Origin of the sequence: Pseudoalteromonas sp. SG43-1 (assembly GCF_014164415.1) — a bacterium.
Lineage (GTDB): Bacteria > Pseudomonadota > Gammaproteobacteria > Enterobacterales > Alteromonadaceae > Pseudoalteromonas > Pseudoalteromonas distincta.
On record NZ_JACJFD010000001.1, the window covers coordinates 57672 to 115342 of the forward strand.

General features: G+C 38.5%; 50 protein-coding genes (2 of these 50 cut by a window edge). 35 read left to right on the forward strand and 15 right to left on the reverse strand.

Translation table 11 applies throughout. From position 1 onward, the window contains the following. Both hutI and H5159_RS00235 read left to right on the forward strand, forming a co-directional pair. On the forward strand, positions 1–1231 hold the 3' portion of the coding sequence (gene hutI / locus H5159_RS00230) for an imidazolonepropionase (RefSeq protein WP_182779482.1). The gene continues 17 nt to the left of window position 1, outside the view; the window shows 1231 of its 1248 coding nt (coding positions 18–1248); its start codon lies off the left edge, out of view; it ends in the stop codon at positions 1229–1231. Between the two features lie 120 nt (positions 1232–1351). Then, positions 1352–3016 carry an EAL domain-containing protein gene (locus H5159_RS00235; RefSeq protein WP_182779623.1) on the forward strand — a complete coding sequence of 555 codons (1665 nt, stop codon included), beginning with the start codon at positions 1352–1354 and terminating at the stop codon, positions 3014–3016. Here H5159_RS00235 and H5159_RS00240 read toward each other — a convergent pair. Together H5159_RS00240 and rraA are read right to left on the reverse strand one after the other, a co-directional pair. Next, positions 3013–4062: a formimidoylglutamase gene (locus tag H5159_RS00240; RefSeq protein ID WP_182779483.1), complete on the reverse strand. Its 1050-nt coding sequence runs from the start codon at positions 4060–4062 to the stop codon at positions 3013–3015. The two genes, H5159_RS00235 and H5159_RS00240, sit on opposite strands and share 4 nt — an antisense overlap. A 1-nt stretch (position 4063) precedes the next feature. Then, positions 4064–4561, reverse strand: a complete 498-nt coding sequence (gene rraA, locus H5159_RS00245) for a ribonuclease E activity regulator RraA (protein ID WP_002959955.1) — start codon at positions 4559–4561, stop codon at positions 4064–4066. Positions 4562–4762: 201 nt separating this feature from the next. On the opposite strand from rraA, the gene H5159_RS00250 reads away from it, so the two are divergent. The 3 genes from H5159_RS00250 (at position 4763) to H5159_RS00260 (ending at position 8320) form a co-directional block, all read left to right on the forward strand. Further along, complete coding sequence (locus tag H5159_RS00250) at positions 4763–5302, forward strand: phosphatase PAP2 family protein (protein WP_024596307.1); 540 nt, start codon at positions 4763–4765, stop codon at positions 5300–5302. Continuing rightward, the gene (locus tag H5159_RS00255; RefSeq protein ID WP_002958362.1) at positions 5299–6330 is read left to right on the forward strand and encodes an MJ1255/VC2487 family glycosyltransferase; all 1032 of its coding nucleotides are present in this window, start codon (positions 5299–5301) and stop codon (positions 6328–6330) included. The genes H5159_RS00250 and H5159_RS00255 overlap by 4 nt, the downstream gene beginning before the upstream one ends. 109 nt (positions 6331–6439) lie before the next feature. Continuing rightward, positions 6440–8320: a methyl-accepting chemotaxis protein gene (locus H5159_RS00260; protein WP_182779484.1), complete on the forward strand. Its 1881-nt coding sequence runs from the start codon at positions 6440–6442 to the stop codon at positions 8318–8320. 29 nt (positions 8321–8349) lie between these two features. Here H5159_RS00260 and H5159_RS00265 read toward each other — a convergent pair whose 3' ends face one another. The 5 genes from H5159_RS00265 to priA all read right to left on the reverse strand — a co-directional run bounded on the left by H5159_RS00265 (position 8350) and on the right by priA (position 13459). Further along, positions 8350–8724: a gamma-butyrobetaine hydroxylase-like domain-containing protein gene (locus tag H5159_RS00265; RefSeq protein WP_182733615.1), complete on the reverse strand. Its 375-nt coding sequence runs from the start codon at positions 8722–8724 to the stop codon at positions 8350–8352. A 62-nt stretch (positions 8725–8786) separates the two neighbouring features. Continuing rightward, the gene (hslU, locus tag H5159_RS00270; protein ID WP_024596310.1) at positions 8787–10115 is read right to left on the reverse strand and encodes an HslU--HslV peptidase ATPase subunit; all 1329 of its coding nucleotides are present in this window, start codon (positions 10113–10115) and stop codon (positions 8787–8789) included. Between the two features lie 11 nt (positions 10116–10126). Beyond that, positions 10127–10645, reverse strand: coding sequence for an ATP-dependent protease subunit HslV (hslV, locus tag H5159_RS00275; RefSeq protein ID WP_002958366.1), 519 nt, complete (start codon positions 10643–10645; stop codon positions 10127–10129). Positions 10646–10724: 79 nt separating this feature from the next. Beyond that, complete coding sequence (locus H5159_RS00280; RefSeq protein WP_024596311.1) at positions 10725–11252, reverse strand: SPOR domain-containing protein; 528 nt, start codon at positions 11250–11252, stop codon at positions 10725–10727. Between the two features lie 20 nt (positions 11253–11272). Then, positions 11273–13459: a primosomal protein N' gene (gene priA, locus H5159_RS00285; RefSeq protein ID WP_154903921.1), complete on the reverse strand. Its 2187-nt coding sequence runs from the start codon at positions 13457–13459 to the stop codon at positions 11273–11275. A 230-nt stretch (positions 13460–13689) separates the two neighbouring features. On the opposite strand from priA, the gene rpmE reads away from it, so the two are divergent. Together rpmE and H5159_RS00295 are read left to right on the forward strand one after the other, a co-directional pair. Next, positions 13690–13905, forward strand: coding sequence for a 50S ribosomal protein L31 (gene rpmE, locus H5159_RS00290; RefSeq protein WP_002958369.1), 216 nt, complete (start codon positions 13690–13692; stop codon positions 13903–13905). Positions 13906–14431: 526 nt separating this feature from the next. Further along, positions 14432–15673, forward strand: coding sequence for a malic enzyme-like NAD(P)-binding protein (locus tag H5159_RS00295; protein WP_182696194.1), 1242 nt, complete (start codon positions 14432–14434; stop codon positions 15671–15673). A gap of 64 nt (positions 15674–15737) precedes the next feature. On the opposite strand, the gene metJ is transcribed toward H5159_RS00295, so the two are convergent. Further along, complete coding sequence (gene metJ, locus H5159_RS00300) at positions 15738–16058, reverse strand: met regulon transcriptional regulator MetJ (protein ID WP_002958371.1); 321 nt, start codon at positions 16056–16058, stop codon at positions 15738–15740. Between the two features lie 289 nt (positions 16059–16347). On the opposite strand from metJ, the gene metB reads away from it, so the two are divergent. Both metB and metL read left to right on the forward strand, forming a co-directional pair. Beyond that, complete coding sequence (gene metB, locus H5159_RS00305) at positions 16348–17595, forward strand: cystathionine gamma-synthase (protein WP_182693844.1); 1248 nt, start codon at positions 16348–16350, stop codon at positions 17593–17595. A 169-nt stretch (positions 17596–17764) separates the two neighbouring features. Then, a complete protein-coding gene (gene metL / locus H5159_RS00310; protein ID WP_182779485.1) occupies positions 17765–20110 on the forward strand; it encodes a bifunctional aspartate kinase/homoserine dehydrogenase II in 2346 nt (781 codons plus the stop codon). A gap of 64 nt (positions 20111–20174) precedes the next feature. On the opposite strand, the gene H5159_RS00315 is transcribed toward metL, so the two are convergent. Beyond that, positions 20175–22667: a penicillin-binding protein 1A gene (locus H5159_RS00315; protein ID WP_182779486.1), complete on the reverse strand. Its 2493-nt coding sequence runs from the start codon at positions 22665–22667 to the stop codon at positions 20175–20177. A gap of 130 nt (positions 22668–22797) precedes the next feature. On the opposite strand from H5159_RS00315, the gene H5159_RS00320 reads away from it, so the two are divergent. The 9 genes from H5159_RS00320 (at position 22798) to H5159_RS00360 (ending at position 31725) form a co-directional block, all read left to right on the forward strand. Then, a complete protein-coding gene (locus tag H5159_RS00320) occupies positions 22798–23877 on the forward strand; it encodes a pilus assembly protein PilM (protein WP_024596029.1) in 1080 nt (359 codons plus the stop codon). Beyond that, positions 23865–24437, forward strand: coding sequence for a PilN domain-containing protein (locus H5159_RS00325; RefSeq protein ID WP_002958376.1), 573 nt, complete (start codon positions 23865–23867; stop codon positions 24435–24437). The genes H5159_RS00320 and H5159_RS00325 overlap by 13 nt, the downstream gene beginning before the upstream one ends. Continuing rightward, positions 24427–25032 carry a type 4a pilus biogenesis protein PilO gene (locus H5159_RS00330; RefSeq protein WP_024596028.1) on the forward strand — a complete coding sequence of 202 codons (606 nt, stop codon included), beginning with the start codon at positions 24427–24429 and terminating at the stop codon, positions 25030–25032. The genes H5159_RS00325 and H5159_RS00330 overlap by 11 nt, the downstream gene beginning before the upstream one ends. Next, on the forward strand, positions 25029–25568 hold the full coding sequence (locus H5159_RS00335) for a pilus assembly protein PilP (RefSeq protein ID WP_002958378.1): 540 nt from the start codon (positions 25029–25031) through the stop codon (positions 25566–25568). Before H5159_RS00330 ends, H5159_RS00335 begins: the two co-directional genes overlap by 4 nt. Then, the gene (locus tag H5159_RS00340; RefSeq protein ID WP_024596027.1) at positions 25555–27660 is read left to right on the forward strand and encodes a type IV pilus secretin PilQ; all 2106 of its coding nucleotides are present in this window, start codon (positions 25555–25557) and stop codon (positions 27658–27660) included. Before H5159_RS00335 ends, H5159_RS00340 begins: the two co-directional genes overlap by 14 nt. A gap of 184 nt (positions 27661–27844) precedes the next feature. Continuing rightward, entirely contained in the window at positions 27845–28363 is a 519-nt protein-coding gene (gene aroK / locus H5159_RS00345) for a shikimate kinase AroK (RefSeq protein WP_004589350.1), read from the forward strand. Positions 28364–28390: 27 nt separating this feature from the next. Then, the gene (aroB, locus tag H5159_RS00350) at positions 28391–29461 is read left to right on the forward strand and encodes a 3-dehydroquinate synthase (protein ID WP_024596026.1); all 1071 of its coding nucleotides are present in this window, start codon (positions 28391–28393) and stop codon (positions 29459–29461) included. Beyond that, positions 29462–30814, forward strand: coding sequence for an SPOR domain-containing protein (locus H5159_RS00355; RefSeq protein WP_182779487.1), 1353 nt, complete (start codon positions 29462–29464; stop codon positions 30812–30814). 53 nt (positions 30815–30867) lie between these two features. After that, positions 30868–31725: a Dam family site-specific DNA-(adenine-N6)-methyltransferase gene (locus H5159_RS00360; protein ID WP_002958383.1), complete on the forward strand. Its 858-nt coding sequence runs from the start codon at positions 30868–30870 to the stop codon at positions 31723–31725. Here the strand turns inward: H5159_RS00360 and H5159_RS00365 are convergent. Further along, complete coding sequence (locus tag H5159_RS00365) at positions 31682–31867, reverse strand: DUF2970 domain-containing protein (protein ID WP_002958384.1); 186 nt, start codon at positions 31865–31867, stop codon at positions 31682–31684. The two genes, H5159_RS00360 and H5159_RS00365, sit on opposite strands and share 44 nt — an antisense overlap. Before the next feature lie 3 nt (positions 31868–31870). Continuing rightward, entirely contained in the window at positions 31871–32167 is a 297-nt protein-coding gene (locus H5159_RS00370; RefSeq protein WP_024596024.1) for a hypothetical protein, read from the reverse strand. A gap of 161 nt (positions 32168–32328) precedes the next feature. On the opposite strand from H5159_RS00370, the gene rpe reads away from it, so the two are divergent. The 3 genes from rpe to trpS are packed head-to-tail and all read left to right on the forward strand — an operon-like array spanning position 32329 to position 34714. Further along, on the forward strand, positions 32329–33012 hold the full coding sequence (gene rpe / locus H5159_RS00375) for a ribulose-phosphate 3-epimerase (protein ID WP_002958386.1): 684 nt from the start codon (positions 32329–32331) through the stop codon (positions 33010–33012). Next, a complete protein-coding gene (locus H5159_RS00380; protein WP_024595274.1) occupies positions 33012–33677 on the forward strand; it encodes a phosphoglycolate phosphatase in 666 nt (221 codons plus the stop codon). Before rpe ends, H5159_RS00380 begins: the two co-directional genes overlap by 1 nt. A gap of 32 nt (positions 33678–33709) precedes the next feature. Continuing rightward, on the forward strand, positions 33710–34714 hold the full coding sequence (gene trpS, locus H5159_RS00385) for a tryptophan--tRNA ligase (protein WP_002958388.1): 1005 nt from the start codon (positions 33710–33712) through the stop codon (positions 34712–34714). A 115-nt stretch (positions 34715–34829) separates the two neighbouring features. On the opposite strand, the gene H5159_RS00390 is transcribed toward trpS, so the two are convergent. After that, positions 34830–35750 carry a TraB/GumN family protein gene (locus H5159_RS00390; RefSeq protein WP_182779488.1) on the reverse strand — a complete coding sequence of 307 codons (921 nt, stop codon included), beginning with the start codon at positions 35748–35750 and terminating at the stop codon, positions 34830–34832. Positions 35751–35786: 36 nt separating this feature from the next. Further along, a complete protein-coding gene (locus tag H5159_RS00395) occupies positions 35787–36152 on the reverse strand; it encodes a hypothetical protein (protein WP_182692805.1) in 366 nt (121 codons plus the stop codon). A 282-nt stretch (positions 36153–36434) separates the two neighbouring features. Here H5159_RS00395 and H5159_RS00400 point away from each other — a divergent pair, with 282 nt between their 5' ends. After that, the gene (locus tag H5159_RS00400) at positions 36435–38576 is read left to right on the forward strand and encodes a winged helix-turn-helix domain-containing protein (RefSeq protein WP_182779489.1); all 2142 of its coding nucleotides are present in this window, start codon (positions 36435–36437) and stop codon (positions 38574–38576) included. A gap of 195 nt (positions 38577–38771) precedes the next feature. Here H5159_RS00400 and uvrA read toward each other — a convergent pair whose 3' ends face one another. Beyond that, on the reverse strand, positions 38772–41597 hold the full coding sequence (gene uvrA / locus H5159_RS00405) for an excinuclease ABC subunit UvrA (RefSeq protein WP_182674132.1): 2826 nt from the start codon (positions 41595–41597) through the stop codon (positions 38772–38774). 162 nt (positions 41598–41759) lie between these two features. On the opposite strand from uvrA, the gene H5159_RS00410 reads away from it, so the two are divergent. The 6 genes from H5159_RS00410 (at position 41760) to H5159_RS00435 (ending at position 50698) form a co-directional block, all read left to right on the forward strand. Next, positions 41760–43127, forward strand: a complete 1368-nt coding sequence (locus tag H5159_RS00410; RefSeq protein ID WP_149602041.1) for an MFS transporter — start codon at positions 41760–41762, stop codon at positions 43125–43127. 20 nt (positions 43128–43147) lie between these two features. Then, positions 43148–43864 carry a single-stranded DNA-binding protein gene (gene ssb, locus H5159_RS00415; RefSeq protein WP_182779490.1) on the forward strand — a complete coding sequence of 239 codons (717 nt, stop codon included), beginning with the start codon at positions 43148–43150 and terminating at the stop codon, positions 43862–43864. 262 nt (positions 43865–44126) lie between these two features. After that, positions 44127–46856, forward strand: coding sequence for a response regulator (locus H5159_RS00420; RefSeq protein ID WP_182779491.1), 2730 nt, complete (start codon positions 44127–44129; stop codon positions 46854–46856). Between the two features lie 184 nt (positions 46857–47040). After that, entirely contained in the window at positions 47041–47757 is a 717-nt protein-coding gene (gene arsH / locus H5159_RS00425; protein ID WP_182724166.1) for an arsenical resistance protein ArsH, read from the forward strand. Positions 47758–47766: 9 nt separating this feature from the next. After that, positions 47767–48783, forward strand: coding sequence for an ACR3 family arsenite efflux transporter (gene arsB, locus H5159_RS00430; protein WP_182779492.1), 1017 nt, complete (start codon positions 47767–47769; stop codon positions 48781–48783). A 226-nt stretch (positions 48784–49009) separates the two neighbouring features. Further along, positions 49010–50698, forward strand: a complete 1689-nt coding sequence (locus H5159_RS00435) for an EAL domain-containing protein (RefSeq protein ID WP_182716464.1) — start codon at positions 49010–49012, stop codon at positions 50696–50698. 3 nt (positions 50699–50701) lie between these two features. Here the strand turns inward: H5159_RS00435 and H5159_RS00440 are convergent, their stop codons facing one another. Then, positions 50702–51610 (reverse strand): 1-aminocyclopropane-1-carboxylate deaminase/D-cysteine desulfhydrase, encoded by a 909-nt coding sequence (locus H5159_RS00440; protein WP_182779493.1) that lies wholly within the window; start codon positions 51608–51610, stop codon positions 50702–50704. A gap of 76 nt (positions 51611–51686) precedes the next feature. Between H5159_RS00440 and H5159_RS00445 the strand changes: the two genes are divergently transcribed. The 7 genes in view from H5159_RS00445 to H5159_RS00475 are tightly spaced (at most 2 nt apart) and all read left to right on the forward strand, a layout consistent with a single transcriptional unit that may run on beyond the window. Then, positions 51687–52610: a hypothetical protein gene (locus H5159_RS00445; protein WP_024598058.1), complete on the forward strand. Its 924-nt coding sequence runs from the start codon at positions 51687–51689 to the stop codon at positions 52608–52610. Next, entirely contained in the window at positions 52607–53206 is a 600-nt protein-coding gene (locus H5159_RS00450; protein ID WP_024594795.1) for a PilN domain-containing protein, read from the forward strand. The genes H5159_RS00445 and H5159_RS00450 overlap by 4 nt, the downstream gene beginning before the upstream one ends. Next, the gene (locus H5159_RS00455; protein WP_182779494.1) at positions 53203–53880 is read left to right on the forward strand and encodes an agglutinin biogenesis protein MshJ; all 678 of its coding nucleotides are present in this window, start codon (positions 53203–53205) and stop codon (positions 53878–53880) included. Before H5159_RS00450 ends, H5159_RS00455 begins: the two co-directional genes overlap by 4 nt. After that, complete coding sequence (locus tag H5159_RS00460; protein WP_024594540.1) at positions 53858–54184, forward strand: agglutinin biogenesis protein MshK; 327 nt, start codon at positions 53858–53860, stop codon at positions 54182–54184. The genes H5159_RS00455 and H5159_RS00460 overlap by 23 nt, the downstream gene beginning before the upstream one ends. Then, the gene (gene mshL / locus H5159_RS00465; RefSeq protein WP_182720229.1) at positions 54168–55826 is read left to right on the forward strand and encodes a pilus (MSHA type) biogenesis protein MshL; all 1659 of its coding nucleotides are present in this window, start codon (positions 54168–54170) and stop codon (positions 55824–55826) included. The genes H5159_RS00460 and mshL overlap by 17 nt, the downstream gene beginning before the upstream one ends. A 2-nt stretch (positions 55827–55828) precedes the next feature. Beyond that, positions 55829–56731 (forward strand): ExeA family protein, encoded by a 903-nt coding sequence (locus tag H5159_RS00470; protein WP_024598054.1) that lies wholly within the window; start codon positions 55829–55831, stop codon positions 56729–56731. Then, on the forward strand, positions 56728–57671 hold the 5' portion of the coding sequence (locus H5159_RS00475; protein WP_024594537.1) for a tetratricopeptide repeat protein. Its footprint extends 199 nt past the window's final position; only the first 944 of its 1143 coding nucleotides appear in the window; the start codon lies at positions 56728–56730; the stop codon falls past the right edge of the window. Before H5159_RS00470 ends, H5159_RS00475 begins: the two co-directional genes overlap by 4 nt.

Sequence of the window (57671 nt, forward strand, 5' to 3'; positions counted from 1 at the left end):
AAATTATGAGTTAGAAGAAATCGACTTACTTTTAACTGATGCCAATATTGCCACTATGGATAGCAATATAAATGCCCCTTATGGCGCAATCGAAAATGCTGCTATAGCCATTAAAAATGGTAAAATTGCGTGGATTGGAGAGCAATCAACATTGCCTAGTTTTGATGTGTTTGCAACGCCGACATTGAGTGTAAAAGGACAGTGGTTAACGCCGAGCTTAGTAGATTGCCATACTCACTTAGTATTTGCAGGTTCAAGATCGCAAGAGTTTGAACAGCGTTTGCAAGGCGTAAGCTATGAGCAAATCGCAGCACAAGGCGGTGGCATAGCAAGCACGGTTAAAGCCACAAGAGCAGCCGACCGTGAACAATTGTTTGTTGATGCAAAAGATCGCTTAAATACGTTATTAAAAGAAGGTGTAACCACCGTTGAAATAAAGTCTGGCTATGGGCTAGATACTGAAAACGAGATAAAAATATTAGAAGTCGCTCGTTTATTAGGTCAACATCACCCTATTGATATTAAAACTACTTTTTTAGGGGCGCATGCTCTACCGCCTGAATACAAAGGCCGTGCTGATGAATATATTGATTTAGTGTGTACTGACATGCTTGATCAGGTAGTGGCTAATAATCTTGCTGATGCAGTCGATGTATTTTGTGAAAATGTTGGGTTTAGTTATTCGCAAACCAAACGTGTTTTCCAGGCGGCTAAAAAGCATAACCTCCCAGTAAAATGCCATGCTGAGCAGTTATCTAATCAACAGGGTGCTAAGCTGGTGGCGCAGTTTAATGGCCTTTCGGCGGATCATATTGAGCATCTAGATGAAGAGGGTGTAAAAGCCATGGCAGACGCTGGGACGGTAGCGGTGTTATTGCCAGGCGCATTTTATTTTTTAAGAGAAACTAAATTCCCACCTATTGAATTACTTAATCAATATAAAGTACCGATAGCTATTGCGAGTGACTTTAATCCAGGTACTTCACCGCTGTGCTCAGTGCACTTGATGATGAACATGGCATGCACATTGTTTAGATTAACACCTGAGCAAGCATTAGCTGGTGTTACTCGAAATGCAGCTAAAGCACTAGGGTTAGACGACCGTGGTATTTTAAAGGTTGGCGCAAGAGCTGATATTGCGCATTGGCAAATAAGTCATCCATCACAATTAAGTTACCAATTTGGCGTAAATAAACTGTTAAATTTATGGATTTTGGGTAGAATTAATTAGTTTGTATTATTTTTACCCACATATAACTTGGTTTAAACTTTTTTAGCGAATACGGATGCCGTTAATTTGAACATACTAACCGACAGTAATTTCCCAATATTTTTTAGTGGTGCACTATTAATGGCGATGATCGCCACTTTATTTGCTGTTAAAAATACCAGTATTAAATTTAGTTATTTATGCACAGCTGCTGTTGGTTTAGCTATTTTAAGCAGCGGTGCGGCTTGGCTTGCTATTTTACTAGCCTTTGGGTTTTGTTTTCACTTATGGCAAGCATTCGAGCGAAATAATTGGAGCATGATAATTACCAGCTCAATGGCTGGTCTTTTATTTGTTGTTCTATTTTCAGCTCATTTATTATTGGAAGTTCCGCTATTTTGGGTTGTGTTAGCAATATTATTATTAGCTATTGTTGGCTTTTTAAATGATGAAAGTGCTGAAATAGAAGTCGTTATAGAGCCAGAACCTGAAGGTGATGCATTTATTGAAGAGTCTCCGCTTTCAGTTTTTGCAGATAGAAAACAGTTACGCCAAGGTTACTATACATGGTGCGACAACAAACAAATAAGCGCAGCGTTAATCGTTATTCGCCTTGAAGGCTTTGAGCAAGTTAACCAGCATATTGGACGCGACTTTGGCGATATACTGTTAGCGCAATCGGCTAATCGAATAAAAGAGCTACTTTCAAGTGACGAAATAGTGACTTTAACTGGACAAGAAAAGCTAGCCCACTTAGGGGGTCTTAACTTTGCATTTATTTGTAGTTTCGCGAATCAAAAACACTTACATGAATTAGTTATTGACCAAATACTGGGTGCAACGCTTAAGCCATTTAATGTTGCTAACTGCACTGTAGAAGTAAAAGCGAGAGCGAGTTATGTTGATTGTAATGAGCAAGATAACAACTTTGATAATTTAATATCGTACGCATATCTGGCACTCGATAGCCACCCAGATCGCAAGGTTGTGCCTTATCATCAACAAATGATGATTGAATTGCGAGAGCAACAAGCGCGACTAAAGGAATTAGCAAATATTGATTTTTCGAGCGAGTTAGAGCTTTATTTTCAGCCTATTATTTGTAACGAAAACGGTCAAATTGAGTTTTTAGAATTACTACTGCGTTGGCAGCACCCTAAGCAAGGGATTTTATCCGCTAACAGGTTTATCGACGACATTAGAATTGCAGGGCTTGGTTATCCACTCGCTAAATTTGTAATAGAGAGAGCTGCTGAGCTTGCAATGGCGCTTAGAATAGAAGGTATTTCTATACCGCTTAGCATTAACGTATTTGGTCCTGAAATGCTTAACGAAGAGTTTATTGAATTTGTTGATGTTGTTTTAAGTGAGCATCACTTGGAAGCTGGCGATTTAATTGTTGAATGCCCTTTACATATTTTTGCGAGACTAGATGATAAAGGCAGAGGCATGATCGCAAGGCTTAATAACATAGGCTTAAAAGTATGTGTTGATGGACTTGGTGATAACCCGGTACTGCTTTCTAAGTTACCAAGCTTAGCGGTAGAGTATATTAAGGTTTCACCTTCACTCACTGCTGACTTTAGTAATCAAAACAATATACGCAGTTTAGTTAGCGGAATGGTTGAAATGCATAACCAACAAAAAACAAAAGTGATTTTTGAAGGGGTAGAAACACTTGAGCAACTTAAGTTTGTAAAAAGCTTAAAAGGTTATGCTGCCCAAGGATATTACTTTGGTCACCCGCTAAGTAGTATTGGTTTAATGAGCTGGCTAAAAGAGTGGCGATTAGTTCAGCAGCGCTAAGTGTTTTCTTTGGCTTGTAGGTAGCTATTCACAAGTGCACTGATCACTTGCCCTACATGGGCATCACCGGCCTCAACTCCGTTAGGGTGCTGGCTAGGCGCTGCTTCACATAAATGTAAGTACTTAGAGTGGCGATGGTTTGCTGCTAAATGCACAAAGTGCTCAGTGTCATTCACACTAAATCCGCAACATGTGTACGCACTCACCGGCATGTAAGTAATACTATCTAAATCAACTTCAATACCCAGTGGTAAATCGTTAAAATTACTTAATGCGTTTTCAATTGCCTGTGTGAGTGTAATTTTTCGCTTAACTTGTATTGATTGATAGCTATCAAACGTAAAGTTAGCTTCACTCATTGCATCTATAATTGCTTGATTGTTTTTTATCTCATGTAAGCCAATAACGTGGTAATTACTTAGATGTTGCTCGTTATAAGCGTAGCGAAAGCCATTGCCGCTATGGCGACCTTCACATTCTCTAAAGTCGGCATGAGGGTCAAAGTTGATAGCATTAATAGGTGTATTTTTTGACTTACTCAGGGCACGGATAATTCCCAAGCAATTATTATGACCTCCGCCAATAACGATTGGCTCAAGCCCCGCTTTAAAAATAAGGCTCAATACCGACTCTACGCGTTCATCAAGCTGTTGGCATAAATCTCGTAATTGAGTTAACTGCTGGCCTTGCTGATTATTAAGCTGGTTGCTTTGCGCCATTAAATCATCAGTATTAACTTCACCCAATAAAAGTACTTTTTGAGTGGCAATAAATTGATTGTGAGGTTGGTTTAAAAAGCGTTTTAAAAAAGCTGGCCATGCTTCGTTTGCACCACCATTTCCTAAGTTTGCTTTTGGGCCGATATCTTCGCAAATACCCAGAAGTACATAGCGGATACCAAATTGAGCAGCGTCAACAAGTGCTTGTTGCAGGTTTACTTGGGTGTCGAGCAAGGCCATTGATTGCCATGCTTTTTTCTCATTTGCGCGGGTAGAGCAAAGTGTTCTAACCGCGCTTTCATCATATACTTTTAAATGGGAAGTCACGTTATACTTCTACAACTTCCAACTCTAATTCTTCTGCAGATAAAACAATGCCTGTGCTATCAGCATAAATAAAGTCGTCATCAAAAAATGATACCCCAGCAAAGTTAACGCCTATAGCATCTTCACCAGCACCTTCGCTGTCGGCTGCAACAGGGATTGAAGCAATTGCTTGAATGCCTAAATCAAGCTCTTCAAGCTCATCAACGTGGCGTACTGCGCCGTAAACAACAATACCATTCCAGTTGTTTTCAAGTGCTAGCTCAGCCAGTTCAATGTCGATTAGTGCGCGACGAGTTGAGCCGCCACCATCAATAAGAAGTACTAGGTCTGTACCATCTTGAGAAAGTAATTCGCGGATGAGTTCATTATTTTCAAAACATTTAACCGTTTTAATGCGGCCACCAAAGCTGTGTCGACCACCAAAGTTGATGAACATAGGCTCTAGCACGTCAACCACGTCAGCAAAGTGGTCGCATAAATCAGAAGTGCTGTAATCCATTATTTTATCCTCAAAAGGTACATTAATTTATATCTCAGTATACCCTCCTTATAAGCAATAACAACGACTTAATCGCAGTAAATTTAGGCAAAACAAGCGCTAAATCATTAATCGCAATAATAGTGTATTAAAAGCGTCACTCAATTGTTATTTACAACACATAAGCTAAATCGGTGTTCATATGTTATGCGATGAGGGATGGTGATGAATAATAATATGCTTAAAAAGGTAACTCAGATAGATGAGCAATTATTTTTAACTTTGTTTAATTGCAATTCACCGAGGTGGTTTAAAACAATGGCCTTTGGTTTGTCTAAAAGCGGTGATGGTGGGCTTTATATATTAATATGCTTAGCAGTGTGGTGGCTTAGTAATAATGAACAGCACCAATTATTGCCTGTCACTATATTAATTGGTTTTGCTATAGAAAGACCTATTTACCTACTAGCTAAAAATAGATTTGCTCGGATCCGTCCATGCGACTGCTTAGTAACAAATGCCTATATAGTACCAAGCGATAAATTTAGTTTACCATCGGGTCACAGTGCTGCAGCCTTTTTAGTGGCAATTATATTAAGCCATTTTTTCCCAGAATATGCATTACTACTATTTAGTTGGGCTACCGGCGTTGCTATGTCTCGTGTGGTATTGGGTGTGCACTTTCCTGCTGATATTATAATAGGCGCAACGATTGGTAGTTTTTGTGGTTTATTTGCGTTAGCACTCGTGGTGCCTGCATGAAAATATTGTATGGAGTACAAGGTACCGGTAATGGTCATATAACGCGCGCTCGGGTTATGGCAAGCTGCTTTAATAAGCTCGGTATTGATGTTGATTATGTGTTTTCAGGGCGCGCAAATAAAGATTACTTTGATATGCACGAATTCTCAGATTATAAAGCGTATCGTGGTTTGTCGTTTAGCACTGAAAATGGGCAAGTTAAAAATTTAAAAACACTTAAAAACATGCGAATTTGTAAGTTGGTGAGTGATATAAAATCGCTTGAGATAAAACAGTACGATTTTGTACTTAACGACTTTGAGCCTGTGACAGCATGGGCTGCAAAACGGGCAGGTATACCCGTTATTGGCATTAGTCACCAAGCAGCATTTTTGTCAGATAACGTACCTATGTTTGGTCGTGGCGTACTGAGAAAATCACTTATCAAGCATTATGCACCAGCGACTACCTACTTAGGCGTGCACTGGCAACCATTTGCAAATAATATAATACCGCCTTTTATTGCTCATCATAATCACGACAACCCTGTAGCAGTAATGAACAAGGTATTGGTATATTTACCTTTCGAAAACTTAGATAGCGTTGTTGATTATTTAAAAGACTTTCCCGAAAAAGAATTTTATTGCTATCACCCAAATGCCAGCAATCAGTCTTTTGGACATATACATTTACGAGCCCCTTCACGTTCTGGCTTTTTAAACGACTTAGCAAACACAAGTGGCGTTATTGGTAATGCGGGATTTGAGCTTGCCAGTGAAGCGCTTAAGTTAGGTAAAAAGTTACTATTAAAGCCTTTAGATGGTCAGTTTGAGCAAGCAGCAAATGCACAAACTTTATTTGCCATGGGCATGGCGCATGTTATGAACTATTTAAACCCACAAGCCCTTGATGATTGGAATAGCGCGCCGCAAAACAAGCAAATAAATTACCCCAGCGATCCCGCGCCTTTAATTGATTGGTTGGTTAAACAACAATGGAATAACACACAATCGTTACATAAAGGTTTGTGGGATAGTGTCGCCTTATAGCCATCACATTTAAACTGTTTAGAATTACCAATAATAAAAAGTTAAATTAATTAGTCGCTTTTGATCTATTAGCTATAATACAAATGCATATTTAAAAAAGGCGTTAGCGATGAATTTTTTACAAAACTTAACAATTAAACGACGTTTACAACTAAACGCAGTCGTTGTTGGTTTAGCAATGGTGGTCCTTTTATGCGTGATTATTTTTGAATCACGTACAACCTTGAGCTTAAACAAGACTATTCAATTTGCAGAAGAGCTCAACGTACATGCATTAGCATTGCGTAAACATGAAAAAAACTTTTTGTTTTATAAACAAGAAGATGCGTTAACTGCATTTGTAACGGATTTTGAGCAGTTAAGTGATAAAGTAAAAAAGTTACAACAGTTAATGGCTAACCAAGGTATTGCACAGGAGCAGGTCCAGCGCTTTGAGCAACTAATAAATAGCTATAATAATGATTTTGAAACTGTTGTTAAGCTTCAAAAAGAGATTGGTTTAACCCCGACCGACGGGTTATATGGCAAGCTTAGAAGCTCGGTTCATGAAGTTGAGCAACTATTAAAAGAGCAGCAAAATTACCAACTGCTGTCGTCAATGCTGCAACTAAGACGCTCAGAAAAAGATTTCATGCTGAGATTTGATATTAAGTACTTAGGGCGTTTTAATGAGGGAATTAATACATTTAAGCAGCAGATAGCTGCAGCACAGCTGCCAAGCGACTATAAAGCACAAATTAATCCTTTGATTGATATATACCAAAGCGAATTTCAAACACTTGTGCAGGCGCAAACTAAGCTAGGGCTAGATCTTGAGTCAGGCGCACTTGGAGTAATGCGTGACAGTGTAGATAAAAGCGACGCCATTGTTTCTAAAATCGTTAAAGACACTAAGTTACAAGTAGAGCAAAGTGTAGAGCAGGCTCAATTTTTAGCTATTTTGGTATTTGTGATTGCAGGTGTGATTGTATTAGCACTCGTTTATTTTACAAGCCACTCCATTATTGTACCTATTGAGCGGGTTTATCACACCATTAACGATATTCGTCGTAATAATGATTTGAGCGTGATGATAGAGCAAACTGGTAAAGACGAAATTACCACCATGACGGTCGACTTTAATAGCTTAATAGGCGATTTTAAGAACTTAATTAACGAAGTTAATGGTGCTTTAAACACGCTAAATGTAGCAACAGAGCATTTATCACAAAGTACCGCAGCAACAAGCTCTGGTATGCAAGAGCAACTACATGAAGCCGACATGGTTGCAACGGCAGCCACCGAAATGCAGGCGACGATTCAGGATATTTCACATAATACTGAAGCGGCTGCGAAAAAAGCAGAGTCAACAAATTTAAGTGCACAACAAGGGCGTAGTGAAGTAGATTCTACCGTTAAGCACATTAGGGCCCTATCTGATTCGCTGGGGAATGCATCAAATGTAGTGTCGCAACTTGAAAAAGATGGTGAAACAATTGGTTCAGTGCTTGATGTAATTCGAGGGATTGCAGATCAAACAAATTTACTTGCACTTAATGCGGCAATAGAAGCGGCCCGTGCTGGTGAGTATGGTCGTGGTTTTGCTGTTGTTGCAGATGAGGTTCGTTCATTAGCAAAGCGTACTCAAGAGTCTACAAGTGAGATTGAAGGTATTATAAGTACCTTACAGCAGCGTACTCAAGAAGTGGTGAGTATTATGCACAAATGTCGCTCTCAAGGTGATGAAAGTGCCTCGCAAGCAATTAAAGCAGGTGAGCTATTAGGCGCAATTACTGAAGATGTACAAACAATAATGGAAATGAGCTCTCAAATAGCAGTTGCTATTGATGAGCAAAGCCAAGTGGCATCAGAGGTTAATAAAAATGTAGTAAGAATTCGCGATATTGCACAAGACGCAACTGAACATGCTGCTAACAATGCGCAAACAAGTGAAGAGGTCTCTGAGCAGGCTCGCGTTCTGTTCACTGCAATTGATAAATTTAAGGTTTAATAACGCTTAATAGAACGGGCCTATAAAGTTTAAGGAACAAATTTTATAGGCACGCTATCTTTACTTTTTTCGTGTTCAGTTACCCGCGCTAAATATTCACTCCACAATATATCTTGTTGCTGTTGTAGTTTTTCAAAGTAGCGCCAGCTAAATAGTCCGCTGTTATGGCCATCGTCAAAATCTAAACGAAGTGCGTAATGCCCAACAGGTACAATACTTTTTATTCCTACAGCTTGCTTATTAAGTACTAGCTTCATTGGGCCAGAGCCATGGCCCTGCACTTCAGCTGAAGGGGAGTGTACACGTAAAAACTCACAGCTAAATACAGCTTTACTGTCATCATCAAAGTAAACATCTAGATTTTTACTTACACTGTGGTAATGCACTTTTGTTACGTGTTTCATTTAATATTTCCCATTAAAAAGCCCCCAATCTGGAGGCTTTTAGTATAACGTTTATATTCGTTTTATAGAATAAAGCGGCTTAAGTCTTCATCTTCAACAAGTGCACCTAAGTGTTTCTCAACATAAGCGGCGTCGATTACTAATGACGAGCCTGCTTTTTCAGAAGCGTCGTATGAAATTTCTTCCATCAATCTTTCCATTACAGTGTGTAAACGACGAGCACCGATGTTTTCGGTTTTCTCGTTAACTTGCCAAGCTGCTTTGGCAATACGTTCAATTGCATCGTCGCTAAACTCAATCGATACCTGCTCAGTTTTAAGCAGCTCTCGTTGTTGCTCGGTAAGCGATGCATGAGGCTCTGTAAGGATGCGTTTAAAGTCATCTGCAGTAAGTGCTTCAAGTTCTACTCGAATCGGTAAGCGGCCCTGTAGCTCTGGGATCATATCTGATGGCTTTGCCATCTGAAACGCACCAGAGGCAATAAACAGCATATGGTCAGTTTTAACCATTCCGTGCTTAGTATTTACAGTTGAACCTTCAATTAGCGGTAGTAAGTCGCGCTGAACACCTTCTCGGCTCACATCTGGACCTGAAGAATCGCCGCGCTTACAAATTTTGTCTATTTCATCAATAAACACAATACCGTTTTGCTCTACTGCAAAAATAGCTTGCTCTTTTAGCTCTTCAGGATTTACTAATTTAGCGGCTTCTTCTTCCGTTAATAGTTTGAAGGCTTCTTTGATTTTTAGTTTACGCTTAGTGCGCTTATCGCCGCCCATGTTTTGAAACATGCTTTGTAGCTGGTTGGTCATATCTTCCATACCAGGAGGCGCCATAATTTCTACGTTTGGTTGTGCTTGTGCTAAATCGATTTCAATTTCTTTATCATCTAGCTGACCTTCACGTAGCTTTTTACGGAACGTTTGGCGAGTTGATGAGTTATCATCACGCTGCGTTTCGCCGTATTGATCTTTCGCTGGTGGTAAAAGGGCATCTAAAATGCGCTCTTCTGCTGCTTCTTCGGCGCGATGTTTAAATTTCTTAGTCTGCTGTTCGCGAGTCATTTTAATTGATACATCGACTAAATCGCGGATGATAGTCTCAACTTCTTTACCAACATAGCCAACTTCAGTGAACTTAGTCGCTTCTACTTTAATAAAGGGTGCGTTAGCAAGTTTTGCTAATCGGCGGGCAATTTCTGTTTTACCTACACCGGTTGGACCAATCATTAAAATGTTTTTTGGTGTTACTTCGCTGCGTAAATCTTCTTTGAGTTGCATGCGGCGCCAGCGGTTACGAAGTGCGATAGCCACTGCTTTTTTTGCTTTAGCCTGACCTATAATGTGCTGATCTAGCTCGTGAACAATTTCTCTTGGGGTCATATCAGACATGATAGTTCCTATTATAATTCTTCGATTGTTTGGAAGTTATTAGTAAATACGCAGATGTTGCCTGCAATAGTTAAGCTTTTCTCTACTATTTCACGAGCGCTTAAATCTGTATTTTCTAAAAGGGCGGTTGCAGCTGATTGTGCAAAGTTACCACCACTGCCAATTGCAATTAGGTCGTTTTCAGGTTGAACCACATCGCCATTACCGGTAATAATTAAAGAGGCTGTTTCGTCTGCAACAGCGAGCAGAGCTTCGAGTTTTCGAAGTGCACGGTCGCTGCGCCAATCTTTAGCCATTTCTACTGCGGCTTTAGTCAGGTTTCCTTGGTGCATTTCTAATTTGCTTTCAAAGCGTTCGAAAAGAGTGAAGGCATCAGCAGTACCGCCGGCAAAACCAGCGATTACTTTGCCATTATAAAGACGTCGAACTTTACGGGCGTTGCCCTTCATTACGGTATTACCAAGAGACACTTGGCCATCGCCGCCAATTACAACCTTGTCGCCACGGCGTACACTTACGATAGTAGTCATGTTATTCCTCATCATCGAGCTGCAGAGGCAACTCGTAAAAAACGATTATGAAGAGGTTATATGGGTGAATGGTTTATTTTCAAGTCCAGCCCCAAATTCCGCAGCCGACTATTTTTACACGTTTAAGTTTGTTTTTATCACTTTCGGCTTGTCGTTTGGTTTTATATGGGCCTAAGCGCACTTTATACCAAGTACCATTGCTGCCTTCAGCCTGTTTTATTTCAGAAATGAGGCCTGCAAATGCTATTTTAGCTTTTAGCGATTCCGCTTGTGCGTGGGTTTTAAACGAACCACACTGCATAACGTAAGGACCTTTTTGCTCAAGTTCTTTCACTTCAACTTGAATCTCGTGGTTTCTAATTTCTTTAATAAACTCTGGTGTGCGTGGAATAACCACTTCTACTTTTGCGGGCGCAGTGGGGTTTGCTTGTTTTTCGACAAGTTTTGGATCTGCATTACTTTTTATAAACCATAATGTATAAGCAAAACCACCGACGAGTAAGATGGCTATGACAGCTAAAAGAATAGGAAATGGTTTTTTAGCGGGTGCGTTTTTTTTACTGTTTCTGCCTGCAGGCTTTTTGTTAATATAATCGTGCTGTGCCATGGTGTTATTTTGGCCTTAACCTAAATCATGTCTATAGGGTCTACGTCTAAGCTCCAGCGTACTTTTTGTGCAAGTTTACTTGAACTTAAATAATCAACCATTTGCGCAAGGTACTGATGTAATATGCGACGATCTTGCGCTTGAATATGTAATTGAAAACGATACATACCTGCGACTTTTTCAAGTGGAGCAGGGATCGGACCGAGCAATTGTATACCAGATACCCCATTCACAGGAACCAAATCCGTCAAAAAATCGACGACTAGCTTAATGCTGTGTCCTTGTGCACGGACAATAGCCATATTTGTAATGGGTGGTAAGTCTGCATCATCGCGTTCACTCAGTGCAAAGCGAGCAAAGTCTTGGTAACCATTATTAACTAAGTCTTGTAAAAGTGGGTGTTCTGGAAAGTGTGTTTGTAATAATACTTGGCCAGGCTCCCCTGAACGCCCAGCTCGCCCCGCGACTTGAGTAACTAACTGTGCTAAATGCTCTGTTGCCCTAAAGTCGCATGAGTATAAACCGCTATCTACGTCTAAAATTATAACAAGGCTTACATCTGCAAAGTGATGGCCTTTGGCAAGCATTTGTGTGCCTACTAAAATGCGTGCACCGCCTAGGTTTATTTCATCTAGTGCTTTTTCAAGGCTGCCTTTACGGCGAGTTGAATCGCGGTCTATGCGAGTAACGGGTGTATCTGGAAACTCGGTCGATAAAAACTCTTCAATTTGCTCTGTACCTTTGCCATTTGGAAATATTTGCGTACTTCCACAATCAGGACATTGGTGAGGAACAGGGTATTGATCGCCACAGTGATGACAAATCATTTGCCCAATCGCTTTATGAAATGTGGCGCTGGTACTGCAGCGTTTACATTCACTTAGCCAGCCACATTCATGGCAAATAAGAGTGGGTGAAAAACCTCGGCGATTTAAAAAAACCATAACCTGTTTACCGCGATTTAAGTGTTGGCGCATAGTTGCAAGGCTTGCATGTGCAATACCTGCTTGGTCGGGTTGGCCTTTCATATCGAGTAACTTAAATTGGTTATCTGTCGCAGTTTGCGCGCGCTCGGTTAAACTTAGTAGCTGATATTTGTTATTAATTGCTTTGTGAAGTGTTTCAAGTGCGGGTGTAGCACTGCCTAATATAAGTGGTATTTTATGCTGAAAAGCTCTGTATGCGGCCAAATCACGAGCATGGTAACGAAGGGTATCTTGTTGCTTAAATGATGAATCGTGCTCTTCATCGACAACTATCATACCGAGTTTTAAAAATGGCAGAAAAATACTCGAACGTGTTCCTATAACTATTGCACAACTGCCTTTTTCGCAAAAACGCCATGTTTGCAATCGCTCGTTGTCGGTAAGGGCTGAATGCCAAAGCATAATGGGTGTATCAGGAAAGCGGCGACGAAAACGGTTTACAGTTTGTGGCGTTAAGCCTATTTCTGGCACTAATACTAATGCTTGCTCGCCACGTTTGAGTACTTCTTCTAGGCACTGTAAATACACTTCTGTTTTACCACTGCCAGTTACGCCTTCTAATAAAAAGCTGCTAAATCCACTACTTTGATTTATTGCCGTACAGGCAACCGCTTGTTCTTTATTAAGTACTGGTTTACTACCGACAGTTGGAGCAACACTTTGCCATTGGTTATCGTGCTCAATAGTTTGTGTTATGAGTTCTTTATCTATTAGGCTATCGATTGTTTTTTTACTAAAGCCAAGAGCTTTTAATTCGGTTAACGATGATTTCCCCGATTGCGATAACTGCTTTAATAAATTGAGCTGTGTTTTAGCTTTTAATGACGGTACTTTTGCACCTTTTTCTGTCAGGGCAACCATATTAATACTGGTTTTATCTGGCGATTCACCTTGGCGAAGTACACTCGGTAGCGCTATATGAATAGTTTCGCCTAAGGGGTAGCAATAATAGCGGGCAGTAAAGCTAAGGAGTTCTAAATGTTGGGCACTTAAAATAGGGGTGTCGTCTATTACCTCTATAATATTCTTAATTTTATTTAAAGGGACGTCGGTACTGTTTTTAATGCCCAGAACAACAGCCACTTTTTTTTGATTACCAAAAGGCACTAAAACCCGCATGCCCGGAAGTATTGGGGTTGATAAGCCACTGAGCTGCTCTTCTATTTTATAATCAAAGGTGCGTGGAAGCGGGACTTTAATAGCAACTTCAACAAAACTCATAACAACTCAACCCGTAAAATTAATGCTGTAATGTACTAAAAATACCGCTAAAAACCTACTAGCAATAGTACTTGAGAAAGAGATTGTTCACTTTTTTAGCGAAAAGATAAATAAATACTTGTGCAGGGGAAGGTTGTTGGATAAAATCCGCCACCAACAAATTTGTTTTAACGACGTATGGTGCCAGACTTCGGGTTTGGAGAGCGATGCGGCCTTAACTAGAGGTTCCTATGAAAGAAGGTATTCACCCTAAGTACGAAGTAATTTCTGCAACATGTTCATGCGGAAACAAATTCGAAACTAGCTCAACTCTTTGTAAAGACATTCACTTAGACGTATGTTCTGCGTGTCACCCGTTTTACACTGGTAAGCAAAAGATTTTAGACACTGGCGGCCGTGTTGATCGCTTCAACAAGCGCTTCGGTGCACTTAGCAGCAAGAAGTAATTATTGCTGTTTAGTTAAAAAAAGCACCTTAGGGTGCTTTTTTTGTGTCTAAAATTTACTACTTCTTATCTTATTTAGCTTGCTCGAGCTACATCACACCTTGCATAACTATTTCCTATTCTTATTCTGAGTATGCATAAACCTTTACAGACAAATGGATAGATATTCTCTATATTTTAAATAGTACAAATTTTAACTAGGTTGATAAAAGTAGCTAACGTGGGCTTATCTGTTTTTAAAGTAGTGTAGTAGGCTGTTATTTTAAGTTTATGATGATGTGTTAAACATACATTTTTTTAATATTTTAATAGACATAAACACACCTCAAAACTTACTTTTTTGGTGAATTTTTATTTATCAAATGTTTATATAATCCTGCAAAGTTACTGAAAAACCTCTTAAAATTAAAGGATATAGCATATAACAGGATAGACCTGATATTGCTTGGAATTTAAAAATAATAAGGGTATCGTACCCCAAGACTCCACCTCTCACTTTAACTTAAATTGCAGGATACCATCGCGTTATGTCTGACTTTCGTGAACAAGCACTACATTATCACTCACATCCCGTACCTGGTAAAATTAGCATTGAGCTAACCAAACCAGCTGAAACAGTTCAAGACTTAGCCCTAGCTTATAGCCCAGGTGTCGCTGAGCCTGTACGTGAAATTGCCGCAGATCCTGCAAATGCATATAAATATACCGGTAAAGGTAACATGGTTGCGGTTATCACTAATGGTACTGCAATTTTGGGCTTGGGTAATTTAGGTCCTTTAGCGTCCAAACCAGTAATGGAAGGCAAGGCGTTATTGTTTAAGCGTTTTGCAGGGCTTGATTCTATTGATATTGAAGTAAAGCACAAAACAACAGAAGACTTTATTAACACGGTTGCCAATATTGCTGACACATTCGGTGGTATTAACCTTGAAGATATTAAAGCACCAGAGTGTTTTGAAATTGAAAAAGCATTAATAGAGCGTTGTAGCATTCCTGTTTTTCATGACGACCAACACGGTACCGCCATTGTTACGGCTGCCGGCATGTTAAATGCACTAGAAGTACAAGGTAAATCAATTGAAGATGCAATAATTGTATGTTTAGGTGCAGGCGCTGCTGCAGTTGCGTGTATGGAACTGTTAATTAAGTGTGGTGCACTGCGTGAACACATTTATATGCTTGACCGCAAAGGTGTTATTCATACTCGTCGCGATGATTTAAATGAATATAAACAGCTTTTTGCTAACAATACCGATAAACGCACATTGCAAGATGTAATTGCAGATGCTGATGTGTTTGTTGGTGTTTCGGGTCCTAACTTGTTAGCTGCCGAAGATTTAAAACTAATGGCAAAAAAACCGGTCGTGTTTGCATGTTCAAACCCAGATCCAGAGATCGATCCTGCACTTGCTCACGGCGCACGCAACGATTTAATTATGGCAACAGGGCGCTCTGATTACCCTAACCAGGTTAACAATGTTTTATGTTTCCCGTTTATTTTCCGTGGTGCACTTGATGTACGTGCAAGCGCGATTAACGATGAAATGAAAATTGCTGCAGTTGAGGCTATTCGTAGTATTGCCAAAGAGCCTGTACCTGCAGAAGTTTTAAAAGCCGCAGGCGTAGATAAGCTAGAGTTTGGTGCGCAGTACATTATTCCAAAACCAATGGATCCGCGTTTACTACCGCGTATAGCTAAAGCTGTAGCACTTGCTGCGGTAGAGTCGGGTGTTGCGCAAATTGACTTGCCTGAAAATTATATGGCGTAATATATAACGCTTAAACAAAAAAACCTCAGCAATGCTGAGGTTTTTTGATTAAAAAGGTAACGATTTATTCTTCGTTTAAAATAGGCACTTCTAAACCCATTTCTTGCATTATCTTTTTAACTTCTTCTGGTACTTTTTCTGCGTTGTCTTTACGTAGGTCATCGTCATTTGGTAAAGGTTGGCCAGTAAATGCATGCAAAAACGCCTCACATAGCAATTCACTATTTGTTGCATGGCGAAGGTTGTTGATTTGACGACGCGTACGCTCATCCGTTAAAACTTTTAATACATTTAGTGGGATCGAAACGGTGATCTTTTTAACTTGCTCTGATTTTTTCCCGTGTTCTGCGTATGGGTGAATATACTCACCATTCCATTTAGCCATAAGATGTATCGTTGCCTCAGATTATTAATTTCTCACACGGTATAAAAAGCGTGTAAATATGCGTGAAATTCTATCGATTTAAAAAAGATAGTCAAATAATAGATACCGATCTATCTTAATAAGCCTATTTGGGATGTAAAAATAAGCTCACTTTTGTGAGCTAAAATGTGATACTAGCAAACGCCTTACCTAACTTTAGCCATCTAGAGCTTTAAAATCCTTTGACTTATTAAAACGGATAACTTACTCTTTTAGACGTCTAAACATCCAAATTAATCAGGTGACGAATATGAGCGAAAAAAACAAAGCGACCATTGCTGTACGTAACGGCGTTGATGCTGATAAACATCATGGTGCAGTGGTGCCGCCAATTTATTTATCAACGACTTATTCGTTTGCCGACTTTGATACTAAGCGTGAGTATGATTATGGCCGCAGTGGTAACCCTAATCGTGATATTTTAGCAGAGACGCTTGCTAAGCTTGAAGGTGGCGCTCGTGGCATAATTACGGCCACTGGTATGGCTGCCGTGCATTTAGCTACTCAGCTACTTAACAGTGACGACACGTTAGTAATTCCACATGATTGTTATGGTGGAAGCTATCGTTTATTTACATCGTTACAAAAACGCGGACTATTGAAGCTTGAAGTATTAGATTTAACAAAAGAAGAAAGCCTTCAACAAATTTTAGCAATTAAACCTAAGCTTATTTGGATAGAGACTCCAAGTAACCCAGTACTTCGTTTAACCGATATTAAAGCGGTTACCGATGTTGCTAAGCAATGCGGTGCATTGGTTGCCGCAGATAACACGTTTTTGTCTCCTGCCTTACAAAACCCTATTAAGTTTGGTGTAGATATTGTGGTGCATTCAACTACTAAATATATTAACGGGCACTCAGATGTAGTGGGCGGCGCTGTTATTGCTGCAACACAAGAGCTTGGTGATGAGCTTGCTTGGTGGGCAAATAATATTGGTATTACGGGCGCCCCTTTTGATAGTTATTTAACGCTTCGTGGTCTACGTACTTTAAATGTGCGCTTAAGGCAGCACCAAGAAAATGCGCTAGCAATAGCTGAGTACCTTGAAAGTTCCAATTTTGTAAGCCAAGTTTACTATCCTGGACTTGAGTCGCATCCTCAACATGAACTTGCTAAAGCACAACAACTTGGCTTCGGTGGCATGGTTAGTTTTGATATTAAAGGCGATATAAACGACGCGGCAGCATTTTTAACTAGCCTTAAAACGTTTAGTTTAGCTGAGTCACTAGGTGGCGTAGAGAGCTTAATTTGTCACCCTGCAACTATGACGCACGCAGGTATGGAGGCAAAGGCACGTTTAGAAGCGGGTGTGGGCGATACGCTTATTCGTATTTCGGTTGGGATTGAAGATATACACGATTTAATAGCTGACTTTGAACGAGTATTTGAACTTGTAAAACCAGGGCAAAATAAAAATGTTGGCCGTGTAGGCAAAGGTGCTGGCACTTCTGGTGGAAACGTTAAATTAAGTGCAGCCCGTCCAGCGCTTTGGTAATTAATACCAATCCGCAATAATACCTAATCAATTTGAGGGATTAAACCGCACGATAACATCGTTAAAAATTCCTAATATAGAACAACTAAATAACGAAATTTTTGCCTTGTTATCGATACGGTTTTCTTACCTCAAAATAGACAACTTAATTAAGCGAATTGGTATAAATATGGTCAATTGTGTGCATAAATTTGGTGGTTCAAGCTTAAGCTCTAGTGAGCGCTATCAAAGCGTAGCTAAAATAATTATTGGGCATACTCAGCCGGGCGACTGTGTTGTGGTGTCTGCTGCAGGTAAAACTACAGATACACTTGTGTCGTTGTGGCAAAGTTATCAGCTGCAAGACACGCAAGCTGTCGCTGATATTTTACTGCAGTTAAATAACCATCAAAGCGATTTAATTGAGCAGTTATTACAAGCTGATTTAAAGCGCTGCGCACTTAGAACACTAAATACCGAGCTTAGTAATATTGCAGAACTTGCTCAAGCTGAGCAGCTAAAAGAGGCTGCGTTACTTGCGCACGGGGAACTGTGGTCAGCACGTTTACTCGCTACTTATTTACAGCAGCTAAATATTGAGGCGTGTGCTCAAGATGCCCGTAGTCTTTTTACCTTAAACGATGGTGAATTAATGCATGCGCAAAATGCGCAGCAATGTCGACAGTCAATTTTACCTAATAAGATAAATATTGTTACTGGGTTTATTGCCGCCGATACGAAAGGTGAGACCGTAACACTTGGACGCAACGGTAGCGATTATAGTGCAACACTACTTGCAAATTACTGTGATGCTAAGCAGGTATGTATTTGGACCGATACACAGGGTGTGTTTAGCACTGATCCTCGAAAGGTAAAAAAGGCGATTAAGTACGGCAAAATTTGTCGCGGACAAGCTAATTTATTAGCTCGTTTGGGTAACCCTGTATTACATGCAAAAACACTATCGCCACTTAAAAACAGCGATATTAAGCTAGCTGTTCGTAGTAGTTTTGATGTGCAAGCAAGCCCAACAGATATAGTAAAAGAAGGTTCAGCAAAGAAAAAGCGCTTTATAACCACGCTGCAAAATGTTGATTTGTTAATGGTTGAAGGATTAAGTGAAGGTGAGGTCGCAAGCGTTAGTCAGCTTATTCAGCATAGCCTTCATCATTTTAACCATAATGGTGAAGTGTATTTAGTAGTACCGGCTGCACAAACATATCAAGTTATTAATTACTTTGCTGGTAGAGCTAATATTAGTGAGTCAAATTTAAATGGCTGTGCAATTGTTGCCCCTGAGCAAGACGTTAGCGTACTAAAACTGCAAGCTTTAGAGGTATTAGCTGAGCAGACTATAAAACCGCGTTTTGTGCATCAAGATAATGGTTATGTTTTATTACTAACAGACCAATTTATAGATAGCGATATACAAAGCGTCTTACACGATAAGCTAATCAATAAAGGCCAAGAAATAGCCGTTATAGTTGCGGGCCTTGGCAATGTAGGCGATGCTTTTATTGAGCAGTTATCGGCACAATTTGAGCGTTTATCAGGCGACTTTAGTATTAAATTGGTAGCGCTGGTTCGCTCTAAACATATGTTATTTAATGCAAGTGGCATAAATATATCGCAATGGAAAACTCAATGGCAGCATGAGGCGAATAGCTATGAAACTGCGGATTTACTTAATGCGATAAGCGAGCTTGACTACGAACATAAAGTTTTAATTGATATTACTGCAAGTGAGCAGTTTAGCTTTTTATATACAGATTTTGTAGACAGAGATTGTCATTTAATTAGTGCTAACAAATATGCAGGTACAGCACCGACTTCTTGGTATAAAGCACTTCGTAGTAACCTTGGCGAACGTAATTTACATTGGCGATATAATACAAGTGTAGGCGCAGGCTTACCTATCAATTTTGCTTTGGCTGATTTGCAAAATAGTGGTGATAAAATTACGCGTATTGAAGGCGTGTTCTCGGGTACGCTTTCGTGGTTATGTAGTAAGTATGATGGTACCACTGCTTTTTCTGAGTTGGTATTAGAAGCTCAGAAAATGGGGTTCACAGAGCCTGACCCTCGCGAGGATTTATCTGGACGAGATATGCAGCGTAAGTTACTTATTTTAGCCCGAGAGTTAGGTATAGAGCTTGAGCTTGATGATATTAGCTTATCGGCATTAATGCCCGGCGATCTTGCGCTAGGAAGCTGGGAAGACTTTCTAAACAATAAAGCCCAGCTAGATGCGTTCATTGAAGAGCATGCTGATACAGCAAAAGCTAATAACTCAGTACTGAGATACACAGGCCTATTAGATATAACAAAAACTGAAGTTATCGCTAAAGTAGGAATTACGTATGTGACCAATGGAGATGTGTTAGCAAACCTTACACCTGGCGATAATATTTTTGTAATTAATAGCAAATGGTATAGTGATAACGCGCTTGTGATTCAGGGGCCTGGGGCTGGGAAAGAAGTAACCGCTGCGGGTGTACACTCTGACTTATATTGGCTTGTTCAAAACTTAAAATAAGCCATTATTTAAATTAAAACGGCAGCTTAAATAAGCTGCCGTTTTTTGTATTACAGAGATATTATTAAAATAGCTCTTCTTCGGTTTTTGTGTCTTCTTCAAATATATCGTTTGGCAGAGATAGCACATACTTTGTCGGTGCAGTGCCTTTTTCGAAGTATTCAAAGCGGCTGGTGTAGTCATTTTTGTGGCTTAGCAAACCAGTGGCTAAATCAATACGAATCGAAACAAGCCCCTCAGGTGGCTCAATTGGCGCTTCAGGTGTTCCCTCAAGTGCGGCTTTCATAAATTCAATCCATGCAGGCTGCGCTGTTTTAGCCCCCGATTCAGCACCAGATATTTGGCTGCTATCTAAGTTGTTATTGTACGTAGAACGGCCAAGAGCGTTACCTGGGTTATCAAAGCCCACCCACACAGAAGTCATTACTTTACTGTTAAAGCCACTAAACCAGGTGTCTACAGAATCGTTAGTTGTGCCTGTTTTACCCGAAAGATCACGACGTTCTAAAGCTTGTGCGCGCCAACCTGTACCACTCCAACCCGTTTTATGGGCCCAACTACCGCCGCCCCAAATACCACTGTGCATTGCATCAGCAATTAAAAAAGCATTCTGCTTAGAAATAATTCTCGGTGCACATTTTTTTGTTGGCTTCACTTCATCACTACTATTATGAAGTGAGAATTCATTATGTGTTGGTAAAGACTCTTCGTCACAGGCAAGGGCAGGGTTTGCTTTGAACAATACATTACCGTAAGCATCTTGAATTTCTGAAATAAAGTAAGGTTCAATTAAGTGGCCACCATTGGCAAATGCGCTCATGCCACGAGCAAGTTCAAGTGGAGTAATGGAAGCACTACCCAGTGCTAGTGATTCACTGCGATTAATGTCTGAATCTTTAAAGCCAAACTTTAATAAATGATCAGCTGTACGTTGTAATCCAACGCCGCGTAGTAAGCGCACCGAAATAACGTTTTTAGATTGTGCTAAAGCACGGCGAATTCTTATCGGACCATTATATACAGCAGGACTGTTTTTGGGACGCCATGCTACGCCTTGGCTTTTATCCCATTGGTTTATAGGAGCATCGTTTAATATAGACGCAAGCGTGTAACCTTTTTCAAGTGCTGCTGAATATATAAAAGGTTTTATATTAGAACCTACTTGACGCTTTGCTTGTACCGCTCGGTTATATTGACTTTGTTCAAAGCTGTAACCACCTACAATAGCTTTAATTCTGCCATCTTGTGGGTCGAGTGACACAATAGCACTTGATGCTTCTGGTATTTGGCTTAGTAAGTAGCTGTCATCTTCATTTTTACGCACCCATATTTGCATTCCTGGCGTTAAAATATCTGTAGCTGCTTTTGGAGCAAAACTTTGGCGGTAACGAGTAATATATTTACGCGCCCATTTTAAGTTATCCCAAGTAAGAGTTGTGCGCTCGCCACTTTTAAGTAATACCGACGCTGTTTTATCATTAACACTAAGCACGGCTGCTGCTTTCAAAGTACCCAACTCATTTACGCTTTGTAATTTACTGAGTATTTGTTGCTCAGTTAAAGCAGGTTGTGTTTCAGGGTCCCATAAAGCATCTGTTGGTCCTCTAAAACCATGGCGCATATCGTAATTATGTAAGTTATTTACAAGTGCGTTTTGCGCTGCTTTTTGAACTTTAGACTCTACCGAGGTGAAAATTTTAAAACCTGAGTTGTAAGCTTTATCTATTCCATAACGCGAGACCATTTCAGCGCGCACCATTTCAGAAATATACGGGGCGTATAAATTTATTTCAGCACCATGAAAATAAGCGGTGATAGGTTGGCTCGTTGCTTCGTTATATTTTTCTTGAGTAATATAATTTTCAGTTAATAAACGCCCTAAAACAACATTTCGGCGTGCTTTTGCACGCGTTGGGTTACGAATTGGGTTTAAAGCTGAAGGGGCCTTCGGTAAACCTGCAATCATCGCCATTTGTGCAAGTGTTAAATCTTTTAACTCCTTACCGTAATAAACTTGTGCTGCAGCACCAATACCAAAAGCGCGATTACCTAATTCTATTTTATTAAGGTAAAGCTCTAAAATTTCGTCTTTTGTTAATACACCTTCAATATGTAGCGCTATAAATATTTCTTTAACTTTACGAATATATGCTTTTTCGCGAGTTAAAAAGAAATTACGAGCAAGCTGCATAGTAATAGTACTTGCGCCTTGTTTTTTCTCGCCGGTAGATATAAGAACAATAGCCGAACGCACAATACCTATAGGATCTATGCCTATATGATCGTAAAATCGATTATCTTCTGTCGCTAAAAATGCATTAATGAGTGTTTGAGGAATTTCATCAATAGTCACTGGAATACGACGCTTTTCACCAAATTGATTGATTAAAAGCCCATCTTTTGTGAATACTTGCATAGGAGTTTGTAATTGCACGTCTTTTAAAACTTGCACACTGGGGATATCAGGTTTAACGTAGTAATAAAGACTGACCAAAGTGATCAGACCAATTAACACACAAATGATAAAAAATTGTAAAGTTCGTTTTAATAAAATCACTTATATTTCCCTAAATGGACTCCCAATTGCGAGTTTTGACTGCTAGTATATATTGATTAAAAAATGAATAATATTTTTTCAGATAAAAATTATAACTTGTTTATTATTAAAACAAAGGCCAAGTTGAAACATGCTAAGTCAACTATTTCAAAAACCGTCCCCGATGATGGTAGGAATTGATATTGGATCGCACTCTATCAAAGCGGTGCTTTTACGTGAAATTGAAACTGGATTTCGACTAGAAGCACTTGCAATTGAGCCGATGCCAAAAGGTGCGATGAGTGAGCGCACAATCCAAGATATTGAAGCGATTGGTAACGTTATTACAAAATTAAGAAAAAAATTACCGAAGTCGTTAAAATCTGCTGCAGTGGCTGTTTCTGGCCAAACAGTTATTACAAAAGTGATCTTCATGGATGTATCGTTAACAGATGCTGAACTTGAATCGCAAATTGAAATTGAAGCTGATAGTTTAATCCCTTACCCACTTGATGAAGTGAGCCTCGATTTTGAGAAGCTTTCGACGAATGAGGCCGATCCTAGCAAAATGAATGTTTTGCTTTCGGCTGCTCGTACTGAGAGTGTTGAAGCACGGGTGGGCGCTTTAGAAGCCGCAAATTTAGAGGCCAAAATAGTAGATGTAGAAAGCTACGCATTGAGCCGTGCTATGGACGTTTACTATCAACAATTACCTAGCGATGCATTTAATAAGTGTGTGGCTGTGGTCGATATTGGCGCAGTTTTAATGCTTGTGAGTGTTGTGCAAGCTGGGGAAACCATTTATACCCGTGACCAAGTTTTTGGTGGCGATCAATATACAAATAGTATTGTTGCTTATTATAATAAAGGCTTTGATGAAGCCGAAATAGGCAAAACATCAGGTGATTTACCGCCAAACTATACCTTTGAAGTATTAGCCCCTTTTCAAACTTCGTTACTTCAACAAGTTCGCAGAGCTGTGCAAATGTTTTTAACAACCAGCGGTAAAGAGCAAATAGATTATATTGTATTAACGGGCGGTACATCGATGATAAAAGGTATCGACCGATTGCTTATTGAAGAACTCGGTATCCACTCAGTTGTTGCAGAGCCTTTTGTAAATATGGAAATTTCCCCAAAGGTAGACCGTAATATAATGCAGCGTCACAAAACGCAGTTTGCAATTGCAACAGGGTTGGCATTAAGGAGTTTTTCAACATGCCACATATAAATCTACTGCCTTGGCGTGAATCACAACGCGAAGAATCGAAAAAGAAATTTGTAACTATACTTGTTGGTGTCGTTATACTTTGTTTTGCAAGTATGTATTTATTAAGCTCTTTTTATAGTGCCTTAAAAGACGGTCAAAACTTAAAGAATAATTATTTAAGCTCAGAAATTAGCATGCTAGATAAAAAAATAAGTGAAATACGAAGCTTAGATAAAAGAAAGGAAAATTTACAACAGCGTATGAGGCTCATTGAAGAATTGCAAAGCAGCCGTAACTTGGGTACGCAAATAATGGATGAAGTTGCCAAAATAGTGCCAGGTGGTGTTTATTTAACAAAACTGGAGCGCAAAGGCAGCCAAATACATGTTTTAGGACGTAGTGAATCTAATAATCGTCTATCAACAATGCTCCGCCAAGTACAAAGCTCATATTTACTAGAGAATCCTTCAATGCAGGGCATTGTTGCAGGCGATCAATCTTCGCGTTTACTTAGTGATTTTAATATGGAATTTTATGTAAAACCATTTGATAAAATTGGTGAGGTTAGCGATGAACCTTGATTTTAAAGCACTGAGTGAAATTGATTGGAATGAAATAGAGCTTGATAACATTGGTGATTGGCCAATTGCTGTTAAAGCAATTTGCTGCACATTTGTTGCGGGCCTTGTATTGTTTTTTAGTTATAGCCTATTAGTTTCTGATGAAATTGACAGCTACCATAGTGCCGTGGCAAAAGAAGTTGAACTACGAACAACTTATCGAACTAAGTATGCAGTAGCGAGCAAGCTTGAAATATATCGTCAACAAATGATTGAAATGGAAGATAAGTTTTCTCAGCTATTAAAGCGTCTACCCACTTCGAATGAAACTCCTGGTTTACTTGATGATTTATCATATGTTGGGACAACGAGTGGTCTGACTTTTTTAAAAATAGGTTGGCTGCCAGAAGTTGAAAAAGAATTTTATACCGAGCTGCCTATTAAAATCGAAGTAATAGGTAGCTACCATGAGTTTGGTGAGTTTGTAGGTAAAGTGGCCCAGTTACCCCGAATTGTAAGCTTACATGACTTTTCTATTTTATCATCGGGCGATAAACAGTTAACATTCAGTGTTGTTGCAAAAACATATCGTTATGAAGAAGGGGTTAAAAAATGAAACTCCTTCGCGTAGTACCTTTAGCTATAGCATTTGTTTTAGCTGGTTGTAATGATGACACTTCTGAGCAAAAAGAATTTATTGATCAGGTAAAAGCAAGCACCACACCAAAGGTTGAGACGATTCCTGAACTGACAAAGTTTGAAATATTTGAGTACAGTGCTGGTCAGCTACGTAGCCCGTTTGTAGCGCCTCAGCCTGAGATTATTCAAAATAAACTAACGCAGGTAAAAAACTGTTTGCACCCAGATCAAGAGCGTCGCCGCGAACCGTTAGAGAAATACCCGCTAGATAATTTAGCAATGAAAGGCACAATTGGCTCTAGTGGACAAATATGGGCATTAATTACAGCAACAGATGACACTTTGCACCGCGTAACGGTAGGGAATTATCTTGGAAGTTATGATGGCAAAGTAAAAAGAGTAAGCAACGACTATATAGAATTAGTGGAATTAATCCCTGATGGGTCTGGCTGTTGGAAAGAGCGCCTGACGAAATTAGAAATGTTAGAGGCGGCAACAGATGGCGCAAATTAATAATAAAAAAGGTAAAAATAGGATGCATAAGGATGTACTTTGGCTTCATCGTATTTCACGGACATTACTGGCTGCTGTTGCTTTAGTCACTGTAAACTCAGCCATAGCTGGGCCATTGCTTTATGATGTTCGTTATAATCCATTACTTAAAGGCGAAACTGAATTACAGCTTGTTTTTGATGAAGAGTTAACCTTTGAACCAAAAGTTCAAGTGTTTAATAGCCCAGCCCGAATCGAAATGTTTTTTGATTCTGCAGAGTTAGAAGTTGGTTTAAATGATGTTGAAGTTAATCAAGCTGGAATTAGCAGTGTTACTAATGTTTTAACTAACAGTGGTTTAAAGGTAACGGTAAACTTAGATAGATTAAAAATTTATGAGACTGAAGTTCATAACAATTTAGTATCGATACGTGTCTCTGATAACCCTCTTACAGAACCTGAAAATGAAGATGTAGTGATGGACTCAGGTGATGAAAGTGGAAATTACATTAACCGTATCCAGTCAATTGATTTTAGACGTGGTGAGAAGGGTGAAGCAAAAGTACTTGTATTTTTACAAGACACTCAAGCTGCAATTGAAGTCCATGAAAGTGGCGGGAAAATTTACGCTGACTTTCATCACACCGATATTTTAGACGATCTACTTTATGAATTAGATGTATTAGATTTTGGAACTGTTGTAAGTAATATCGAGACTTTTAAAGAAGATGGTTTAAGCCGTGTTGTTATCGAACCTAATGCTCAGTTCACGTTTACGTATCAGCAAATAGATAATATTTTAACGTTGACAGTAGAAAAAGATGAAACGCAAAATGCGTACTTAGATGGTGGTGTTGAGTATCAAGGTCGCCCTATGACCTTAAATTTTCAAGATATCTCTGTGCGTGCAGCACTGCAAATTATCGCGGGTTACAACGACTTTAACTTAGTAACCAGTGATTCAGTAACGGGCAATATAACGCTGCGCCTAGATGGTGTACCGTGGGATCAAGCGCTTGACGTAGTACTACGTATTAAAGGGCTAGATAAGCGCATGGATGGCTCTATATTAATGGTAGCGCCTGCAGAAGAACTTGCAGCACGTGAAGCCAAAGATTTAAAAGCTAAACAGCAAGTTGAAGACTTAGAGCCTCTATATAGTGAATACATCCGATTAAACTATGCTAAAGCCGAAAATTTTGCTGATCTATTAAAAACAGATACAAACAGTATTATAACTGCCCGTGGTAGTGTATCTGTTGATCAACGTACAAATACTTTGTTAGTAAAAGATACTGTTAAGAGTATAGAAAACATTCGCCGCATGATTGAAACGCTTGATATTCCAGTGCAGCAGGTTGTAATAGAATCTCGAATGGTAACTGTGCGCGATAACGTTACTGAAGACTTAGGCGTACGTTGGGGCTTTAGTGACCAAGGCAGTAGTGTTGGTATTTCAGGCTCTCTTGAAGGCGCAGAAGGTATTTATAATGCGACATCTACTTCAGATGCACCAAGTATTTCAGACCGATTAAATGTAAATTTACCTATCACTAACCCTGCGGCTAGCATTGGCTTACACATAGCAAAACTGGCTAACGGCACGCTGATTGATTTAGAGCTAAGTGCGCTTGAGGAAGAGAATAAAGGTGAGATTATTGCTAGTCCACGTATCATAGCGGCTAATCAGCAAAAAGCCCGAATAGAGCAAGGTACTGAAATTCCTTATACTGAGTCAGCTTCAAGCGGTGCTACTACCGTAAGCTTTAAAAAAGCGGTACTGAGCTTAGAAGTTACACCTCATATCACACCTGATAATAAAGTAATTCTAGATTTAATTATTACTCAAGATACACGTGGTGATACTGTACAAACAGGTACTGGTGAAGCGGTGTCTATTGATACTCAAGAAATTCAAACACAAGTGTTAGTCGAGAATGGCCAAACCGTAGTACTCGGTGGTATTTTCCAACAGCAAATCATTAATACTACGAGTAAAGTGCCAATTTTAGGTGACATTCCTTACGTAGGAAGACTATTTAAAACCACAAGTGAGTTTAATGAAAAGCGTGAATTACTTATTTTCGTGACACCGAAAATACAAATTGATTAAAATACAGTGGTTTTATGTTAACCAACGGGTGATTATTTAGATTAATTGCTCGTTATATGGCTTTTTATTCTAATTGACTTGAAATACCCCTGCAATTACTGAGATAATCCCCTCCTTAATTTTGGGGCCAGGTCGTTAGGCGGGGTTTTATTTCAAATTTTAGAGTTTGTTTGTACTAAAAGATATGGCTGAGAAACGTAATATATTTCTAGTTGGCCCCATGGGGGCTGGCAAAAGCACGATTGGTCGTCACATCGCTGACCAATTACACCTTGAATTTGTTGATTCTGATCAAGAAATCGAACGCCGCACAGGTGCAGATATTGCATGGGTATTCGATCTTGAAGGTGAAGAAGGCTTTAGACTTCGAGAAGAGTCTGTTATTGGCGATTTAACCGAGATGCAAGGTATTGTACTTGCTACCGGTGGTGGTTCAGTAATGAGCAAAGAAGTTCGAAACAAGCTTTCGGCTCGAGGTATCGTTGTATACCTAGAGACACCTATAGAAAAGCAAGTTGCACGCACGCAACGCGACAAGCGTCGCCCATTACTGCAAACTGAAGAAGCACCTCGTAACGTACTAGAGCGCTTAGCAGAAGAACGCGAGCCCCTATACAAAGAAGTTGCCGATTTTGTTGTACGTACCGATGAGCAAAGCGCTAAAGTTGTTGCTAACCAAATCATCGAGAAATTAGATTTTTAAAAACCAATAATAAGGAAATAACTAAGCATGCTTAAATTAACAGTTAATTTGGACGAGCGAAGTTATCCTATTTATATTGGGCAATCTGCACTTCAAGATAATGGCCGCCTGGTTCACCACATTGGTGATTGTCGGCCTATCATCATTACTAATGACACAATAGCGCCTTTATATTTACAAGCGTTACTTGACTCATTAGCAGATCAAAATCCGCTATCTTTTATTATTCCTGACGGTGAACAATATAAATCACTTGAATGGTTTGAAAAAATATCAGCATTTTTACTACAAAATAACTGTGGCCGAGATACGTGTTTAATTGCGTTAGGTGGCGGTGTTATAGGTGATCTAACTGGTTTTGTAGCAGCGTGTTATCAGCGCGGCGTACCGTTTATTCAAATACCAACGACAGTGCTTTCACAGGTTGATTCATCGGTAGGTGGTAAAACGGCAGTAAATCATCCTTTAGGTAAAAATATGATAGGGGCATTTTATCAGCCTCAAGCGGTTTTTATTGATACACAAACATTACACACCCTACCAGCAAGAGAGTTTGCAGCAGGTATGGCTGAAGTAATTAAGTATGGTCTGATTTACGATACCGAATTATTTGCATACTTAGAGCGAAACGTAGCTAATTTGCAGCAACTAGATGAAACGTGCTTACAGCATATTATTTTTAGATGTTGTGAAATAAAAGCGCTTATAGTTGCGCAAGATGAAAAAGAGCATGGTTTACGTGCTTTATTAAACTTAGGTCATACATTTGCCCATGCAATTGAGGCAGAAATGGGCTACGGCGTTTGGTTACATGGCGAAGCTGTTGCAACAGGCATGGTATTAGCAGCTAAACTTGCCAAGACACGCCAAGATTTAAGCGCAAGTGAAGTTGATCGAATTATTAAGCTGCTTGAGCTATATAATTTACCAACAGAAATTCCAAAGCAAATGACTAGTGAGCAGTTCCTAACGCATATGCGTAAAGACAAAAAGAATAAAAGAGGCACTATACGCTTTATTCTACCTACCCAATTTGGCCAGTGTGCATTAGTTGATGATGTTTCTGATGACCAAGTTAGAGACTTAATCGAGCAGTAAATGCAGTCACAAATTTTACCAAGCCGTGCGGCTTTGGTGGATAGAATCGCACTGCAATTTGAGTACGGACAAAATTTAATAGTTTTACTTGGCACATCGGGGCTAGGTAAAAGTTATATGCTCGAAACCTTCATTACAGATAAATACAATGACTTTAATAAAGCGTTTGTGCAAGTAAGTGCACAAATGACTGACGCTCAGCTAATGAGCGATTTATTAGAGCAAAGCTTTAATTCCCCTTTAGTTGATCATAATTTAAGTTTACCTGAAAACTATTACCAGCTGCTTGAGCAACAGCAGTGCGGACCTTGTTTATGGGTGCTTGATGGCGGTAGGCAATTATCTGAAGAGATACTAATTGAGCTTGAGCTGCTTTCTAAAAATAGCCCTAATACGTTGTATATCATAATTGCATCACAGTCTAAACTTGCTTTAAATGATGCTGTCGAAATTTACTTGGAGCCACTGACGCTTCGAGAAAGCAAGATGTTATTGCAGTGGTACTTTACTGATTTACCTTATGATGAAGACCCTGTTTTTAGTACTTTTTTAGCCGAGGCTCATGGTAATCCCAGCTTATTGCTTGCTTGGCAACCTAGTGAGCACATAGCCGATATTATCGTTAAAGATAAAGTATCTTGGCGATTGCACTTATTGATTTTGATGTTGTTAATTATGCTTTTAATTATTGGTCTGCTTTATAAGTCTGATATGACGCAGTGGTGGCAACAATATTATCAGCAGGAAGAAGCGCAAGTCCTAAATACAGCAATATCTGTAGAGCAAGTAAGTGAGCCGGTTATAAAGCAAAATGAGTCAGTAGTTACCTTAAATGACCCTGAAGTAGTTGAGCCAGATATTGAGCCAGAGAGCGTACACATTAATGATGTGCCTGCTATCATGCAAAGTCTTACCGAACCTGCAAATACCGTCAAGGTATTAGACAATGCTATTGATAATAGCGTTAAAAACAAAAGCAGTGAAGCAGGTGAAGTTGTATCTAAAGCTCTAAAAGTAGAGAAAGTAAATACAGCAGAGCAAACTCAGATAAGCCAAGATAATATTTGGTACATGCAGCAAGCAGATACAAATAGTGTTATTCAATTATTAGCGGTAACTCAGCAGGAAGTTCGCGATAATTTCATTGCTCAATTCAATCTACAGCAGCAAGCACATTCTTACCAAACGAAGCGAAATAATCAAATATGGTGGGTTGTTACATTTGGCAGCTTTGAGAGTATAAACGAGGCAAAATCAGCAATGGATACTTTACCCCCTGAGGTTAGAAAAAATAAACCTTTCTATAAAAAAATTAGTAAAATAAAGCAAGAAATAGCAGTCGTTGATCAGTAAAACACACTGCTTTAGTGTAAAATCGCGCAACACCAGATTGAAGTAAAGAGCCAATGCAGCAAAAAAGTAGAGCCTTCCTTAAATGGGCCGGCGGAAAATACAGCCTAGTTGAAAACATTAATGCGCGATTAAACCAAGCTAGCAAGCATGCTGATACTTTGGTTGAACCTTTTGTTGGTGCAGGCTCTGTGTTTTTAAATAGTGACTTTAAGCACTATATCCTCAATGATATCAATGCAGACTTAATTAACTTATATAAAGAGCTTAAAAGCTCTCCAGATGAGCTTATTAGTGACGCTAAAAAGCTATTTGTTGATTTGAATAATCACGCAGATGCGTATTACGAATATCGTGTGCAGTTTAATCAAAGCCGTGATGTATACGAACGTTCAATCTTGTTTTTATACATGAACCGCCATGGTTACAACGGACTGTGTAGGTATAATTTAAAAGGCATTTTTAATGTGCCTTTTGGTAAGTATAAAAAGCCTTACTTTCCTGAAAAAGAAATGTATTTTTTTGCTGAAAAAGCACAAAAAGCAACGTTCACTTGTTTAGATTACGATGACGTTTTTAAGTTAGTGCCTAACAATGCTGTTATTTATTGCGACCCACCTTATGTACCATTAAGTAAAACGGCTTCTTTTACGTCTTACGCAAAAGGGGGGTTTAATTTAGATGATCAGGCTAACTTAGCTAATTTGGCAGAACAAGCCGCATTTGAAAATAACACACCTGTGCTTATTTCAAACCACGATACCGTGTGGACGCGTAAAATTTATAGCCAAGCATCGCTTGAACAAATTCAAGTAAAGCGCACTATTAGCCCCAAAGGTGGCTCTAGAAATAAAGTTGACGAGTTGATGGCTATGTATTTAGCACCCAAGCAACCACTGCGTAAATTGCGATAACAAAAGCAACAAATAGTACAATCGCAATTAAAATGATGGATAAAGGGGAATGTTGTTTAAAATCGACTTGGCGTTTATTTTCAGACTGAACACCAAAAAATGCAGCTAGCACACTTTGCAACGCGCTAAAAAATTGTAGCATTATTTAAAATAAAGGTTTTAAAGAAGGAGTGTTTTTAGAATCTTCAGAACTAGTAAGTAGTTCCAGTAAATCAAGGTAATGAAACTGAGCACTACGGCTATCGCCAGTTAACCACGAAAACCATGATGACTCTTCTTCAGCTTTAATACACGCAGTTAAAGTGTTTTGAGCACTTACCACTTGTGTATTATGACAATTACTCACTGAGCTTAATTCTTGCTCAGAGCTTGAACCAAAGCTAAACGCCCCGATAAGCAGTAATGCCGACGCAATTAATATCCCAATTTTAAAAGCACGCATGATGAAATCCAATAATTTGTTACTTTTTTAATCATAGCAAATACTGGTTAAATATCAAACTTAAAGTTACCTAAAATGGGGGCTATTACGCCATATTACTTGGGTAACATCTTCAATTAAGTTACATTAACGCAATACACTATTTATTGATGGAGTTAATCATGTTTAACCCAGAGCAAAAATATTTAATAGCCCCTTCTATTTTGTCTGCTGATTTTGCAAAGCTAGGCGAAGATGTTGATAAAGTTCTCGAAGCGGGTGCTGATGTGGTTCACTTTGATGTAATGGATAATCACTATGTACCTAATCTCACAATTGGTCCTATGGTGTGTAAAGCACTAAGAGATTACGGTATTACAGCTCCTATCGACGTACATTTAATGGTTAAGCCTGTAGATAGCATAATACCTTTATTTGCTGAGGCTGGTGCTTCTATTATTACTTTTCATCCTGAAGCCAGTGAGCACGTCGATCGTACAATACAGTTAATTAAAGATCACGGCTGTAAAGCAGGCTTAGTGTTTAACCCAGCAACAAGCCTAAGTTATTTAGATCATGTTATTGATAAGCTAGATACCATTTTACTAATGTCGGTAAATCCTGGGTTTGGCGGGCAAAGCTTTATCCCTCATACGCTTGAAAAATTACGCCAAGCCAAACAGCGTATTATTGAATCAGGCCGAGATATTCGCTTAGAGGTTGATGGTGGTATTAAGGTCGATAATATTGCAGCAGCGGCTCGAGCGGGTGCTGATATGTTTGTTGCAGGCTCAGCTATTTTTAATCAACCTGATTACAAAGTGGTGATTGATCAAATGCGTGAGCAGCTTGGAAGTGTTAAGTAATGAAGTACGATGTCGCCTTATTTGATTTAGATGGTACTTTGGTTGATAGCGTTTACGACTTGTATATCGCTATTAATTTAACCTTGAGCGATTTTGCTTTTCCTATTGTTAGTCAACGCTTGGTTGAAAGTTGGGTTGGTAATGGTGTTGAAGTCCTTGTAAAACGCGCTTTGAGTGGCGATATGCAAGTGAGTGAAAATTTAGATGAGTCACTTAGTGGCAAAGCAATATTACAGTTCTATAAGTATTATGAACAACAAGTTGGTGAGTATAGTGTTTTGTACCAACATGTAGAAACAGGGCTTGCAGCACTTCGCGGTATGCCTAAAGCATTAATCACTAATAAGTCTCGAATTTTTACAGAGAAATTACTCGATAAACTGGCACTAACGAGTCATTTTGATGTGGTTGTATGCGGTGACGATATGGCAAAAAAACCATCGCCAGAACCATTGCTATTTGCCTGCAAAAAACTAAATGCGGAACCTAATAAAGCAATAATGATAGGTGATTCTAAAAGCGATATACTTGCAGCTAAAGCCGCTAATATAGACGTAATTGCACTTAGTTATGGCTATAACCAAGGTGAAAGTCTTGAGGATTATAATCCGCAGTACCTATGCGATAACTTCTTAGATATAATACCTGTTCTAACGCAGCGTTAAATATTATTCATTAAGCAAAATAAAGGAAAATCATGAGTAAACCAGTAGTTTTAAGCGGCATTCAGCCAACCGGTGGTATGACAATAGGCAACTATGTTGGCGCTATTAACCAGTGGCTAAAGTTACAGGAAGACCACGAAAGTTTCTTTATGTTAGTAGACTTACACGCTATTACGGTTCGCCAAGAGCCTGAATTACTGCGCTCTCGAGTGTTAGATGGTATTGCTCTTTACGCGGCATGTGGCATTGATCCTGAAAAATCTGCGTTATTTGTACAATCGCAAGTACCTGAGCACGCACAATTAGCGTGGGTATTAAATTGTTACGCGCAAATGGGTGAGCTTAATCGAATGACTCAGTTTAAAGACAAGTCATCTAAGCACGCAAATAACGTAAACGTGGGCTTATTTTCATATCCGGTATTGCAAGCTGCAGATATTTTATTATACCAAGCTGATCAAGTACCAGTAGGGGATGATCAAAAGCAACACTTAGAGCTGACTCGCGATATAGCCACACGCTTTAATAATTTATATGGCGACGTATTTAAATTACCAGAGCCGTACATCCCTGAGTTTGGTGCACGCGTAATGAGCTTGCAAGATCCACTTAAAAAAATGTCTAAGTCTGACGAAAACCCAAATGGTTACATCATGTTATTAGATGAGCCTAAGCAAATTGTGAAAAAGCTTAAAAAAGCAGTAACTGATTCAGATGAACAAGCACGTATTTATTTTGATCGCACAGAAAAGCCTGGCGTATCAAACTTGCTTACTTTATTGAGTGTTGCAACTAAGCGCTCAATTGAAGACCTAGTTCCTGAGTATGAAGATAAAATGTATGGCCATTTAAAGAAAGATACAGCAGATGCAGTTGTAAATATGATTGAGCCAATTCAAGCACGCTTTAAAGAGATCAGAGAAGATCAAAACCTACTTGATGGCATAATGAAGTCGGGTGCTGAAAAAGCAAGTGTTCGTGCTGAGAAAACATTGAAATCGGTATACGATGCGCTTGGTTTTATTCCTCGCGGGTAAGTTTATTAAAATAAAAAAATGCCGCTTGTTAGCGGCATTTTTTATATAGCACATATCAACATGATGGACCCAAATAGAAACAGTAGCGATATAGCTAGTTTGTCTGTTTTATCCATTATTCAGCCCCTCTTACTGTTATATCTGCCGTGCTATCAATATCAACTAAAGAAACTTTATAGCCCTTGTTTTCAAGTAAGGTAAGTAAACTATCTTGTCCTGCAAGATGGGCAACTCCAACAAGTACAAACTCATTTTTGTCGTTGTTAAACATGGCTTCTACTTTTGGTAACCAATCATTATTTCTATCTGTAATGATTTGTTTGTAGCTATTCGGATCATTTTGCTGCATATCTTCAAGTGCCACTTTATTCAGTGTGTCTGTATCACCTTTGCGCCAGGCAGCTAAAAGTCCTTTAAACATATCGCCATAGTTGTGCAGCTCGGCTAAGTTATGTTTAATGAAGTCGTTTTCGTTGCCTTGACCCATTTTTTTAAAAAGCTCTAACTGAAATTCCATTGTTTCTAAGTAATTTTTTGTTTTGTTATCTTCAGTCGCTTTTTTAGTAAAATAAGCATCAACACCTTCACCCATTAAATTTTGCTTTTGAAGCTCCATCGACATTAAAACAATACCAACCATAGCAGGGCGAAAGCCATCTAACTTAGCGAGATTAGCGCCAAACTCGTTAAGCTTATTTTCAAGTGATGCCTTAATCTCGGGTTCTAGTTTTTGACTTAACGTTTCGTTATTTGTATACGATAGTGCGCCTAACATTTGCATTTGCGCATTAGTGTCGGCTGGGTCAGTTATCGGTGCTTCTAAAATAATTGTATCCGCTAGTTCATAAGCATGGTTAAACTCAGCGGGTAGTGGCATTTCAGCTTTAGGTAGTATGTGAACTGTACCGCCAATAAATAGTGAGTCATTACCATTGCTTACTTGCCATACAGAGCTTTGGGCCTGTGCTGTATTTGCTAAAAGACTACAGCTAAGTAATACGCTGGCAGATACTAATTTTTTTGTGAATTTTTTCATGATAATTCCTTTATGTAACTTTTAATTTTATTGTTTTTAGTTCGATAACACAGTGCTGAAATATGCAGTGATTGAGGATGTTAACTTTGAAAGGTTTTTATCAATTTGCGAGTTTATTTTGCTCATTGAAGAGTCAAGCTCAGCTGATATTTTTTCATCTATCGAAGAAAGTAACGTTTGTGTATCAACATTACTTTTTAAAGACTCAGTGGCGTCTATGTTGTTTGTTTCTTGCTGCTTTTTATTAACTGGGTTAATCGCCTCTACGCTTTCACCAATTATGCATTGATTAAAATTACTTTGAACGGTGTGTTGTTTAGCGTCAGCTGCAATAACTGAAGTTGTATTAAAAGCAGTTGCTAGTAGTAAAGCCGGTAGTACTTTTTTCATTGTGCTATTCATAATTAAACCTTTTATATTTTTAATTGCAGCCAATTTAGAATCACAAATGATTTTTTACTAAGCTGCTTGTTGATGACGGTTTAAAGAATATCGCTGAATTTATTGAGAGTCGCTTATCTAGTTATGAGCAATTAATAGATAAGGTTTTTAAATTAAATAATTGTTTTAATTTAGAGGGTTAGCCTTAAACCTTATAATGCTAATATAAGGTTTAAAATGCTTTTTCTATAAAAGAAAGTGTAGATGTGATACGGTTTATAAAAATAAAAATACGTAAAAACTATGAATTATCAAATCGGACCTTGGCAATTTATTAGTAATCGCTGTGTGATTACTTCAAACCATTTAGAAAGGGAATTAGATCCACTTTTAGTAAAGCTATTACTTCACTTTATAGACAAGCCTCAACAAATTGTTTCCCGCCAAGAGCTTATTGAGAGTGTGTGGCAACAGAGCTTTGTTGATGATAATGCGATTAACCGTGCAATCTCAGAGTTAAGAAAGCAGCTTGCCCATCCAATTGAAAAAGCGCCGCTTTTAAAAACGCATTACCGTAAAGGATATAGCCTAACAGTAATACCTGAGCGTTTAACGCAAGCAAACGTTTTGAAAGAGCCTGTAAACATTTTGCCTGACTCACCGGGTATTTCTGCCAAAAATGAAGAGATAGCTACTGCAACTACTTCTCAACCAGTTCAAAAAAAGAATAGTAAAAATTTTTTGATTTATTCTTTACTCGTCATTATTTGCCTGTGCTCTTTAGTATGGTTTGGGTTGTTTTTTATTAATGCACCTTCTAGCGAAAAGATTAAACAGATCACGGTTAATAAGGTAGCAAGCACATGGAATATAGGCAGTGAGGTTCACCCTGAGATGTCCTCAGATAAACAATATTTAGCTTATACAAATGTTGAACCTGAAAATGACGTAATGCATGCATTTGTAAAGCGACTATCTGATCAAAGGGAGGTTGAAATTACCTATTCTGGCTTTCAAGTATCTATTTTATCGTGGCAGTTAAATCAGCACGCAGTGCTTATACAAGCTACAAACTTAAAACAACAGCAGTGCGAAATGGTACTGGTTGATTTAAGCCAGTTTCCTATTGTTGGTGAGGCTACATTAATTAAAAAGTGTGACCTTAGATACACCGGCTACGCACAAGTAGACGAAAATAGTGAATATATTTATTACACTGAATATAAAAATGAGCAAGATGGCTCAGGTTTATATAAATTTGATTTAGAGTTACAAAAAGAGTCCATTGTTATTCCACCACCAGGTGTAATGTATGGCGTAATAATGCCGCGCTTATCTTCTTCAGGTAATAAAATAGCATATATACTTAGTCAAAAGGGTAAGCCTTTTTCTGTATTTAGCTATAACTTTGAGACCCATGAAACCAAGCGGTTATTTAAAGCAAAGAAAAGCATAATTAGCTTCGCGTTTGACTGGCTTGCAGACGATAAAGGCGTGATTGTTTTTGAAGACTCTGACCTTTCAACCATTGTGTTTGATGAAAATAATATTATTAAACGCACACTAACGGTTACCCCAGCAATTTCACCTTATTATATTGCAGTTCAATCTGCTAATAGCCTCTTTTACTCAGCAAATAAAACACAAACCTTTTCGTTAATTAAAGCGACTAGTCTTTTTAACGATGTTCCTGAGTATGAAGCACTCTACAAAAGTGATGAAGACGACTACCATATTGTAGAAGTCATTAATGAGAAAGGGCTAGCGCATATTTTTGTATCCGAGCGCTCTGGCAGCAGTCAGTTGTGGTTATCTCAAAATGGACTTACAAAGCAACTTAGTAACTTTACTTATGAAGGGAAATCTACCTTTGCTATTGGCGGGCTAAGAGTATCGAGTAAGCAAGATCGTGTTTTATTAAGAGTTAATAGCGATATTGCATTTTTTGACATTATGTCGAACAAACTCTATACCATAGCTGAGTTTAAAGGGCGAAAAATACTAAACTATGTATGGTCTAAAGATAATGAAAGTATAATTTATTTAGAGCGAAGTGGTTCAGAAAACCTATTTGCTCAGTTTAATTTATTAACGCGAGACACAACTATATTAGAGGATATTAAAGCCAACAAATTAATTTCAGGCGCTGACGGTACTAATTATGCAATTACTAATAATCAGTTAATTAAACTATCAAATAAACAGAGTTGGGAATTACCCAAAGACGCGCGACAAGCACAACTTTTTGCTATTAATGGTAATTACCTTTACTACTCTGATGCGATTTCAAGAGTTGCTCGGCTTAATTTAGAAGATAAGACAGTAAAAGATGTGCACGTGGATTTTAAACCCATCGCATTTTTTATTAGTGATAACAATCAAATTTTCTTTACAGAATCAAAATATAAAGACATGCAAATAATACAGATAAGTTGGAATAACTAGGGTCTGTTGATCTTTCAAGGTTAAATTTGCAGCAGTGTGTTGCTTTTCTTTAATAACATTTTCGATTGTTATGTTGATAAAAGAAAAATTAGAGCCAAAAAATAGCGAGAAGTGAATCTTCTCGCCATTTTTAATTAAGTGTAATCTCGACAGTTAAATAACCTCAAAGCCGATTAATTTGTCACAACTGAACCTCTATTTATTTAATAGAGGTTTTAAGTAATGCCCAGTATGTGAACGCTCACATTCGGCCACTTCTTCTGGTGTACCTGCAATGAGTATTTCACCGCCGCCAGCTCCGCCTTCAGGTCCTAAATCAATAACCCAATCTGCTGTTTTAATAACATCGAGGTTGTGCTCAATAACCACAATGGTGTTACCGTGATCGCGCAGGCGATGTAATACAACAAGCAGCTGTTCAATATCAGCAAAGTGTAAGCCTGTTGTAGGCTCATCTAATATGTAGAGTGTTTTACCAGTATCACGCTTTGATAGCTCGCGTGCTAGTTTTACACGTTGCGCCTCACCACCTGAAAGCGTGGTAGCGGCTTGACCTAAGCGGACATACGATAAACCAACGTCCATTAAGGTTTTAAGCTTGCGGGCAATAGCCGGTATTTTGTCAAAATACTCATGCGCGTCTTCAACAGTCATCTCAAGTACTTGGTGTATGTTTTTACCTTTGTATTGGACTTCGAGCGTTTCGCGGTTATAGCGTTTGCTCTTACATACATCACACGGTACATACACATCAGGTAAAAAGTGCATTTCAACTTTAATTAAGCCGTCACCTTGGCACGCTTCACAGCGTCCGCCTTTAACGTTAAAGCTAAAGCGACCTACTTTGTAGCCACGTGAGCGCGCTTCTTGTGTGCCTGCAAATAACTCACGAATACCGGTAAATATACCTGTGTAGGTTGCCGGATTTGAACGAGGAGTACGACCAATTGGGCTTTGATCAATATCGATCACTTTATCAAAATGATCTAAACCGCTAATTGATTTATACGGTGCCGCTTCGGCAGTGGTTGCGCCATTTAGCTCTGTATGAGCAAGTTTAAATAAAGTATCGTTTATTAGCGTTGATTTACCTGAGCCCGATACACCTGTCACACAGGTCATTAAACCAAATGGGATTTTTAAATCCACATTTTTAAGGTTATTACCCGTTGCGCCAAATAGCTCTAGCCATTTGTCGTTCGTTGGGTGACGCTCTTTTGGTATTTCTATTTTACGTACGCCTGATAAAAATTGGCCCGTAACAGACTCTTTGCTTGCTAAAATATCGTCGCGCGTACCTTGAGCAATAATATGCCCACCATGAACACCCGCACCTGGGCCAATATCAATAATATGATCTGCAGCACGAATAGCATCTTCATCGTGCTCTACCACAATAACGGTGTTACCTAAGTCGCGCAAATGGACCAATGTTTGTAATAAACGGTCGTTATCGCGTTGATGTAATCCAATAGATGGCTCATCTAGTACGTACATTACACCTACAAGACCGGCACCAATTTGACTGGCTAAGCGGATACGTTGAGCCTCACCACCTGATAATGTATCGGCGCTACGTTCAAGTGATAAATAATTTAGGCCAACGTTAATTAAAAACGATAAGCGGTCGCGAATTTCTTTTAATATTTTTTCAGCTATTTGGCCTTTTTGTCCGGTTAACTCTAAACCTTCAAAAAATTCCATGGCTTCACCAATACTCATGCATGTGATTGCAGGTAAGTTGGTTTGTCCAATAAATACATTTCGAGATTCTTCGCGTAAGCGCGAGCCATGACAGCTAGGACACGCTTGGCTTGTTTGGTATTTAGCAAGTTCTTCGCGTACAGAGTTTGACTCGGTCTCGCGGTAGCGGCGATTCATGTTGTTTAAAACGCCTTCAAACTCATGGTTACGCGTAATTAAATCGCCACGGTCGTTACGGTAATTAAACGCAATTTTAGTGCTACCAGAGCCATCTAAAATAATTTTTTTCGATTCGCTGTCTAAATCTTGATAAGGCACGTCTAAATCAAAATTGTAATGATCCGCAACCGCTTGCAGCATTTGATAGTAATAAAAGCTGCGTTTATCCCAGCCTTTAATTGCACCGCCAGCAAGGCTTAACTCTGGGTTATGCACTACGCGATTAGGATCAAAATATTGACGTATACCTAAGCCATCACAGGTTTGACAAGCACCAGCTGGGTTATTAAACGAAAACAAACGCGGCTCAAGTTCAGTCATTGCATAGCCACAAGTAGGGCAGGCAAAATTTGCTGAAAATAGAATTTCTTCAGCGCTGCTATCGTCCATGTATGCTACATGTGCAACACCATTAGACATTTCAAGTGCAGTTTCGAACGATTCTGCTAAGCGTTGTTGTAAGCCATCTTTTACTTTAAATCTGTCTACAACAACTTCTATTGTATGTTTTTTATGAAGCTCAAGTGTTGGTGGATCAGACAAGTCACATACTTCACCGTCTATACGGGCGCGAATATAACCTTGGCTAGATAGCTGTTCTAATAACTTAACATGCTCACCTTTACGCTCTTTTACTATTGGCGCAAGCAGCATTAATTTACTGCCCTCAGGTAGAGCCAAAACAGTATCTACCATTTGGCTAACGGTTTGCGCAGCAAGTGGTAAATCATGTGTAGGACATCGTGGTTCGCCGACGCGGGCAAACATAAGTCGTAAATAATCGTAAATTTCGGTAATAGTACCTACGGTTGAACGCGGGTTATGAGACGTTGACTTTTGCTCAATAGAAATGGCAGGAGAGAGGCCTTCGATGTGATCCACATCAGGCTTTTCCATGAGCGATAAAAATTGTCTTGCGTACGCAGAGAGTGATTCAACATATCGGCGTTGTCCTTCTGCATAAAGCGTATCAAATGCAAGTGATGACTTCCCCGAACCAGATAGACCCGTAATAACTATTAATTTATCACGTGGGATGGTTAGGCTGATGTCTTTTAAATTGTGCGTTCGGGCGCCTCGGACTTCAATGTTTTCCATGCTATCTCGTTTGTTACCAAAATTATTTACTCAGTATCGCATAATACGAAGCAATATTAATCCTTGATCAATGAAAAATCCTTACTTATAGGCGATTAATTATTGCCAAGCTTATGGTAGAATCCCAACCTCAATTTTTCATAGAGTAAGATCACGCAGATAATGACCGCATCTTCACTTAATTCACGAGAAAAACGCGCCGCTGTATCACTGGCGAGTGTGTTTGCATTTAGAATGCTCGGCTTGTTTATGCTGATGCCTGTATTGGCTATTTATGGACAATCGCTTGAAGGTTTTTCGCCTATTTGGATTGGTTTTGCCATTGGTGCGTATGGTTTAACGCAAGCTGTACTACAAATACCTATGGGTCGATTATCCGATAAGATTGGTCGTAAAAAGGTTATTGTTGGTGGCTTAGTTGTATTTGCTATTGGCTCTGTAGTTGCTGCATTAGCTGACTCTATCCAAATGGTTACCGTAGGCCGTGCTTTACAAGGTATGGGCGCAATAGCCAGTGCGCTACTCGCGTTTGCTTCAGATTTAAGCCGCGATGAGCAACGACCAAAAGTAATGGCCGTTATTGGTATGAGCATAGGAATGAGCTTTGCCTTTGCTATGTTACTTGGGCCAATTGTCGCCGCTTCGTGGGGTATTGCAGGTGTATTTTGGTTGACTGCTATTTTAGCTGTCTTTGGTATATTTATAGTGACCATGCTAGTGCCAAAGGCGGTAAATAAAGCGCCCAAAGGCGATACATTAGCAAGCTTCAGCGACATTAAAAAATTAATTAAACACCCTCAGTTAGCACGATTAAATGCAGGTGTATTGTTATTGCATTTAACGCTAACCACAATTTTTGTGGTACTGCCGAGTCAATTAATTAAAGATGGCTTGGTTGCCGACCATCACTGGTATTTGTATATTCCAGTGCTATTTTTAGCATTTTTATTAATGGTACCAATAATGATTGTGGCCATTAAAAAAGAGAAAGAAAAACAAGCATTTATTGGCTCGGTAGCCTTGTTAACTATTAGTATGTTAGCAATGTCGGTATGGGTTAATAGTGTAGTAGGCATTGCTGTGTGTATGCTGCTTTATTTTGTGGCGTTTAACTTTTTAGAAGCCACTATGCCTGCGCTTGTATCGCGAATAGCACCTGCAAGCCAAAAAGGTTCAGCAATGGGAGGCTACTCATCTAGTCAGTTTTTAGGCGCCTTTTTAGGCGGTATGTTAGGTGGCTATGTAGCACAAACTACAACGACGCAAGCTGTGTTTGCGGCAGCGGCACTTGTTGGGTTAATATGGCTTATTATTGCGTGGAAAATGCAAGTCCCACCCAAAAGTAAAGTTATTAGTTTAATGACCAAATTAGATTCTGAAGAGCATGCTCAAGTACTTGCTTCTCAGTTAGTTGCTTTACCAGGTGTAATAGAAGCAACTGTAGTTCGCGATGAAAGTCGCAGCTATTTAAAGATTAATGATAAAGAATTTGACCTAGACCAAGCGCGTAAAGTCGCTGGTTTAATCTAACATTTATAGGAGATGGTTCCATGGCACGCGGTGTGAACAAAGTAATTTTGGTTGGTAATTTAGGGCAAGATCCTGAAGTTCGTTATATGCCTAACGGCAACGGTGTAGCAAATATTACCCTAGCAACTTCGGATAGCTATAAAGATAAGAACACTGGCCAAATGGTTGATAAAACTGAGTGGCACCGTGTTGTATTTTTTGGCAAGTTAGCTGAAATTGTTGGTGAATATTGTCGTAAAGGTTCACAAATTTATGTTGAAGGTAAACTTCAAACACGTAAGTGGACCGATCAACAAGGCCAAGAAAAATACACAACTGAAATTGTAGTTGACGGATTTACAGGTCAAATGCAAATGCTTGGCGCACGCGGTGGCGATCAGCAAAGCGGTGGTTATCAAGGTAATCAAGGCGGCCAACAAGGTGGTGGTTACCAAGGTAATCAGCCGCAAGGTGGCCAACAAAGTGGTGGTTACGGTCAAAATAACCAAGGTCAAGGCGCACAGCAAGGTGGCTATAATCCACAGCAACAAGCCGCACCAGCAGCACAACCAAAACCGGCTCCAGCACCACAGCAGCAAAGTAATCAATACCAGCCGCAAGGCGGCTTTGCACCACAACAAAATAGTGCACCGCAGCAGCAAGGTGGTTTCGCTCCTAAACCACAAAGTGCTCCGCAAGGTGGTGCATCAAACCCAATGGAACCAACCATTGATTTTGATGACGATATCCCGTTCTAAATGATATAAAGTTATTAGTGTAAAGATAATTAGATTCTTTACACTTTTTACTCTAAACCCAGTATTCGTACTGGGTTTTTTATGCGTATTGCGCTGTGATGATAATCCAAAAACTATCAATATAAGACCTCATTAGGCTGTAAAGTGAAATAGTATTGTTGGCAATGTTAAATTACAGTAAATTTTATCTTGTATTTAATTGATATATATATCGTTAACACTTACCATTAAACTACTTTCCTCTGATTACACAATGAGAAACATGAAAACTAATATCTTATTTTTATTTCTTGTTTTTCAATTCTTGAGCCCTAGTTCACACGCTCAAACTCCTTCAAATGTTACTCATATTTTATTTATAAATTCAACAAATCAAGATATGCCTTGGTATAAAAGTGTTGAGCTTGGACTGCGTACAGAGCTTAAAAAACGTTCTTTTAGTTATGAACTATTTGTCGAAAATATGGATGTAAATCGCTTTGATGAAGTTAATCAAAAACAGTTAATGAAAGACTACCTCAAACAAAAATATAAAAATAAGCACATCGATATCATCGTTACTCAGTCGCCTTCTGCAGCGACGTTACTATCTCAATTAGATGATTTTTTTATAAATGTTCCACGAATATACTTAGAGCCAGGCGCCCAGTTTAATCTACCAAAAAAGACCAGCGGAGCTGTGATCCAAGCTAAATTAGATTATGCGCAAGCAACAGCAAATGCTGTTAATTTAATGAAGCCTAAAAAATTGATCGTGATTTTAGATACAAAAAACGATATTGGTATGAGCTTTCATCGAGGACTATTTTCGGTTATTAACCGTGATTTTTCGTATTTAAGTGTAGAAAAGTGGTTTGATCTTCCATTACCAGAATTACTCACCAAAGTAAGAAATGCCCCAGCAGATTCAATTATTTTATTTACCCCCATTTTTAGGCGTTACGATAATCAATCACTTAGCCCTTATCAGCTAGTAGAGCGATTAACTGAAGAAAGTCCGGCGCCAGTGTTTAGCTATTGGGAAGTACTATTAGGCTCAGGTGTTGTTGGTGGGTATGTATTGTCGGGTGAAAAAATAGGTAAACGTATTGCCGATTCAATAGTTTTTTATAATGAAAATAAAGCGTTAAATGAAATTAGTGGTGAAGGGCTTAGTACATACTCATATGATTGGCGACAATTAAGTAAGTTTAATATTGCTCCGCAGAGCTTGCCAGAAGAGTCAATTATCTCTTATTACGAGCCAACTTACTTTGAGAAAAATAAAATATTAATTTACAGCGCTACTGTAATTATTTTTATTCTTAGCAGTTTTTTAGTTTTTGTTTTGTTTTTAAACCAACGCCGCATTCAACTTTTAAAAGAGCTTGATGAAGAAAAGCAAAGATTAGAGTCGCGCGTTGAAGAGCGCACTGAAGAGCTTTTGCACGCCAAGGAAGAAGCAGAGCATCTGACATCCGCTAAGTCTGAGTTTTTAGCAAATATGAGTCATGAAATTAGAACCCCTATGAGTGGGATTATTGGTTTGACTAATATTTTGCTCGAAAAAGGTTTACCTGGTGAGTATGAGTATTATTTAGATAAAATTAAATACTCCTCAGATCAACTCCTGGTGGTTATTAACGATATTTTAGACTTTTCAAAAATTGAGTCTGGAAACATTAACCTTGAGGAATTTCCTTTTTCTGTAAATTCGATTGTTGATTATATCAAAGCAACCTTCAATGAATTGGCCCAAAGTAAAGGGGTCACATTTGATATTGTCATTGATGAGGCAGTTAAACTGGACTTAATCGGCGATGTAGTGCGAATAAATCAGGTGCTGTTAAATTTATGCTCTAACGCAATTAAATTCACCCCTCACGGCACTGTATCGGTTTTAATTGAGTCAAGAAAGTTATTAGACGATCCGCAAAGTGTTTGCTTATATTTTACAGTTAAAGACTCAGGTATTGGCATCGCTGAGGATAATCTTAGTAATTTATTTGAATCATTTACTCAGGCAGATAGTTCTACAACTAGGAAGTTTGGTGGTACAGGGTTAGGTTTAACAATTAGTAAGAGTTTATGCCAATTGATGGGTGGTGATATAACAGTACACAGCACTCAAGGTGTGGGTAGTGAGTTTGTAGCTTCGGTGGAAGTTAAATTGAACAACCAAGCGTTGATTGATGATACGCCTAACCTAATCTTTACTGATCCGTTTGATGTATTAATTATAGATGATAATGAAGAGGACCTTAAAGTAATTGAAAATCAGTTTACAGCTATGGGTTTAGCATGTACTGCGTGCTCGTCTGCTAAGCAAGCTATTGATATTATTGAACAGAATAAAGAAAAATTTAAAGTCATTATTGTCGATTGGATAATGCCAGCGATGAGTAGTGAAACATTTTTAACGCGTATTTATAATATTAATCCCCAGCTTTGCAGTAATATAATTGTACTTACAAGGGATCATGAGGTTTTACTTAATGATGTGGCTAACAAAATAAATATAAACACAATTTTGCAAAAACCTGTTTATTCGAGTGTCTTGTATAAGGAGGTGAGCAGTAGAGTGTTAGGTTTTTTTAATGAAGTGCCTAAAGTAAATACTGTGAGTGAACAGTCGCTGGCGGGTATTAAAGTATTATTTGTGGAAGATAATTCAATCAATCGACTCATAGTTACCAACATACTAGAAAATAGCGGCGCTCAGGTTTACTTAGTTGATAATGGATTAGAGTGCATCCAAACAGTAAAGTTAGAGCCGTTTGATATAATTTTAATGGATATTCATATGCCTATCATGGACGGTGTTGAGGCGACTCAAATTATTCGTAATGATAGTGATGAAACTATCGCAAATATTCCAATAATTGCCTTAACAGCTAATGTTATGAAAGATGATATTACACGATACTTATCTATTGGCATGAATGCTCATGTTGCAAAACCCATTAAAACACAAAAACTACGTGAAACTATAATTCGCTGTTTAAATAAATAGTTGCGCTATATAAATAACTTAATATTTTTATCAAATACCTTCCGCAATCCCTTCCATTGGCTTGAGCCGATTTTTTAATAACTTAAAAAAATTTATAAAATAGAATTTGACTCACGCGTGTTTGCATGTGAAATTTCATATATTCGATTTTTCGTATATTCACTTGGTAAGGGTTGAGTTATAAATGTCAGAAGTTAATGGGTTACCAAATACAAATAAAATACACAGCGTTGTTCCACATACTAAAAATTTTAATGTTAGTTTTTCTGAGCACAAACCTAAAATTTTATTGTTATATGGATCATTAAGAGCGCGTTCTTATAGTAAGTTGGTAATAGAGGAGAGTGCACGTTTATTAACGTATTTTGGTGCTGAGGTTAAAATTTTTAATCCTGAAGGTTTACCTCAAACCGATAGTGAAGATGAATCACACCCTAAAGTACAAGAGTTACGAGATTTAATGCTTTGGTCAGAAGGGCAAGTATGGTGCTCTCCAGAACGTCATGGCTCAATGACGAGCATATTCAAAAACCAAATTGATTGGATACCACTCAATTTAGGTGGTGTAAGGCCAACGCAAGGTAAAACACTCGCAGTGCTGCAAGTTTGTGGTGGATCGCAATCATTTAATGTAGTGAATCAACTACGAGTATTAGGGCGTTGGATGCGTATGGTAACAATACCAAATCAGTCCTCAGTGCCACAAGCTCATTTAGAATTTGAAGAAAATGGGCGCATGAAACCCTCTCCACTTTATAATCGGATTGTTGATGTTATGGAGGAGTTGATAAAATTTACTTTGTTATTACGAGATCAAAAAGATTACTTTGTAGATCGTTATTCTGAACGTGTGGAATCTGCAGAAGAACTTAGCCAACGCGTTAATCAAAGCTCTATTTAGGACAGAACAATGGGATTATTTGAACGTTATCTTTCTGTGTGGGTAGCCTTAGCTATTACTTTTGGTATTGTAGCTGGTTCTATAATGCCAAGTGCATTTAGCTTAATTGCTGGTTTTGAATATGCCCATGTAAATATTGTAATCGCAGTACTTGTTTGGTTGATGATTTACCCAATGATGGTGCAAATTGATTTTTCATCAATTAAAGATGTAGGTAAAAAACCAAAAGGGTTAGTGCTCACTATCGTTATTAATTGGCTTATAAAGCCCTTTACTATGGCGCTACTAGGCTGGTTATTTTTTAAGGGTATTTTTGCCGATTTTGTTGACCCACAAACAGCTACAGAATATATAGCTGGTATGATTTTGTTGGGTGTTGCGCCTTGTACCGCTATGGTGTTTGTGTGGAGTCAATTGACAAAAGGCGATGCTAATTACACCTTAGTGCAGGTATCAATAAATGACATAATTATGATTTTTGCCTTCGCACCTATTGCAGGGCTATTACTTGGTGTGACTGATATTACTGTACCTTGGGATACACTGCTATTATCGGTGGTATTGTATGTACTTATCCCGCTGGTGGCCGGTGCTGTTACCCGTAAAAAGCTTGATAAAGAAGATGACCATACGTGTTTAAATAACTTTTTAAAGGTAATGAAACCTTATTCTATTATTGGCTTACTCGCGACAGTAGCGCTATTGTTTGGTTTCCAATCGCAGATATTAATAGAAAAACCAGAGGCAATAGTTCTTATTGCAATCCCGCTTTTAATTCAAACTTACGGTATTTTTGCGATTGCTTATATTGCAGCTAAAAAAATGGGGCTTGCACATAACATAGCGGCGCCTGCATGTATGATTGCCACTTCAAACTTTTTTGAGCTAGCTGTTGCGGTTGCTATTTCATTATTTGGTTTACATTCTGGGGCTGCACTTGCCACTGTGGTGGGAGTGTTGGTAGAAGTCCCCGTAATGCTAAGCTTGGTATACTTTGCAAATAAAACCCGCCATTGGTTTAATTAAGGCGGTATGCAGCATAATCTCTGCTGGCATACTTTTTAAAATGATCTGTCGATGGCTTTCATCTATTTACAGAATAAAGGGCATAGCTGTTTATTTTTGTAAGTTCTCGTTTATCTGAGTGTTTTTTGTTTAGTACTATTAATAAACGTTTAAACTTAGTTTGCAGCCTTGTGCTTCTATAGATATTGAACAACACTTTAGTTATCAATATAACGAGTGGCAGGCTATGCAAAAGAGTAAACTCTGGCTTTTAAAGTACTTCAAAGGTATCTCTTTTGTTTTGTTTTTGATGATACTTATTAGTTTTAATTTCATTTTAAATGATGCATTACATCAAAAAGCACATGTTTCTGGGCAGCAGTTTGTTAAACGCGTTTATGAATTAAATTTATCTCCCTCTATAAATAATGAAGTGTTGGTCGCATTAGCTAAAAATGAAGGCTTTAAGTTAGAGCTGCAAAATTCTTCTGATCACTTTAGGAACTTAGTAAATTTAGAACGCGAAGTTTTTACTTTTAAAACGTTAAGTTTGAGCCTTTATCACTATCCAGTGTGGGTAACACAAAGCTACTTATTTATATTTTTGAATCTGATTATATTAGGCGCTGCTAATTGGTCTTATCGCTGGTGGAGCCTGTTAAAAGTCAACCGTAAAGTAATGCTTAAAAATACAGTTATACAGCCGACTAAAATTATTCAACAAAGGCATAAAAATACTCAACTAATCGAACAGGCAAAAAAATGTGATTTAAGTTCTTTGTATGGAGTTAATACTGCATCACATAACTTATTTTTACTTATTGAGTGTGATTGTAGCTATGATAAAAAAACGGATATAGAAGCCAATTTTAAAGTCTTAATTACTAAAAAATTAGCCGAACTTAAAGGTGTGTCGGTAAAAATACTAAACTCTAATTACTTAGCGGTTACCTTACCAAACATTTCTATTAGCGAGTTGAATAGCTACGTTGAAAAGCTTCATAAAAATGTGTTTTTAATATGTCAAAATCATCAAAAAAATATTACTCATAAAAATATTAAAATAGGTGCGTGTGATTATCAATTAGGCGCTGATCAAGTGGCGGTTTATAAGCTAGCAAAATCAGCACTCGCGCTATCACAAAGCAGCCTATTGCAGCATTGCCACCGTTTAACGTTAAATCACTGCCAAGAAAAACACCTCTCTAGCAAACAGGTTATAGAAAACATTAAAAAGAATAAATTTATATTATTCTTTCAGCCTGTATTTGAACTCTCTAGTGGAGATATCCTGCAGCATGAAGCTCTTATTCGGGTTAGGCATAGCCAACTTGGTTTACTGGCCGCTCGTTATTTTATTAAGCAGGTTTATAGTGATCAAGACGCTTTAATATTAGATAAAGCTGTAATAACACAAGTCAAAAAGCTAATGCTCAGTGAGTCTTCGGCTTTAACAGTTAGTGTAAATCTACACCCTAAAAATTGGTTTAATACTGTATTTTGGGAGTGGTTAGCCAATCAAATGGCAGAGCTTAAGTTAAATACTAAATTACAATTTGAAATAAGTGAGGCAGAATTTTTTACTCATAGAGAGTCGATAACTAATGCACTCAATGTTATTAAAAAAGGGCATTCACATATTGTGATTGATAATGTAAAAAGCAGTGAGAAAGTAGCCATGCTAGTTGATTATAACCAAGTATGTGGGCTTAAGTTATCTTACGAACTGGTTCATTTATTAGATGAAAAAACTCAAAGTCAAAAGAAAATAAAAAGGATAGTCGAAGCCGCTAGTCTTTTAAATCTACCCGTATACGCGGTGGGCGTAGAGACTCAAAAAGAGCTACTTACGCTTACCAAATTGGGAGTGGTAGGAGCTCAAGGTTTTTACTTTTCAGAGCCGCTTCAAGAGTTTACGCAAGCGGTATTTAATTAAGGTCTAGATTAACCCTCTATATTTAAGCCCATTTAAGCCTTGAAGCCCGCCAGTATGAACAGCAATAATTTTACTCCCAGATGGGAAATAATCTTGCTTAATAAGCTGCCACAATGCATACATCATTTTTCCGCTATAAATAGGCTCAAGTGGCAGATTATAAGTGTGACTCATATCTTGGCAAAACTGCCATAACTCAGGTGAAAACTTACCATAGCCACCATCATGAAACTCTGTGAGTAACTGCCAGTTAGTTTGGTTATTAGCTCTAGCGCTCAGCTTTTTTATTTCTTCATTTAAATATTCAGCTTGTTTTAATACCGCGATACCAATAACTTGTGTTGTTGAAGCACTGCCTTCTATTAGTCCAGCAAGCGTGCCACCACTACCTGTAGGACAAACTAAGTAGCTATGTTCGGGTAAGCTTTGTACTAATTCTTTACACCCTAATAAAGCATGTTCATTTGTACCACCTTCAGGAATAATATAAGCATTTGGAAAGCGCTCTTGCAGAGCATTAAGGTAATCGATGTTGTGGCGTTTTCGATATTCTATACGATTAACAACATGCAGGTTCATACCACAATGTTTTGCAAATTGGATTGTTGGGTTGTTGTTATCCAGTTCTGGTCCGCGAATAATCGCGCGAGTTTTTATATTAAATTCTTTTCCTGCCGCTGCGCAGGCATGAATATGGTTTGAAAACGCACCACCAAAAGTCAGAAGCTCTGTTTTATTTATCTTTTGCATATACGCTAAATTGTATTTTAATTTACGCCATTTATTGCCACTTATTAGCGGATGGAGTAAATCATCACGTTTTATACCTAAACAAATATTTCTCTTTTTTAGAAACGAGCTATCTAATTGTTGAATATAGTTATTTTCATCTATTTTGAATTTTTCACGCATTTTATTGGTTTTCAATTTGGCAAAGTAGTTAAAATGTACGACACTTATTTCATACTCAATTAACAATAGTAGCTATATGAAAGAAAAGCTGTTTTCATGGTTAAATCGTAGTTTAGATCCAAATACAGCTATTGGTGTTGCAACTTACGCAGATACTGTTAACGCGGTATGTTTAAAAAAACAACGCGACCAATGGATGGTTCACAGTTCTCACAGTGTAAATGTGTCTGAGCAAACCGATTATACCGCTGCAATTGTTGCTTGTACAAATGAGGTGTCTACTGATATTTGTGCAGTTAATTTAGTCATACCGCACTACTTTTATCAAATAGTGCAAATGGATAAACCAAACCTTAGTGATGAAGAAATCATTCAGTCGCTGCCTTGGACTACAAAAGATTTAGTTGATATAGCTTCTGAAAACATTGTAGCTGACTTTATCGATTATCCAATAACGTTACCAATGCAAAGCAGCAAAATGAATGTATTTATTACCAATAAGCTGCAGCTACTTCCGTTTATAGACAGTTTTGAACAAACTAAACCAGTTTTGCGTGCAATGACCTCTGAAGAAATGGTTTTAGTAACTTTATTTGGCTCATACAAAGAGGCGCATATGCTGATTGTGCAGCATGCTAATCATGAACCTCGAATCTTAATTATTCGTGATGGACAATTAGTATTAGCTAGGCGATTAAATGGTTTTTTAGGTATTTCAGACAAGGATCAAAACCAAGAACTAGTAGAGGCGTTAGGGTTAGAAATTCAGCGTTCGATGGACTTTTTTGAAAGCCAGCTCAAGCAACCGCCAATTCGCAGCATACAGCTACAGTGCGATGATTTATCTTCATTAACTCTTAGAGCCGGTCTTGCAGAGTTTTTACAAGTAAAAGTTGTAGATTTTGCGCCTAACTTAGAATTAGCGCAGCAATTAGAGCCAAACTTTTATTATGCGCTCGGAGCAGCCTATCAATTAACAGATCCGGAGTCTGTGCTATGAAAACCCGGATTAATTTTTATCAAAAAACCTTACGAGTACGGCGAGACCCAGTCCCTTTATCGGGAATGATTACACTGTGGTTAGGTGCGCTATTAATTATTGCAATCACGTGGGCTTTTTACAGTTATAAAACTTATTCAAGTGAGCTTGATTTAGAACAAAAAAAGAAATATCTCAAACAAGGAAAAGCTCAGTTAGAAGTTGTAAAACAGCAGCTAGCAGAGAAGCAAAATAAAACAATTTTTATTAATGAGCTAAAAACACTTCAGCAAGAGGTTTTGCATAAGCAGCAAATATTTAGTTATTTAGAGCAAAGCTCAGATCAATCCGCAACCGACTATGCGCAGGTTATGCAAGATTTAGCCAAGTATCACGAGCCTAATATCTGGCTTACCCATATTAAATTTGTAGGGCAAAGTGTCACGTTTCAAGGGCAAGTATCGCAGTCAAAATTTTTACCTATGTGGTTTAATAATTTAAAGCAGTCACCTTTTTTTATTGATAAAGAATTTTCAGTTTTAGAACTGTCAACAAAAGATGGTCTGAGTGAATTTAATGTGGCGACCGACCTTGCTGATAAAGGCGCTAAACCATGAACAACAAGAAAGACAAAGGTTGGCCTATTTGGGCAAAGTATCGAGCTCAATTTGCATCGCTGCAAAAGCGTGAGAAGTATTCCACTGTATTTGTAGGCTTATTCATGGTGATTTACCTCGGCCTGTGGTTTGTTATTTTTCCACAGCAAGATGAAGTTGCTCATATTCGCTCTGAACAAAATGCAGCATTGCAGGAGTTACAGCAGATAAATGCGCAACTCTCCATGTTAAATCAAGCACTAAACTACGACTACACTAAGGTTTTACGCAGTCAAATTGCACAAACCAGAGATGAGTTAGCAGAAATAAATAATCAACTTAATAGTTTTAGCCAAGGCTTTGTAGCGGCTAAAAATGTACCTGCCGTTTTAAAAGATTTGCTCGTAGATAGTAGCGACGTAAAAGTGAGTAGCTTTAATGTCAAACCAGCACAGGCTATCGATGTAGAAAAACTAGGTGAACATGATACGCAAACATTATTTTTTGAGCATCAGATGGTCGTTACTTTAGAAGGTAGCTACTTTAGCTTACAAAAATATTTAGCCGCATTAAAAAATAATCAAGATAAGTTATTAATACAGGAGTTTAGTTATCAGGTACTAGATTACCCTCAAGCTGAATTAACTTTACAAATTGCTACAGTGAGCGCTAATGAAAAATTTATCGCATTATAATTTATGTTTTTTATTACTTTTGTTCACTTTCGCACCCAGTGCATTAGCGCAATTACGCGATCCTACTCAACCAAATATGTATGTAAATAACAACAAGAGTGTAACTCAAAACACAGAACTTAAATTGCAATCTATTATTAAAAACAGTACAGCATTTAAGGCCATTATTTCAGGCCATATTTATCGAGTCGGTGATGCTGTAGACGATTTTCGGGTGCTAAGCATTAACTCAAAACAGGTTGTGTTAGCAAATGATGATAAACAAATAAAATTAGAATTATATGACTATGAAATTAAAAAATAATTTATCTCATCCGTGGCTTGTTCTTCTATTGTTACCTACATTTTTAACTGCGTGCCATAGCTTTAAACCAGGTAAAGAGGTTAAAACTCATATAGAACAAGAGCTGGCTGAAAAGCCTGTAGATACTAAAGCGATTGCGCCTTTACAGATGCCGAGTGAGCTTACCCAAAGCCTACTATCATCAATAAATAATGAGCAAACTATAAGTGATGATTTATCTATAAAGCGTTTTGATGTAGCCGCTAATGACGTTGAAATAGGCGCCTTTTTTGCAGGCTTAACAGACGATACGCCTTTTAGTGTTGCTGTGCATCCTGAGGTAAATGGCACAATTAGTTTAAATCTTAAAAGCGTTACTTTTAATGAAGTCATTGCTGTTATTAAGCGTATGTATCCTTTAGATATTGTTAATGAAGGACGAATAGTACAAGTATTACCAGCCAAAATGCGCACAGAAACAATACCTGTAAATTATTTAATGATGCAGCGCCATGGTCAGTCTACAGTGAGTGTGGTTGCTGGTGGGGTTAGTCAATTTGCACAAAGTGGCAGTAGTTCGAATGGTTCAAGTTCAGGTAGTAGTAACCAGCAAAATAATGAGTTTGGCGGCGATAATCAAAGCTTAGATTTAAACGGTTCTCGAATCCAAACAATTAATAAAAATGACTTTTGGAAAGAATTAGAAGTCGCCCTTAAGTCTTTAATTGGCGCAAGCGATGGGCGCTATGTTGTTGCAAGCCCACAAGCTAGTTTGGTAACCGTAAATGCATTACCAAGCGAAATTAGTCAGCTAAAAGAGTTTTTGCGTCAAAGCCAAGAAAACCTGCAACGCCAAGTTATTCTAGAAGCAAAAATAATAGAAGTAACTTTAAAAGATGAGTACCAACAGGGAGTTAACTGGGAGCGTATAGCGAGTGGTTTAGAAGGCGGTATTTCGTTTGCTACAACAGCGGGTTCTACTATTAGTAATAGTATTTCAGCCGCAATTGGTGGAGCGTCATCGCTAACCATTCAAAAAGGAGACTTTAACGGGGTTATTAATTTGCTTGAAACGCAAGGTGATGTGCAAATGTTATCTAACCCTCGGGTTACGGCTACAAACAATCAAAAAGCAGTTATAAAAGTAGGGCAGGACGAATATTTTGTTACTAACGTATCAAGTACGACGGTAACAGGTACTGCTACAACTACCTCGCCTGAGATAGATTTAACGCCGTTCTTTTCTGGTATTGCGCTTGATGTAACGCCGCAGATTGATAAGTATGGCTCAGTCATTTTGCATGTTCACCCTTCAGTAACTGAGACAGAGGAGCAACTAAAGGTAATTACTTTAGACGATCAACGTTTTGAGTTACCTCTAGCGCAAAGCAACATTCGAGAGTCAGATACCGTTATCCGCGCTCAAAGTGGCGAAATAGTGGTTATTGGTGGCTTGATGCAAACGTCAACTCAGGATGAAGAATCTAAAACACCGGTGCTGGGTGATATCCCGCTATTTGGCAATTTATTTAAAAGTATTCGTAAACGCCAAGAGAAAAAAGAACTGATTATTCTAATCAAACCAACGGTTGTTATGCCAGATACTTGGAAAAAACAACAAGGTGAAAGCCGTCAGCTTTTAAAAACATGGTATGAAAACTAACTATGTATTTAAGCTTTTTTAATTTAAGTGAAATGCCTTTCACGTTAACCCCTAACACAGAGTTTTTTTGTGCACTTGAACCGCACCATGAAGCGATGCAAGTGTTAACAACAGCTATTGAAATGGGTGAAGGGTTTATTAAAGTCACTGGTGAAGTTGGGACTGGTAAAACGCTACTTTGTAGAAAGCTATTAAACCAACTTGAGCCAGATTACATTGTGGCTTATTTACCTAACTCTTATTTAAGCCCAGAAGAGCTTAGATGGGCGATTGCCATTGAGCTGGGTATGGATGTAGATAAAGCATTAGATCAGCAAGCACTAGGGCAGCTTATAAATCATCACTTACTCGACTTACAAGAAGATAATGAGCGTGTAGTGCTCTTGATAGATGAGGCGCAATGCTTGAGTTGGGAGACTCTAGAGGCGCTGAGATTATTTACAAACTTAGAAACAGAAAGTGAAAAACTAATTCAAGTTGTGTTATTTGGGCAACCTGAACTTGATGAAAAGCTGGCAAACAACAAAGTAAGGCAATTACGCCAACGTATCAGTTTTTCGTATAAATTACGGGCGATGACTGGCGCTGAGGTTGTTTATTATATTAATCACCGCTTACAAGTTGCAGGGTTTAATAGGCCTCCTTTATTTAATAATAGTATGGGGCTCAAAATTGCTAGAGCTAGCCGTGGAATTCCTAGGTTAGTTAATATTTTATGCCACAAAGCACTATTACAAGCTTACGGTGAAGGGTTAAATATAATAACAAATCGCCATATTCAACTTGCCATAAAAGATACCGAAGACTGCGCAAAGTATCGAACCGGACAATATTGGAGCTACAGTGCTTTAATGTTTAGTGTTTTAGCTATTGCTGCCATATGGGTATGGAGGCAGTTGTTATGAGCGTTATAAATAATATGCTTAAAAATATTGAGCAACGAGAAGCTAAACAAGTAAGTATTCAAGAAGGTATAAGTTTAAAGCCGATATATGATGTAAAAAATATTGCATTTAAAGCCGTAATTTTACTTATTATGCTAAGTGTCATTTTTTTAGCATACCTATATTTACCGACCGCCGACAAAAAAGAGACTCAACGTGAGTCTGTGTTACCACAGCAAAAAATGGTCGCGGTTCTAAGCTCTAATTTATCTGATTATCAAGATGAAAAAAGCAATGTAGAACCTTTAGTTGAGCAAGATGTTGTGAAAACGGTTGTGCAAGTTGAGCAAATAAAACCAGAAGTGAATGATTTAGCTGAATCCAAGTTGAGTGAAGCAACATTACTGGTTTCTCAACCAACGGCTGAGCCAGTTGTAATTGCCGAGGTTAAACAAGGCCCTGCACTAGCTAAAGATAATGTACTGGTAACTAGCGAAGCTATTGTCAGCAAACCAAAAATTACTCCAATGATTAAAACTAAGTCTCAAAATACTATGACTAAAAGCGTGGCAGAAGCTAAGTCGCCACAGGCTTTATTGATTGAGCAATTAGCCGCAGCTAAACAAGCAATACAGTTTGGCTTATACAATGAAGCCATTAGTGATTTAAATATTATTTTAGCGCAATTGCCTTTGCACGTTGAAGCTCGAAATTTACTCGCTGCAACTTACTTTAAACAACAAGATATAAATTCTGCGCAACAGGTTTTGCAAGCAGGTATTCGCCAAAACCCTAACGTACTTGAATGGCGTGTAATGCTAAGCAAAATACTTATTATGCAACAACAGTATGAAGGAGTATTGCTGCTTTTAAGTGATGAATTTGAGGCTCAAGCGAATCTTGATTTTTGGGTGCTACAAGGTACTGCTGCGCAAAGTGCGAGTAAGCACCATAAAGCACT

What these genes read in the sequence shown, in the direction of transcription:
- H5159_RS00380 (WP_024595274.1), top strand. Translation starts at nt 33,012, where the DNA reads ATGAAGTACGATGTCGCCTTATTTGATTTAGATGGTACTTTGGTTGAT.
- hslU (WP_024596310.1), bottom strand. Translation starts at nt 10,115, where the DNA reads ATGTCTGATATGACCCCAAGAGAAATTGTTCACGAGCTAGATCAGCAC.
- H5159_RS00435 (WP_182716464.1), top strand. Translation starts at nt 49,010, where the DNA reads ATGCAAAAGAGTAAACTCTGGCTTTTAAAGTACTTCAAAGGTATCTCT.
- rpmE (WP_002958369.1), top strand. Translation starts at nt 13,690, where the DNA reads ATGAAAGAAGGTATTCACCCTAAGTACGAAGTAATTTCTGCAACATGT.
- H5159_RS00450 (WP_024594795.1), top strand. Translation starts at nt 52,607, where the DNA reads ATGAAAACCCGGATTAATTTTTATCAAAAAACCTTACGAGTACGGCGA.
- H5159_RS00235 (WP_182779623.1), top strand. Translation starts at nt 1,352, where the DNA reads ATGGCGATGATCGCCACTTTATTTGCTGTTAAAAATACCAGTATTAAA.
- H5159_RS00420 (WP_182779491.1), top strand. Translation starts at nt 44,127, where the DNA reads ATGAAAACTAATATCTTATTTTTATTTCTTGTTTTTCAATTCTTGAGC.
- H5159_RS00330 (WP_024596028.1), top strand. Translation starts at nt 24,427, where the DNA reads ATGAACCTTGATTTTAAAGCACTGAGTGAAATTGATTGGAATGAAATA.
- H5159_RS00260 (WP_182779484.1), top strand. Translation starts at nt 6,440, where the DNA reads ATGAATTTTTTACAAAACTTAACAATTAAACGACGTTTACAACTAAAC.
- aroK (WP_004589350.1), top strand. Translation starts at nt 27,845, where the DNA reads ATGGCTGAGAAACGTAATATATTTCTAGTTGGCCCCATGGGGGCTGGC.
- arsB (WP_182779492.1), top strand. Translation starts at nt 47,767, where the DNA reads ATGGGATTATTTGAACGTTATCTTTCTGTGTGGGTAGCCTTAGCTATT.
- mshL (WP_182720229.1), top strand. Translation starts at nt 54,168, where the DNA reads ATGAAATTAAAAAATAATTTATCTCATCCGTGGCTTGTTCTTCTATTG.
- H5159_RS00340 (WP_024596027.1), top strand. Translation starts at nt 25,555, where the DNA reads ATGGCGCAAATTAATAATAAAAAAGGTAAAAATAGGATGCATAAGGAT.
- H5159_RS00265 (WP_182733615.1), bottom strand. Translation starts at nt 8,724, where the DNA reads ATGAAACACGTAACAAAAGTGCATTACCACAGTGTAAGTAAAAATCTA.
- aroB (WP_024596026.1), top strand. Translation starts at nt 28,391, where the DNA reads ATGCTTAAATTAACAGTTAATTTGGACGAGCGAAGTTATCCTATTTAT.
- rraA (WP_002959955.1), bottom strand. Translation starts at nt 4,561, where the DNA reads ATGGATTACAGCACTTCTGATTTATGCGACCACTTTGCTGACGTGGTT.
- H5159_RS00400 (WP_182779489.1), top strand. Translation starts at nt 36,435, where the DNA reads ATGAATTATCAAATCGGACCTTGGCAATTTATTAGTAATCGCTGTGTG.
- H5159_RS00440 (WP_182779493.1), bottom strand. Translation starts at nt 51,610, where the DNA reads ATGCGTGAAAAATTCAAAATAGATGAAAATAACTATATTCAACAATTA.
- H5159_RS00280 (WP_024596311.1), bottom strand. Translation starts at nt 11,252, where the DNA reads ATGGCACAGCACGATTATATTAACAAAAAGCCTGCAGGCAGAAACAGT.
- H5159_RS00460 (WP_024594540.1), top strand. Translation starts at nt 53,858, where the DNA reads ATGAAAAATTTATCGCATTATAATTTATGTTTTTTATTACTTTTGTTC.
- ssb (WP_182779490.1), top strand. Translation starts at nt 43,148, where the DNA reads ATGGCACGCGGTGTGAACAAAGTAATTTTGGTTGGTAATTTAGGGCAA.
- metJ (WP_002958371.1), bottom strand. Translation starts at nt 16,058, where the DNA reads ATGGCTAAATGGAATGGTGAGTATATTCACCCATACGCAGAACACGGG.
- H5159_RS00410 (WP_149602041.1), top strand. Translation starts at nt 41,760, where the DNA reads ATGACCGCATCTTCACTTAATTCACGAGAAAAACGCGCCGCTGTATCA.
- trpS (WP_002958388.1), top strand. Translation starts at nt 33,710, where the DNA reads ATGAGTAAACCAGTAGTTTTAAGCGGCATTCAGCCAACCGGTGGTATG.
- H5159_RS00295 (WP_182696194.1), top strand. Translation starts at nt 14,432, where the DNA reads ATGTCTGACTTTCGTGAACAAGCACTACATTATCACTCACATCCCGTA.
- H5159_RS00325 (WP_002958376.1), top strand. Translation starts at nt 23,865, where the DNA reads ATGCCACATATAAATCTACTGCCTTGGCGTGAATCACAACGCGAAGAA.
- H5159_RS00445 (WP_024598058.1), top strand. Translation starts at nt 51,687, where the DNA reads ATGAAAGAAAAGCTGTTTTCATGGTTAAATCGTAGTTTAGATCCAAAT.
- arsH (WP_182724166.1), top strand. Translation starts at nt 47,041, where the DNA reads ATGTCAGAAGTTAATGGGTTACCAAATACAAATAAAATACACAGCGTT.
- metL (WP_182779485.1), top strand. Translation starts at nt 17,765, where the DNA reads ATGGTCAATTGTGTGCATAAATTTGGTGGTTCAAGCTTAAGCTCTAGT.
- uvrA (WP_182674132.1), bottom strand. Translation starts at nt 41,597, where the DNA reads ATGGAAAACATTGAAGTCCGAGGCGCCCGAACGCACAATTTAAAAGAC.
- H5159_RS00335 (WP_002958378.1), top strand. Translation starts at nt 25,029, where the DNA reads ATGAAACTCCTTCGCGTAGTACCTTTAGCTATAGCATTTGTTTTAGCT.
- H5159_RS00455 (WP_182779494.1), top strand. Translation starts at nt 53,203, where the DNA reads ATGAACAACAAGAAAGACAAAGGTTGGCCTATTTGGGCAAAGTATCGA.
- H5159_RS00370 (WP_024596024.1), bottom strand. Translation starts at nt 32,167, where the DNA reads ATGCGTGCTTTTAAAATTGGGATATTAATTGCGTCGGCATTACTGCTT.
- H5159_RS00255 (WP_002958362.1), top strand. Translation starts at nt 5,299, where the DNA reads ATGAAAATATTGTATGGAGTACAAGGTACCGGTAATGGTCATATAACG.
- H5159_RS00360 (WP_002958383.1), top strand. Translation starts at nt 30,868, where the DNA reads ATGCAGCAAAAAAGTAGAGCCTTCCTTAAATGGGCCGGCGGAAAATAC.
- priA (WP_154903921.1), bottom strand. Translation starts at nt 13,459, where the DNA reads ATGAGTTTTGTTGAAGTTGCTATTAAAGTCCCGCTTCCACGCACCTTT.
- H5159_RS00470 (WP_024598054.1), top strand. Translation starts at nt 55,829, where the DNA reads ATGTATTTAAGCTTTTTTAATTTAAGTGAAATGCCTTTCACGTTAACC.
- hslV (WP_002958366.1), bottom strand. Translation starts at nt 10,645, where the DNA reads ATGACTACTATCGTAAGTGTACGCCGTGGCGACAAGGTTGTAATTGGC.
- H5159_RS00390 (WP_182779488.1), bottom strand. Translation starts at nt 35,750, where the DNA reads ATGAAAAAATTCACAAAAAAATTAGTATCTGCCAGCGTATTACTTAGC.
- metB (WP_182693844.1), top strand. Translation starts at nt 16,348, where the DNA reads ATGAGCGAAAAAAACAAAGCGACCATTGCTGTACGTAACGGCGTTGAT.
- H5159_RS00395 (WP_182692805.1), bottom strand. Translation starts at nt 36,152, where the DNA reads ATGAATAGCACAATGAAAAAAGTACTACCGGCTTTACTACTAGCAACT.
- H5159_RS00365 (WP_002958384.1), bottom strand. Translation starts at nt 31,867, where the DNA reads ATGCTACAATTTTTTAGCGCGTTGCAAAGTGTGCTAGCTGCATTTTTT.
- rpe (WP_002958386.1), top strand. Translation starts at nt 32,329, where the DNA reads ATGTTTAACCCAGAGCAAAAATATTTAATAGCCCCTTCTATTTTGTCT.
- H5159_RS00320 (WP_024596029.1), top strand. Translation starts at nt 22,798, where the DNA reads ATGCTAAGTCAACTATTTCAAAAACCGTCCCCGATGATGGTAGGAATT.
- H5159_RS00355 (WP_182779487.1), top strand. Translation starts at nt 29,462, where the DNA reads ATGCAGTCACAAATTTTACCAAGCCGTGCGGCTTTGGTGGATAGAATC.